General features: G+C 71.1%; 48 protein-coding genes, 2 tRNA genes and 1 pseudogene (1 of these 51 running past the window's edge). 30 read left to right on the forward strand and 21 right to left on the reverse strand.

Going from position 1 to position 57671, the window contains the following annotated elements; genetic code table 11:
- Positions 1 to 231: 231 nt before the first annotated feature.
- Positions 232 to 615 (reverse strand): VOC family protein, encoded by a 384-nt coding sequence (locus ABZX75_RS24835; RefSeq protein ID WP_355414110.1) that lies wholly within the window; start codon positions 613 to 615, stop codon positions 232 to 234.
- A gap of 278 nt (positions 616 to 893) precedes the next feature.
- On the opposite strand from ABZX75_RS24835, the gene ABZX75_RS24840 reads away from it, so the two are divergent.
- The gene (locus ABZX75_RS24840; protein WP_355414112.1) at positions 894 to 1541 is read left to right on the forward strand and encodes a TetR family transcriptional regulator; all 648 of its coding nucleotides are present in this window, start codon (positions 894 to 896) and stop codon (positions 1539 to 1541) included.
- Positions 1542 to 1586: 45 nt separating this feature from the next.
- Here the strand turns inward: ABZX75_RS24840 and ABZX75_RS24845 are convergent.
- Together ABZX75_RS24845 and ABZX75_RS24850 are read right to left on the reverse strand one after the other, a co-directional pair.
- Positions 1587 to 1706: transfer RNA gene (locus ABZX75_RS24845), tRNA-OTHER, on the reverse strand.
- 134 nt (positions 1707 to 1840) lie between these two features.
- The gene (locus ABZX75_RS24850) at positions 1841 to 2824 is read right to left on the reverse strand and encodes a winged helix-turn-helix domain-containing protein (protein WP_355414114.1); all 984 of its coding nucleotides are present in this window, start codon (positions 2822 to 2824) and stop codon (positions 1841 to 1843) included.
- Between the two features lie 88 nt (positions 2825 to 2912).
- On the opposite strand from ABZX75_RS24850, the gene ABZX75_RS24855 reads away from it, so the two are divergent.
- The 5 genes from ABZX75_RS24855 to ABZX75_RS24875 all read left to right on the forward strand — a co-directional run bounded on the left by ABZX75_RS24855 (position 2913) and on the right by ABZX75_RS24875 (position 8481).
- A complete protein-coding gene (locus ABZX75_RS24855) occupies positions 2913 to 4121 on the forward strand; it encodes an MFS transporter (RefSeq protein WP_355414116.1) in 1209 nt (402 codons plus the stop codon).
- Between the two features lie 358 nt (positions 4122 to 4479).
- On the forward strand, positions 4480 to 5790 hold the full coding sequence (locus ABZX75_RS24860) for a tetratricopeptide repeat protein (protein ID WP_355414118.1): 1311 nt from the start codon (positions 4480 to 4482) through the stop codon (positions 5788 to 5790).
- A 407-nt stretch (positions 5791 to 6197) separates the two neighbouring features.
- Entirely contained in the window at positions 6198 to 7403 is a 1206-nt protein-coding gene (locus ABZX75_RS24865) for a S8 family peptidase (RefSeq protein ID WP_355414121.1), read from the forward strand.
- A gap of 69 nt (positions 7404 to 7472) precedes the next feature.
- Entirely contained in the window at positions 7473 to 7631 is a 159-nt protein-coding gene (locus tag ABZX75_RS24870; protein WP_355414277.1) for a hypothetical protein, read from the forward strand.
- Between the two features lie 166 nt (positions 7632 to 7797).
- Positions 7798 to 8481 carry a triacylglycerol lipase gene (locus ABZX75_RS24875; protein WP_355414123.1) on the forward strand — a complete coding sequence of 228 codons (684 nt, stop codon included), beginning with the start codon at positions 7798 to 7800 and terminating at the stop codon, positions 8479 to 8481.
- Between the two features lie 100 nt (positions 8482 to 8581).
- Here the strand turns inward: ABZX75_RS24875 and ABZX75_RS24880 are convergent, their stop codons facing one another.
- A complete protein-coding gene (locus ABZX75_RS24880) occupies positions 8582 to 10177 on the reverse strand; it encodes a PHB depolymerase family esterase (RefSeq protein ID WP_355414125.1) in 1596 nt (531 codons plus the stop codon).
- A gap of 243 nt (positions 10178 to 10420) precedes the next feature.
- Positions 10421 to 10747, reverse strand: coding sequence for a hypothetical protein (locus ABZX75_RS24885; RefSeq protein ID WP_355414127.1), 327 nt, complete (start codon positions 10745 to 10747; stop codon positions 10421 to 10423).
- A 208-nt stretch (positions 10748 to 10955) separates the two neighbouring features.
- Between ABZX75_RS24885 and ABZX75_RS24890 the strand changes: the two genes are divergently transcribed.
- Both ABZX75_RS24890 and ABZX75_RS24895 read left to right on the forward strand, forming a co-directional pair.
- Complete coding sequence (locus tag ABZX75_RS24890) at positions 10956 to 11672, forward strand: antibiotic biosynthesis monooxygenase (RefSeq protein WP_355414129.1); 717 nt, start codon at positions 10956 to 10958, stop codon at positions 11670 to 11672.
- 57 nt (positions 11673 to 11729) lie between these two features.
- Positions 11730 to 11806 (forward strand) — tRNA-Met (locus ABZX75_RS24895).
- Positions 11807 to 12416: 610 nt separating this feature from the next.
- Here the strand turns inward: ABZX75_RS24895 and ABZX75_RS24900 are convergent.
- The 7 genes and pseudogenes from ABZX75_RS24900 to sigK all read right to left on the reverse strand — a co-directional run bounded on the left by ABZX75_RS24900 (position 12417) and on the right by sigK (position 16888).
- Complete coding sequence (locus ABZX75_RS24900; RefSeq protein ID WP_355414131.1) at positions 12417 to 13091, reverse strand: immunity 49 family protein; 675 nt, start codon at positions 13089 to 13091, stop codon at positions 12417 to 12419.
- A 213-nt stretch (positions 13092 to 13304) separates the two neighbouring features.
- Positions 13305 to 13670: a MauE/DoxX family redox-associated membrane protein gene (locus ABZX75_RS24905; protein WP_355414133.1), complete on the reverse strand. Its 366-nt coding sequence runs from the start codon at positions 13668 to 13670 to the stop codon at positions 13305 to 13307.
- Positions 13671 to 13921: 251 nt separating this feature from the next.
- Positions 13922 to 14239: a transposase gene (locus tag ABZX75_RS24910; protein WP_355414135.1), complete on the reverse strand. Its 318-nt coding sequence runs from the start codon at positions 14237 to 14239 to the stop codon at positions 13922 to 13924.
- A 117-nt stretch (positions 14240 to 14356) separates the two neighbouring features.
- A complete protein-coding gene (locus ABZX75_RS24915; protein WP_355414137.1) occupies positions 14357 to 14599 on the reverse strand; it encodes a hypothetical protein in 243 nt (80 codons plus the stop codon).
- 329 nt (positions 14600 to 14928) lie between these two features.
- Positions 14929 to 15309 carry a hypothetical protein gene (locus ABZX75_RS24920; RefSeq protein ID WP_355414139.1) on the reverse strand — a complete coding sequence of 127 codons (381 nt, stop codon included), beginning with the start codon at positions 15307 to 15309 and terminating at the stop codon, positions 14929 to 14931.
- A 311-nt stretch (positions 15310 to 15620) separates the two neighbouring features.
- A complete protein-coding gene (locus ABZX75_RS24925) occupies positions 15621 to 16367 on the reverse strand; it encodes an anti-sigma factor (protein ID WP_355414141.1) in 747 nt (248 codons plus the stop codon).
- Positions 16364 to 16888, reverse strand: a pseudogene (sigK, locus tag ABZX75_RS24930) (ECF RNA polymerase sigma factor SigK). The gene ABZX75_RS24925 and the pseudogene sigK overlap by 4 nt, the downstream one beginning before the upstream one ends.
- Before the next feature lie 423 nt (positions 16889 to 17311).
- Here sigK and ABZX75_RS24935 point away from each other — a divergent pair.
- The 3 genes from ABZX75_RS24935 (at position 17312) to ABZX75_RS24945 (ending at position 20113) form a co-directional block, all read left to right on the forward strand.
- On the forward strand, positions 17312 to 17551 hold the full coding sequence (locus ABZX75_RS24935) for a chaplin (RefSeq protein ID WP_355414143.1): 240 nt from the start codon (positions 17312 to 17314) through the stop codon (positions 17549 to 17551).
- A 217-nt stretch (positions 17552 to 17768) separates the two neighbouring features.
- Complete coding sequence (locus ABZX75_RS24940; RefSeq protein ID WP_355414145.1) at positions 17769 to 19355, forward strand: molybdopterin-dependent oxidoreductase; 1587 nt, start codon at positions 17769 to 17771, stop codon at positions 19353 to 19355.
- 101 nt (positions 19356 to 19456) lie between these two features.
- A complete protein-coding gene (locus tag ABZX75_RS24945) occupies positions 19457 to 20113 on the forward strand; it encodes a fasciclin domain-containing protein (protein ID WP_355414147.1) in 657 nt (218 codons plus the stop codon).
- A 315-nt stretch (positions 20114 to 20428) separates the two neighbouring features.
- Here the strand turns inward: ABZX75_RS24945 and ABZX75_RS24950 are convergent, their stop codons facing one another.
- Entirely contained in the window at positions 20429 to 21310 is an 882-nt protein-coding gene (locus tag ABZX75_RS24950; RefSeq protein WP_355414149.1) for a DUF4394 domain-containing protein, read from the reverse strand.
- Between the two features lie 405 nt (positions 21311 to 21715).
- Here ABZX75_RS24950 and ABZX75_RS24955 point away from each other — a divergent pair, with 405 nt between their 5' ends.
- Complete coding sequence (locus ABZX75_RS24955; protein WP_355414151.1) at positions 21716 to 21931, forward strand: hypothetical protein; 216 nt, start codon at positions 21716 to 21718, stop codon at positions 21929 to 21931.
- A 5-nt stretch (positions 21932 to 21936) separates the two neighbouring features.
- Positions 21937 to 22080 (forward strand): hypothetical protein, encoded by a 144-nt coding sequence (locus tag ABZX75_RS24960; protein WP_355414153.1) that lies wholly within the window; start codon positions 21937 to 21939, stop codon positions 22078 to 22080.
- Positions 22081 to 22195: 115 nt separating this feature from the next.
- Here the strand turns inward: ABZX75_RS24960 and ABZX75_RS24965 are convergent, their stop codons facing one another.
- On the reverse strand, positions 22196 to 22900 hold the full coding sequence (locus ABZX75_RS24965; RefSeq protein WP_355414155.1) for an ATP-dependent DNA ligase: 705 nt from the start codon (positions 22898 to 22900) through the stop codon (positions 22196 to 22198).
- A 77-nt stretch (positions 22901 to 22977) separates the two neighbouring features.
- On the reverse strand, positions 22978 to 23622 hold the full coding sequence (locus ABZX75_RS24970; RefSeq protein ID WP_355414157.1) for a LysE family translocator: 645 nt from the start codon (positions 23620 to 23622) through the stop codon (positions 22978 to 22980).
- A 550-nt stretch (positions 23623 to 24172) separates the two neighbouring features.
- Between ABZX75_RS24970 and ABZX75_RS24975 the strand changes: the two genes are divergently transcribed.
- From ABZX75_RS24975 to ABZX75_RS24985, 3 genes are read left to right on the forward strand one after another with little or no spacing between them, the layout of a single operon-like run.
- A complete protein-coding gene (locus tag ABZX75_RS24975; RefSeq protein ID WP_355414159.1) occupies positions 24173 to 24850 on the forward strand; it encodes a hypothetical protein in 678 nt (225 codons plus the stop codon).
- A complete protein-coding gene (locus tag ABZX75_RS24980) occupies positions 24847 to 25503 on the forward strand; it encodes a Fic family protein (RefSeq protein WP_355414161.1) in 657 nt (218 codons plus the stop codon). The genes ABZX75_RS24975 and ABZX75_RS24980 overlap by 4 nt, the downstream gene beginning before the upstream one ends.
- Positions 25500 to 25844 (forward strand): DUF5958 family protein, encoded by a 345-nt coding sequence (locus ABZX75_RS24985; protein WP_355414163.1) that lies wholly within the window; start codon positions 25500 to 25502, stop codon positions 25842 to 25844. The genes ABZX75_RS24980 and ABZX75_RS24985 overlap by 4 nt, the downstream gene beginning before the upstream one ends.
- Before the next feature lie 76 nt (positions 25845 to 25920).
- Here the strand turns inward: ABZX75_RS24985 and ABZX75_RS24990 are convergent, their stop codons facing one another.
- The gene (locus ABZX75_RS24990; protein ID WP_355414165.1) at positions 25921 to 26661 is read right to left on the reverse strand and encodes a glucose 1-dehydrogenase; all 741 of its coding nucleotides are present in this window, start codon (positions 26659 to 26661) and stop codon (positions 25921 to 25923) included.
- A 330-nt stretch (positions 26662 to 26991) separates the two neighbouring features.
- Between ABZX75_RS24990 and ABZX75_RS24995 the strand changes: the two genes are divergently transcribed.
- The 10 genes from ABZX75_RS24995 to ABZX75_RS25040 all read left to right on the forward strand — a co-directional run bounded on the left by ABZX75_RS24995 (position 26992) and on the right by ABZX75_RS25040 (position 45161).
- Positions 26992 to 28908: a non-ribosomal peptide synthetase gene (locus tag ABZX75_RS24995; protein ID WP_355414167.1), complete on the forward strand. Its 1917-nt coding sequence runs from the start codon at positions 26992 to 26994 to the stop codon at positions 28906 to 28908.
- A 35-nt stretch (positions 28909 to 28943) separates the two neighbouring features.
- Entirely contained in the window at positions 28944 to 33866 is a 4923-nt protein-coding gene (locus tag ABZX75_RS25000; protein ID WP_355414169.1) for an amino acid adenylation domain-containing protein, read from the forward strand.
- Positions 33863 to 37369: a beta-ketoacyl synthase N-terminal-like domain-containing protein gene (locus tag ABZX75_RS25005; protein WP_355414171.1), complete on the forward strand. Its 3507-nt coding sequence runs from the start codon at positions 33863 to 33865 to the stop codon at positions 37367 to 37369. The genes ABZX75_RS25000 and ABZX75_RS25005 overlap by 4 nt, the downstream gene beginning before the upstream one ends.
- Complete coding sequence (locus ABZX75_RS25010) at positions 37366 to 38970, forward strand: amino acid adenylation domain-containing protein (RefSeq protein WP_355414173.1); 1605 nt, start codon at positions 37366 to 37368, stop codon at positions 38968 to 38970. Before ABZX75_RS25005 ends, ABZX75_RS25010 begins: the two co-directional genes overlap by 4 nt.
- On the forward strand, positions 38967 to 40349 hold the full coding sequence (locus tag ABZX75_RS25015; protein WP_355414175.1) for an MFS transporter: 1383 nt from the start codon (positions 38967 to 38969) through the stop codon (positions 40347 to 40349). The genes ABZX75_RS25010 and ABZX75_RS25015 overlap by 4 nt, the downstream gene beginning before the upstream one ends.
- Positions 40350 to 40393: 44 nt before the next feature.
- Positions 40394 to 41458, forward strand: a complete 1065-nt coding sequence (locus ABZX75_RS25020; protein ID WP_355414177.1) for a MupA/Atu3671 family FMN-dependent luciferase-like monooxygenase — start codon at positions 40394 to 40396, stop codon at positions 41456 to 41458.
- Positions 41455 to 42030 carry a flavin reductase family protein gene (locus tag ABZX75_RS25025; protein ID WP_355414179.1) on the forward strand — a complete coding sequence of 192 codons (576 nt, stop codon included), beginning with the start codon at positions 41455 to 41457 and terminating at the stop codon, positions 42028 to 42030. Before ABZX75_RS25020 ends, ABZX75_RS25025 begins: the two co-directional genes overlap by 4 nt.
- Entirely contained in the window at positions 42027 to 42887 is an 861-nt protein-coding gene (locus ABZX75_RS25030; RefSeq protein WP_355414181.1) for an ACP S-malonyltransferase, read from the forward strand. The genes ABZX75_RS25025 and ABZX75_RS25030 overlap by 4 nt, the downstream gene beginning before the upstream one ends.
- A complete protein-coding gene (locus ABZX75_RS25035; protein WP_355414183.1) occupies positions 42884 to 43714 on the forward strand; it encodes an alpha/beta fold hydrolase in 831 nt (276 codons plus the stop codon). Before ABZX75_RS25030 ends, ABZX75_RS25035 begins: the two co-directional genes overlap by 4 nt.
- 1270 nt (positions 43715 to 44984) lie before the next feature.
- Entirely contained in the window at positions 44985 to 45161 is a 177-nt protein-coding gene (locus ABZX75_RS25040) for a hypothetical protein (RefSeq protein ID WP_355414185.1), read from the forward strand.
- Between the two features lie 305 nt (positions 45162 to 45466).
- Here the strand turns inward: ABZX75_RS25040 and abc-f are convergent, their stop codons facing one another.
- From abc-f to ABZX75_RS25055, 3 genes are all read right to left on the reverse strand, one after another.
- Positions 45467 to 47161: a ribosomal protection-like ABC-F family protein gene (abc-f, locus tag ABZX75_RS25045; RefSeq protein ID WP_355414187.1), complete on the reverse strand. Its 1695-nt coding sequence runs from the start codon at positions 47159 to 47161 to the stop codon at positions 45467 to 45469.
- 710 nt (positions 47162 to 47871) lie between these two features.
- Complete coding sequence (locus ABZX75_RS25050) at positions 47872 to 48471, reverse strand: pyridoxamine 5'-phosphate oxidase family protein (RefSeq protein WP_355414189.1); 600 nt, start codon at positions 48469 to 48471, stop codon at positions 47872 to 47874.
- A gap of 944 nt (positions 48472 to 49415) precedes the next feature.
- The gene (locus ABZX75_RS25055; protein WP_355414191.1) at positions 49416 to 49655 is read right to left on the reverse strand and encodes a hypothetical protein; all 240 of its coding nucleotides are present in this window, start codon (positions 49653 to 49655) and stop codon (positions 49416 to 49418) included.
- 656 nt (positions 49656 to 50311) lie between these two features.
- Here ABZX75_RS25055 and ABZX75_RS25060 point away from each other — a divergent pair.
- The 3 genes from ABZX75_RS25060 to fabV all read left to right on the forward strand — a co-directional run bounded on the left by ABZX75_RS25060 (position 50312) and on the right by fabV (position 53860).
- On the forward strand, positions 50312 to 51292 hold the full coding sequence (locus ABZX75_RS25060; RefSeq protein ID WP_355414193.1) for a hypothetical protein: 981 nt from the start codon (positions 50312 to 50314) through the stop codon (positions 51290 to 51292).
- Between the two features lie 622 nt (positions 51293 to 51914).
- Positions 51915 to 52211, forward strand: coding sequence for a hypothetical protein (locus tag ABZX75_RS25065; RefSeq protein WP_355414195.1), 297 nt, complete (start codon positions 51915 to 51917; stop codon positions 52209 to 52211).
- Positions 52212 to 52651: 440 nt separating this feature from the next.
- Complete coding sequence (gene fabV / locus ABZX75_RS25070; RefSeq protein WP_355414197.1) at positions 52652 to 53860, forward strand: enoyl-[acyl-carrier-protein] reductase FabV; 1209 nt, start codon at positions 52652 to 52654, stop codon at positions 53858 to 53860.
- 1378 nt (positions 53861 to 55238) lie between these two features.
- Here fabV and ABZX75_RS25075 read toward each other — a convergent pair.
- Entirely contained in the window at positions 55239 to 55547 is a 309-nt protein-coding gene (locus ABZX75_RS25075; protein ID WP_355414199.1) for a hypothetical protein, read from the reverse strand.
- A 276-nt stretch (positions 55548 to 55823) separates the two neighbouring features.
- On the opposite strand from ABZX75_RS25075, the gene ABZX75_RS25080 reads away from it, so the two are divergent.
- A complete protein-coding gene (locus ABZX75_RS25080) occupies positions 55824 to 56198 on the forward strand; it encodes a DUF4440 domain-containing protein (protein ID WP_355414273.1) in 375 nt (124 codons plus the stop codon).
- A 204-nt stretch (positions 56199 to 56402) separates the two neighbouring features.
- On the opposite strand, the gene ABZX75_RS25085 is transcribed toward ABZX75_RS25080, so the two are convergent.
- Positions 56403 to 57671: the 3' portion of a helix-turn-helix transcriptional regulator gene (locus tag ABZX75_RS25085; RefSeq protein WP_355414201.1), read on the reverse strand. It continues 879 nt past the right edge of the window; the window shows 1269 of its 2148 coding nt (coding positions 880-2148); its start codon lies off the right edge, out of view; it ends in the stop codon at positions 56403 to 56405.

The raw sequence follows: 57671 nt of genomic DNA on the forward strand, positions 1-57671 counted from the left end.
GATCTCTGCTCCAAGACGCCTGCTCCCGCTAGTATTCTTGGAGTTACGGGAGTTCTGAGGTGGGGTCGACCTTGTTGGCCCGCCCGGCGCGCGCCGGTCGGGCCCTCATCGCTGACGTGGCGCCGCTGTCATCGCCGCTGTATTGCCGGGCTTCCCGTGCGGCTTCGGGAGGCCGGGGGAGGAGCGGTGGCCGAGGCCCGGGACAGTCCTGTTCTCCTCAGGAGGGGCGGCTCACCATTCCTGTTCCGGGACGACGCCGAAGATGTAGCCGTCGGGGTCCCGGAAGTAGAGCATCTTGGTGCCGCCCTCCAGATGCTCCTTGATGACGTTCACCAGGGGGCGGATCTTCTCGGTGTAGGCGTCGTAGTCCTGCACGTTCAGGTAGAACATGCCGAACGCGCCGACGGGGAAGTCCTTCAGCTCGGGGAGCCACTGCCGCAGGTTGTCGTGGTGGTAGACCATGAAGGCGAAGTCGCCCTGCCAGGTGATCATGCGGATGTCGTCCTCGGGGTTGTCGCTGCCCGGGGCCGCGCTGAAACCGAGGCTCTCGTAGAACTCGACGGATGCCTTGGTGTCCTTCACGCCCAGGCACGGGGCCACACCACTGGTCTTCATGACACTTCTCCTTCTGGATTCGCGGGGCGCCGGTCCGCGAGAACCGCGGCCGGACTACGCACTTCCAATGAACGGTACATCTGTACTGTACAAGTCTCCCGAGGAGTGCGCAAACCGGACATAAGGTCCCTTGCTCGACGCATACGCAACGGAAGGCGCGCGGCCAGGGCCCGCGACAGGCACCACAGACCGGTTCAGTGAGGCCGTCTCCTCCCGGATGAGGCATGACTGTGATACGCACGTACTACTATGGGAGTCCATCCACACGAGGAGTGCCCATGCCGTCCGCACCCCGGAATCCCAGCGGCTCCGTAGGGGCAGGCCAGCCAGATGCGCCGCGTCGGCGGCGGGACCCGGAGCGGCGGATCGAGGAGATCGTGACCGCCACCGAGCGGGTCATCGCCGCGCGCGGCATCGAGGGGCTCACCCACCGGGCGGTCGCCGAGGAGGCCGGGGTCCCGCTGGGGGCGACCACCTACCACTTCGCCACCCGCGAGGACCTGATCAAGGCTGCCCTACAGCGGGCCGTGAACCGTTTCGGCGCCTACCTGGAGGCCTGGACCGCGCAGCGGCCCGACCTGAGCCCCGAGCAGTTCGCGGTCCTGCTCACCGACGCGCTGATGGGCAGTTTCACGGAGGCCGGGCGCGGACAGAACGTCATGGAGTTCGAGCTCTACCTCGCCGCCCTGCGCCGCCCCGAACTGCGCGCGGTCGCCGACCAGTACACCGAGCTCAACATCCGGGCCGCCTCCCACTACACCGACCCCGTGACAGCCGCCGCCGTCGCGGCCGCGACCAACGGCATCACCCTGCGCGGCCTCGCCAACAGCAACCCGCCCAGCCGGGACGAGGTCGAGGCGATCCTGCGCCGCATCCTCACCCCCAACCCCGCCCTCGACACCAGCAAGACGGTCGACGAGGCGTGAGCGGTCCGGGCCACCGCACGGAGCGGCGGGGTGCGGGAACGGGTGCGGAGCCGACGGGATTTGAACCCGCGGGGCCTGCGGCCAGGTCCGCCCGCCGGCCTCTCGACGCCGGTACCGGGGACCTCCCGTACCGACGGCTGCAATAGCCCGCTCTGCCACAGCCCCGCACCCTGCGGGACCGCGCGGTCCCGCTGGGGGAGGAGTCTACAAAACATGCGTGCCGGCTGCCCCGCTCTTCGCGTTCGCCCCCTCGCTCCTCGCCTCTCGGCTCTCGCGGGCCACGGGGTGAAGCCGGGACGTCAACCGCGGTCATCTCCTTGGGAACCCGTCGCCGCCGACACCAGCACATCACCGGCCGCGACCCGGCTGTAGAGCACGGTCCGGCCCGCTCGCCTCCGCAGGATCAGCCCGGCGGCGAGCAGCACCTTCAGCTGTCCGGCGACCGCTCCCAGACTGACGCCGGTCAACGCCGCCAGCTGCGTCGTCGACTTCGGACTCTCCAGCAGCACCAGGACCCGCGCCCGGACCGGCCCCAGCAGCCGGACCAACGCCTGTGGCGTGGCGGCGGCCCGCGCTGCCTGTGTGAGCTGGCCCTCGCACGGATACACCAGAGCATGCCGGTCCGTCCCGTTCCAGGCGACCCAGCCGTGCCCGTGCGTCACCGGTACGAACACCAGCCCTGCCTGCGCCGACAGCTCGCGCGGCTGCCGGTCCTGGAGATTGATCCGCAGTCGGCCCGCGCCGAGCCAGGCCATCCCCGGCCGCATCCCCGAGAGGGCCGCCGCCCATCCCCCGAGGCCCAACTGGCGGGTGCGGACGAGGATGTCGGCCTCGGCCACGCGGCGCCGCCGGTCCCAGTCCGGACGTACGGCCTCCGTCCACACCCACTCCAGCAGCTCCGCCGCCCGCGGGCCGAGCCCGGAGGCGTGGACGAGGGCCTCGGGCAGCGCGGACGCCGCACGCAGATCCGTACGGACCACCGCGTCCGGGGTCGCGCGGACCTCCGCCAGTTCCTCCTCGAAGGGCCGCCCGTCCGGGGGCGGGGTCAGGAAGTCGGCGATCCACAACCGACCCAGGGCCGCCCGGACCAGCTGCGCGGTGACCGGATCGGCCGCCATGTAGGCCCGGTAGTACGGGAGTCGGTCCATCAGCCAGGTCCGGTCCGCCGGATGTCCGGCGGTCTGCCACTCCAGCGCCATCAGCGCGGCCGTCGTCTCGGCCAGCGCGGACACGACGAACCGGCTCTCCGCGAGCGCGTCGGTGTCGATCCGCCACCAGCCCATGCCGTCCTCAGCTCCTTCGCGATCGGCCGGGTTTTCACCCGTACGCGAAACATTAGGCCGCTCCGAGGGGTGCCCCGAGACTCCCCGCATGCCCCGCACCTACCGCTCGCTCGCCCGCGTCCCCGAGTTCACACCCTTCTTCGCCGCCGCCGCGTTGCGCGTCGGCGCCTCCACCGTGAGCGGACTCGCGCTCGCCGTCCTCGTCTACGACCGCACCGGCAGCCCGCTGCTCTCCGCGCTCAGCATGTTCGGGCCCTCACTCGCCCAGGTGCTGGGCGCGACCCTGCTGCTCTCGGCCGCCGACCGGTTGGCGCCGCGCGCCGCCCTCGCCGCCTTCGCCGCCTTCGCAGCGCTCGGCACCGCCCTTCTCGCCCTGCCCGGGCTGCCGCTGTGGGCGGTGTTCGCGGTTCTCCTCGGCCAGGGGCTCGCCGACTCACTGGCGGGAGGGGTGCGCTACGGGCTGCTCGCCGAGATCCTTCCACCCGGGGACTACCTCCGGGGCCGGTCGCTGCTCGCCGTCTGCGCAGGCGTCACGCAGATCGCCGGGTTCGCCGTCGGCGGGGTGCTGATCGCCGCGCTGTCCCCCCGCGGGGCGCTGCTCGCGGCGGTGGCCCTCGCGCTGGCCGCCGCTCTCACCGTGCGCCTCGGACTGCGCCGGCGCCCACCCCGGACAAGCGGCAGGCCGTCACCGACCCAGACCTGGCGCTCCAATGTCACCTTGCTCTCTGACCCGTCCCGTCGCACCCTGTACCTCGCCCTGTGGGTGCCCAACGGCCTGATCGTCGGCTGCGAGTCACTCTTCGTCCCGTACGACGCCGGGCACGCCGGGCTGCTGTTCGGCTGCGCCGCCGCCGGGATGCTGGTGGGGGACACCGTCGCCGGGCGCTACCTGTCTCCACGCCTGCGGGCCCGGCTGGCGTCCCCCTTGCGACTGCTGCTCGCCGTCCCGTACTTGGTCTTCGCCCTGGAGCCGGGCCCGGTCCTGGCGACGGCCGTCGTCACCCTGGCCTCCGCCGGATACTCGGGCGGACTGCTGATGCAGGAGCGCCTCGTCGCCCTGATCCCGGAGGGTACCCAGGGCCAGGCCCTCGGTCTGCACTCCGCCGGAACGCTCACCATGCAGGGGGTCTGCGCGGCGCTCGCCGGGGCGGTGGCCCAGTACACGTCGGCCGGCGTCGCCATGTCCCTGCTGGCGGCCGCCTCGGTGGTGGTCACCCTGAGCCTGGAGCCGGGGCTGCGGACCAGCAGGCTGAGGGTCGAGGCCTCTTCACCGGTGTCCCGCGGTACTGCGCCGTGAGCCACGCACCGCCGTCCCACACCCGTGACGGCCGTCCCGGCGCGGCGCGCCGAACAGGCTCGCCGACGGATCCTCATCCGGGAAGCCCCGCTGGTGGGGCGCGGGGAAGGCCGTGCGCCGCCTCCGCCAGCTCCTTGCCCCTACCGGTGATCTGCCCCGTCCGGCTTTCGCGGTTCCCCTCGACCCGTCCGTCGCTACTCCCTGGGCGGAGGGCCGCCGTTACCTCGCTGGGCGGAGCGTGGTGTCACATCCGGGAAAACGTCAAGACGTCAAGCCAGGCTCACCTGGGCGGAGTTGTTGGCACCGGTCGAGACAGGTGTCGAAAACCGGATGATAGGAAGGGCCTAGAGTGACGGCCATGTCTGATGATGTGTTTCCCCTGGGAGCCGACGTCGAGGGGATCGGGGCGCGGATGCTGCGGCTGCGCACTCAGCAGGGTGCCACCCAGGCCTACCTGGCCGGTGACGTTTTCACCCGCGCCTACGTGTCGTCGATCGAGGGAGGCAAGCGCACCCCGTCCCCTCGCGCGAGTTCGTACTTCGCCGAGCGCCTCGGTGTCGCCATGGAGGACCTCTGCTATCCGTACGAGCCGGGCCGGCGCCGGGCGCTGCGTACCGCGGCCGCCGATGCCCGGCTCGCCCTCTCCCGTGGGGAGGTGGCGCAGGCGTCCGCCGTGTACCAGGAGGTGGTCTCCGCCGCCGGGGTCCACCGCGACCCGGAACTCAGCGCCACCGGCTTCTGCGGGCTGGGGTTGATCGCCCGGCACCAAGGCAACCCCGATCGCGCACTGGAGATGTTCACCGCGGCCGAAGAGCTGCTGGACCAGCAGCCCCTGAACGTCCGGCTGCCTGCCGTGATGGGCAGGATGGGAGCGCTGTTCGCCCGCGGCGCGATCTTCGAGGCCCTCGCACTGGCCGAGGACGAGCTCAGGGCGGCTCCCCAGAACGGGGAGACGGCTGCCAAGTTCGCGCTCCGCGCGGCAACGGTGCTGCCGCGCGTCGAGCGGGGCGACGTGGAGCAGGCACAAGCCGCCGCCGACGCCGCGTTGGAGATGGCTCCCCAGGTGAAGGATCCCGAGGTTCTGGCGCAGGGCTACTACCACGTCAACCGTGTGCTGACCGCGCAGGCTCGCTACGAGGAGGCGGAGCAGGTCCTCACGCGGGCCGTAGCCCTGTACGAGCACCTGCGGCTGCGCACCGAGGTCGGCATGTGCCACTTCGCCCAGGGATACCTCTCGGCCCGCAAGGGAGACCTCGCCCGGGCGGAGGGCCGGCTCCGCCACGCGGCGGACGTGTTCGCCGAGACGCACGCACTGCCGCGGCAGGTCAACGCGACCGCGGAACTCGCTGACGTACTGCGCACGATGGGCCGCACGGCCGAGGCGGGTGCCTTGGTCGAGGAGTGCAAGACGCTGGCGCTCGGCTACCTCGACCCGGAACAGGCCGCCGAACTGGACCGCATCGGCGCGCACATAGCGGTGGACCGTGGTGACGAGGTGGGTGCCGAGGCGCTGTTCCGCTCGGCGATAGACCGGTACCAGGATGTCGGCGCGATGCTCGAAATGGCGACGACCTGCCGTCTCCTCGGTGACCGTCTGATCATTCGCGGGCGAACCGAGGAAGCGGCCGCCGTCTTCCGTCGCGGGCTGATGTCGCTGGAGAAGGCGTAGCCGTACAGTCTTTCATCAGCTCGGCAGGCGGACGCGCACGTGAACGTGACGCTTTGATCGCAGTGCAATCGCAGTGACAGGCTCAAGTAGCGGGGTAGGCGCCGTCTCTTGACGCTCCGTCGGGCTACGGGCACACTTCCATCCAGCGAGGTAACAGACTCCGATATCTCTGTTGACGAGCATGGCGCACCGCCGACTTCATGGTCCGGTGCCGCCCCGGCGGCGGGGTCCCGCCCCAAGGGGCGCCTGCGCCTCACGGGCAGCAGAAATCCCGGTCCCCTGCCACCTCGCCCGTCCCGCAGAGCACCACGCACGCGTGCCCCCCACACCACGCCTCCACCCAGGGGCGCGGCGCACTACAGCCGTACGTCACCGCAATCCGGTCAACGAAAGGTCTGGTGCACCACATGCGTCCCCTCACACGGCGAGTGAGCGCCCTCGTCCCCGCGATACTGCTCACGGCGGGCCTACAGTTCGCCGGTTCACCCGCCCAGGGCGCGCCCGCCCCTTCGGGCGACGTACGTCTCGCCCCTGCTGAGACGGCGATCTCCGACAGCTGGATCGTCGTCCTCAAGGAGGACACGAAGTCCACCGACTCACTCGCGGGCGAGCTGACCCGCCGCAATGACGGCCGCCTCACCCACGTGTACCGCACCGCGCTGAACGGGTTTTCGGTGAACATGACGCAGGCGCAAGCACGTCGGCTGGCCGCCGACCCCCGTGTCGCCTACGTCGAACAGGACTCGAAGGTCACCTTCACCGGAGAGCAGCCCAACGCCACGTGGGGCCTCGACCGCATCGACCAGCGGGACCTGCCGCTCAACAGCACATACACGTGGAGCACGAGGGCGCCGAGCGTCAGTCTGTACGTCATCGACACCGGTTTGCGCACCAGCCACGCCGAGTTCGGCGGCCGGGCGACCATCGGAACCGACACCGTCGGCGACGGCCAGAACGGCAATGATTGTCAGGGGCATGGTACTCATGTGGCGGCTACCGCCGCCGGAGCCACCTATGGTGTCGCCAAGAGGGCTCAGGTCATCGGCGTACGCGTGCTGAACTGCGAGGGTTCCGGTACCAATTCCGGTGTCATCGCCGGTGTGGACTGGGTCACCGCCAACGCCGTCGAGCCCGCCGTGGCGAACATGAGCCTGGGCGGCGGCGCCAACACCTCACTGGACAGCGCGGTGAAGAACTCCATCGCCTCCGGCGTCACCTACGCCATCGCCGCAGGCAACGGCAATTTCTTCGGCCAGCCCGAGAATGCCTGCAACGTCTCTCCGGCACGCGTCGCACAAGCCATCACGGTGGGGGCCACCGACACCTCCGACAAGCGGGCTTCCTTCTCCAACTACGGCACCTGCCTCGACCTGTTCGCCCCGGGTGTCAGTGTCACGAGCGCCTGGAAGGACACCGACACGGCCACGAAGACCATCAGCGGCACCTCCATGGCGTCACCGCACACGGCCGGTGCCGCCGCGCTCTACCTCCACGCCAATCGGTCCGCCACACCCGCCCAGGTCCGCGACGCCCTCGTCAACGGCGCCACCAACGGCAAGGTCCAGGACGCCAGGACCGGCTCCCCCAACAAGCTCCTCTACACCCGCTTCTGAACCGCCGGCGGGCGGGCGCCTACCCCCGTCCCGCCCGCCGGGTTCCACCACAGCGCTACCCCACTCGCTGTGGCCGACCACCTCTGCGACGAAGCCTTCCAGCCGACCGACCAGGTCATCGAATGCGAGATCAGCCGTAACCGCGACGCGCTGCCGCAGTTGATCGAGAACGCGGACTGCAGGTATCGCTCGATCGGCAAGCAAGCAAGCAAGCAAGCAAGCAAGTAAACAGACAGACAGACAGACAAACAAGCAAGCACAGCACTACGGGCTTCCTGAGCCCACGGGTGGTCGCCCCGTTCTCCCACCCTTCAGCAGAGTCGGCGCGGTCCTGCCCTGCCGCCCCGGACAGAGCCACCCCGCTCCTGTTTCCCCCCTCAACCGGAGTCACGTCATGCGCATTTCACGTCGTGCCGCGCTGGGCACACTGGCCGCCAGTACTCTCGCCGCCCTCTGCCTGAACGCACCGCCGGCCGGTGCACAACCCGCTCCAGTCGGCCCGGATCCAATCGTCTTCGTACACGGCTGGAACTCCAACGGGTCCACCTGGGACACGATGGCCAGCCGCTTCATGGCCGACGGCTGGCCGGCCGGCCACCTCAACCAGTGGACCTACAACACAAGCCAGTCCAACGCCACGACGGCCTCCCAGCTCGCCCAGGAGATCGACCGCGTACTCGCCGCCACCGGCGCGGCGAAGGTCGATGTCGTCACCCACTCCATGGGTGGACTGTCCGCCCGTTACTACACCAAGAACCTCGGCGGCGACGCCAAGGTGGACGCCTGGATCTCCCTCGGCGGACCCAACCACGGCACCGACACCGCGTACTGGTGCGGCGGAGCCTCTTGCACGGAGATGCGCCCCGGTTCCACCTTCCTCAACAGCCTCAACTCGGGCGACGAGACCCCCGGCGCATCGCGGTACGCCACCTGGTGGTCTCCCTGCGACAGGGTCATCAACCCCGACAGCACCGTCGCCCTCGACGGCGCCATGAACACCCAGACCGCCTGCCTCGGCCACAGCGAACTGCGCACCGACGCCACCGTCTACGGCCAGGTCAAGGCCTTCGCCGGCTGACGCGGCAGCCGGCAGCGATACGGCTCCGTCGAAGGGGTGGAGCCGTATCGCGCCAGGTCCCCGGGCGTCGTGATCGCCTGGTGAACCGGTGGCGGCGGCGCTACCGGTACTCGATCGTCAGGGTGGCCCGGGTGCTCCTGTTGACGAACAAGTAGGCCGTCGACATCTGGTTCTGTCCGAACCGCAGTCGGATCTGCGTCTTGCCCGTGCGGTTGATCGCCGACACTCCGGAAGCGGACAGGTCGCCGGAGGGCTTCTCTCCGGAGGTGAAGGCGGCGATCTCGGCCGCGCCGGCCGCCGTCGTGGCAGCGGCCCAGTCCGAGGCCTCCACCGCACAGCCGCCGAGGCAGCCGTGCTCCACGTCGATGAGAAGCGTGTTGCCGGCCGGGCTCGCCCACGGGTCTCCCGAGCCGCTGCTCCTGGTCACCGTCACGTAGGCACGGCTGATGTCCTTCCCGGCCGGGATGGTGGAGGTGTCGAAGGACAGAATGCTCCGGTTGAACTTGCCGTCGCTGCCCCGGCCGAGGGCCAGGCCGTACGTGTTCTCCAGGGTGCCGACGGCCGGGCCGGAGCCGTCCCCCGCGGCCTTGATGTAGCCGTCCTCCGCGTCGACGCTCTGCAGCGTGACGCGGCCCGTGGGCGGCGGAGTCGTCGAGCCGCCCCCGCCGAGCGCCCTCACCATCCCCATGATCGTCTCGATCTGTTTGCCGCCGTGCCGCGCGTAGTCGGGGTCGTTCAGGTAACCCCACCAGTTCCAGCAGCCGTTCGGGTTGTCCAGCGTCGCCGTCGGGATGGCTTGCGGATAGAGCACGATCAGGTTGTTCGTGTCGGCGTACTCATTGAGGTACGCCTTGTCGATGAACGTGGTGCCGAAGCCCTGGTAGGAGTAGCCCTGCTTGCAGCCGTGCAGGGTGACGAGCACCTTGCAGGTGACGCCGTTCGCGCAGCTCGTGGGTACGTAGACGAATCCCTTCTCGTCCATGGATATCGGTTTGGCCGCACCGCCGGGCGCGTACGCGTTCTGGTCGAACCGGATCAGGGTGCCGCCGGGCGTACTCGCGGGTGCGTTCACCGAGCCGAGCAGATGCCCGAGGAAGTCCCGCTCGGCGTCCATGCCGCAGTTGTTGATCCAGGGGGCGGCGGTGGTGGTACAGGCGTTCGGACCGAGCGGGCTGACCCAGGCGTGGCCGGCGTTCGTGCTCTTGTCGTAGCGGACACGGGCGCCGAAGCGGCTGTAATAGTCGCTCAGCGCGGTGACCACAGGGCGTTCGACGGTCGAGTCACCGGAGCCGCTGAAGGCGTAGACCGGGTCGCCGTTCAGCGCCGCCACACCGTCGATCCTGCCCTGCGCCGACCACTCCCGGGTGGTCTGCTCCAGCTGGTTCAGCTGGAGGTCCTGGCTGACCTCCATGCAAGCGTTCAGGGCTTTGGTCAGGTTGTTCTGCGCGCAGTAGTACGGTCCGGAAGCGAAGACCGCCGAGCCGTCGAACGTACCGGAGTAGGCCACGTGGAGCTGGGTCGCCATATAGCCGCCGGACGAGATTCCCGCGCTGTAGACCTTGTCTACGGCGTAGCGCTTCAGTTCACCGACGACAGGTGGGACAGGAGCTGCGGCGGCCGGAGCGGCGGTGATCGCACTGAGGGCGAGCAGCCACCCGGCGACTGCCCCGCCCAGCCTTCGGTAAGTCGGATGCACAAACCCTCCACTGGTGTGAAACGGCTCGCTGAGTCGCATGGCTGTGACCGTAGCCTCCGGGCACTTCCCGTACGTATGGCGAGGAAGCACACAACGAGCCGAGCGGGAGTGGTCGTTGACGCCATGGACGCGGGAACGACGCGCCCGCGCCGGGAAGGAGGACGCCCGGTATGGCCCTGACACGTGAGCAGACGGCGGCCCGCGCCGCCCGGGAACCGGACGACGGGGCGAGCCAGGCGCACGTCAGCGCAGCAGGGCTCCGCGCAGGGTGACGCCGTGCCGGTTGCGCAGGCGGCGGAGCTCCCACAGTGCCACGGCGTTCACGGACAGAGTGGCTCCGAGGGTGAGGGCCACCTGCATCCAGAACGGCACGCCGTCGTACGCGCCCCTGATCACGTCGAAGAGGGCGAGCTCCCACACCAGCAGGATCGCCAGCACCGGCGGAATCGTCTCGTGGATGTCAGCCGTCCGAAAGACGTGGATGATCGACTGGACGACGCCGTAGAGCACGAAGGGAGCGAACCACAGCAGGAAGAAGACGTACGCGCTGAACGTCAGGAGCGACTCCACGGAGCGTACTGTGCTGGCCGGGCCGACCTGGTCGGCGTTCCGCCCTACGCCGCCTCTTCGACCCGCGCTGCCGGACATCAGTGGCCTGCCGGACGCGCAGGCCCGCACCATCGCCGGCCGCACCTTCCAGGACATGCTTCCCGCGCTTGACCTCAAGCGCGGTTGAGGACGCAGGATCGGTGCACCAGTCAACGGAAGGGGACCCGTCGTGAAGCCCATCGTCCAGTCCATCGTCCAGCCCGTCACCCGCCCCGATTTCGCCCGCGGCGGCGTCGGCGCCGTCAAGGCCAGCACCTGGCGGCTGGGCACGGCCGAGCGGCAGCGGGCCGCCGTGGACGCCATCGCAAGGGCCTGGGAGAGCCGGGACTGGCCGGCCGCGGCGCTTCTCTCGTACACGGTGCTCACGGGGACCGACGGTGACACGCTGTTCCACTACTCCCAGTGGGCGGACGAGGCGGCGTACGAGGAGTTCTTCCGCACCTCCCGGGACGAGCGGAACGCCGAGATCGACGCGGCGGTGCCGGGCATCGTCCGGGTGGGCCTGCACAGCTACCGGCCGTACCGGTCGATCGGCGCGGCGGCCGAGACCCCCGGCTGCGTGGTCGTCGTAGAAGCCGACTTCGACCCGGCCACACCCGGCGCCGCACGCGCGTTCGTGGACCTGGTGCTCGACGCGCAGGCCACCGACCCGTCACCTGCGGCCGGCGGGATCTCCGGCAACTTCCACCTCGGCGCGGACGGCACCCGGATGCTCAACTACGCCGAGTGGGACAGCGAGCAGGCCCATATCCGGGCACTCGCCGCACCCGGCGCCGGCATCGGCTCATACACGGAACAGTGGCGCAGGGTCCTCGACTTCCCCGCTCTCACCACGAGCGGCTTCCGCCGCTATGTCCCAGCCCTCACCCTGGCCCCGCAGTCCTGAGCCGATCTTGCGGATATTCGCTCGCAGTTGCCTGGCGCCGCGTCGTACGGTGGAGGCCGCCGGGTGGAGCAGGTCGGTAGCTCGCTGGGCTCATAACCCAGAGGTCGCGGGTTCAAATCCCGCCCCGGCTACCAGATGGAGGGGCCCCGCCGCGTACGCGCGGCAGGGCCCCTGCGCCGTCCAGGGACCTTGCCCGCGCATGGCCTGCACGCGGCGCCTGATCGTCGTCGCCAACGCGGGCCACCTGGGCAACGACACGACACGCACCATGAGACCGAGCCACCCTGCGCTCGCCGCAACCAGGCCCCTTCACGGAGCGGCCCCCTCTGCGCCCGGACCCGGCGGGCCGCCGGGACGGGCTTCCCCGATGAGGACGCGGGCCACTTCCAGTGCCAGTTGCAGTTCCAGGTTGCTGGCCCCGGCGGTCGGTGGGAGAAGCGCCTCGGCGCGTTTAACCGGACCGCCAGGGCCACCCCGCCTCGGCCCCGGACCCCAGGCCAGGGTTGCCTCCCTCGCGGCGGCGTTGCGGGCCCGTCAGCGCCACCGGGCCGCCCGCCTCATCCTGCTCACCGGCCGCATCCCTGCCGGACGCGAACCCGGGCCCCGCTCGGACGCATCACCCGCCTGACGGCCCTTCCCGCGCGGGGTGCGGTCGAACGCCTCCAGCAGCTTCACGTACCCGACCGTGGCCCGGGCCTCGCTCGCGGCGATCAGAAGCAGGCGCGGGCCGTCGCGGAGCCCGCCCTAGAAGGGTTCAGCGGCTCGCAGGAGACCTTGGGGAAGGTAGGGGGATGCGACGCGGATGTCCCAGCCGCGGCGGCGGGCATGGCAGGCCAGGGCGAGGATGTCGAGGTTGCAGGACGCATCCGGATCGTCGGCGCGGTCGGCGACCTGGTAGTAGTCGCGGTGGGCTTCGAGCGCGTCGGCCAGGGCGAGGTTGAAGCTCTCCTCGTCGCCCTCCACGAGTTGCGACAGCAGCACGGCCGGCGGCATGGCGAAGCCCCAGTCCTTGGCCTTCCCGGCCTGCTGCACCGCGCGCAGCGCGGCCTGTTTGGGGTCGGTGCCCTTCAGGTAGGCGTGAAGGGCTTCGCGGTACGCGCTGAAGGCGGAGCCGTCCGGGCGGGCGAAGGCAGGGCCGGTGAGAACCAGCGGGACGAGGTCCTCGCGTGCCCCGGTGATCAAGGCGAAGGCAGTGGCCTTCTGCCAGTTGTGGGCGCCGGCTTCCTCCTTCCGTTCGGCCGGATAGCGCAGGGTGCGGCCCTCGATGGTCACCTCGGCCTCGGTGCCCGGCTCCGCAAGGGCTATGCGGAACAGCGCCGCCCCCATCTGGGAGGCCAGACGAAGGTTGGCGAGCTGGGCGTCCGTGACCCCGCCAGAGCTCCTCGCACGCCACTTGAAGAGACGCTCCTGATCGCCCATGACCCAGCCGAGCCGCCAGACCGCGAAGGCCGTGGGGGTGGAAGCCGGGGTCGTGTCGCGGGGAATAACGGCGTAGGGCGCAATGGGGTGCCGCAGGGTTGGGGGACTCTAGCGATCGTTGCAACACGACGGGATATCGCTCCAGTCCCCGGCCAACGCCGGAACCCTCGCCCACCGGCAATCTGGGCGTAACAGCGGGCCCGGGGAGCGGCGTCAGGACCGCCGGACGCGCAAAGCCCACAGTACGAGCGGGACCTGCAACGGCAGCCGAGCAGCGGCGAGGGCCCCCCACGGTGCCGGACGGTTGCGCCAGTCGTACGCCATCTTGACGTTCGCGGGGAACACGGCGGTGAACAGCCCGGCCGCGGCAAGTGCACCCGTGCGGCGCGTGCGGGGTGCGATGATCGCCGCGCCGATGGCCAGTTCCGCCATGCCGCTGACGTATGTCCAGGTGCGAGGGGTTCCCGGCAGGGTGCGCGGGACGATGGCGTCGAAGGTGCGCGGCGTCGCGAAGTGGGCCAGTCCGGCACTGATGAGCAACCCGCCCAGGAGGCGGGCGGAACGGGTCGACGAGGGCATACGGCTCCTTGGCCGGAACGTGAGCGGCCCCGAAGTGGGCCGGTTACCGGAGAGTAATCGGCGATCCGCGCTCAGCGGAAGCGCCAGGGCGGAGGGGCGGCTCGGCCGGGGCAGCCGCCGATGAGCGGGGCCGCCGAGATGCGGTCGACGTGAAACCGGCTACTGCTGGCGTTTCGCGGCTACTGGCCCGGCTGCGTGGACCGCCTGACCGGCGGCTTGTCTTCGTTTTCCTTGGGTGCCATGGGCCATGATCAGGGCCGTGAGGTTTCCTTTTTCGCCGCCCCGGTGGCGTGCTGGTGGGCCCGGCAGACCGTGGAGTCGACGTTCACGTCCCAGGTGGTCAGGCCCTTCGCGTGGGCCTCGACCTGGAACTGGGTGACGATCCCGGCCCAGGTGCCGTCCCGCTGCCAGTGCCGGAACAGGTCATGGCTCCGGTCCCACGGCGGCCCTTGACGTGTCGGCACGTTGCGCCACAAGGCGCCGGTCCGCGTCCGCCACCGTATGCCGTCTATCAACTGCCGCCGCGTCCACACCGGCGGATAGCCCGGCTTCATGCCTTGCGGCAGCAACGGCTAAGGGCGTCGACCCAGCATGCCTAGTGCCGAAGTCTGCCTGGTCGACGACCGCGAGAAGCGACCGCGACGTGATTCCCGGGCATGTGCTGGGATTGCGACTGCCCCGCGGTCTCACGTGTTGCCCTCCCCGGTGTCTGTGTTGCGGCGGTCCTTCGCGCGCGGGTTCGTCACGAGCCAGAGAACACCGAGGATCACGGCTCCGGCCATCCACAAGAACACGAGGGCCCCGGCGCCGAGGGCCGTGCCTACGTCGTTTCCGGCCCTGCACGCGTCCGCCACGTCGGCCGGCTGTGTTTCACAGCTGTCACCGTGCTTGCCGGCGGCCGCCACACCGAATACCAGCCATAGCATCATGACGAGGTTGAACGTGAGGATTACTCAGGTGAACAAAGGCCAGTGTGGCCGCCTGCGCCGGCCAGGACGATGCCCCTGAGCCAGCGGCTGCCCCTCTTCCCAACCCTGGCGGGCCTTATCAGTCATGGCGTGCCTCCCACCATCTCGTGTCAGGCTTGCCCGGGGAGGAGCCCACACCGGCTGTTTCTGGGCAGATGCGGGACGGGTCTACTCACGGGCTGGTTACCGTCGGGCCTTGTGTCCGAGTGAGCGGTTGCCGCCGCACCTGCTGAGAGAAACAAGAGGGGTTCCAGGCGGCGCCCGGACCCCCTCCCAGTCACGCGAATCGGTTACCACTTGTCGTGGCAGTTCCAGTGTCCCTGCACCCAGTGGGTGTCGTGGTGGCCCGGCACCCAGTGGTTCTGGGACCAGTCTTGGCTGGACCAGCCGGGGTGCCAGGTGCCGTGGTGCCACTTCTTCTCGTAGTGGCCCTTGACCCACGTCTTGGCCCAGTGCCCGTCAGTCCATGAGCAGCGCTCGTGGCGGTCCCACCGGTGGTTCTTGCTGTCCCAGCGGTCATGCCGGTCGCGGTCCCCGTTCAGAGCCGTGGTCACCGATGCCGGTGCCGAAGCGGCAGCGGCTGTGCCGGCGGCGGTGATGGTGCCACCCGACAGAAGCCCGGCGACGACTGCGCCCGCAAGCAGGTTGCGGGTCCGCACGGAAACGGTCATGGGTCTCACCTCCTTCTGTTTCACGAATGAGCGGATGATCAGCCCCTGGTTCCTCAGGGCGCTTCGTGAAGGGATTCGGCACAGGCCGCCGGAGGGATTGGAAAGGTAGCAAAGTGGCCTTACTGGAACGAATCGACGTCTGGGGATTGGAGGGGGCCTGGCATGCCAGCCCGTATGTCGGGAGAGCCGCGCGTGAAGGCTCTATGAGCCGGTTTCGCCGTATCAGCGATGTACGGGCGTGGGGCTCCAAGGGCTCCGGCGTCCAAGCGGGTTGTGCGTGTCGCCACTTGCGGCTGCTCACCGTTGCATGGTCAGGCGGGGAGGGTGAGGAGTACCAGAGGGGTGGTGGTGGGCTGGGGAGAGCCGCCTGCGGGTTCGAGGGTGAGGCCGACGGCGCGGGCGCTGTCGGGGTGTCCCTGCAGCATGACGGCGCCGTCGCTGTGGAGGAGGCCGGCGGGGCGCATGGTGCCGCGATCGTCGAACCACAGCTGGTAGGTCTTGCCGGCAGGAGGGGTCGGCAGGCCGCTGCTGACGAAGACGGCCTTGTCGCGCAGTGCCGAGGTGATCACAGCCGTGGTGGCTCCGGTGGTGGTGCGTCCGTGTACCGTCCGGGCATCGGGGGCGGCCATGACGGCGGCCAGGTCCTGGGCCTGCTGGTTGGTGCGCTGAACTTGGGTACGGGCTTGCTCGGCTTGCTGGTACTGCCAGGCGGCGAGTCCGCCGAAGGCCGCGGCGGCGGCGATGCTCGCGGCGACGACGAGCGCTCCGGTCCTGCGTGTCAGGACTGTGGTGAGCCGGGCCGGCGCAGGGGGCTGGGTGCGCGGGGGCGCCTGGCGAACGGTGTCGATGTGGCGCAGGACCGCTTGTCGCATCGGGGCGGGCGCGGGCAGGCTGGCCGCTGCGGCCAGGCGGGCGGCCGTTGCCTCGAAGTCGCGGACTTCCTGGAGGCAGGCTTCGCAGTGCCGGAGGTGGGCGGAGAAGGCGTGGTGTTCCTCTCCGGTGAGTGCGCCGAGTGCGTACGCGCCGGTGAGGGTGTGCAGGTGTTCGTCGTGTTTCATGTGGTCACCCCCATGCAGTCGCGCAGCCGGATCAGTCCGTCACGCATCCGGGTTTTGATGGTCGCAAGCGGGGACCGCAGTGTTTCTGCGACCTCGCGGTAGGTCAGGCCCTGGTAGTAGGCGAGGGTCACGGCCTGGCGCTGGAGTTCGGTCAGGCCCCGAAGGCAGCGCCGTACCTGCTCGCTCTCCAGCCGGGTCTCGACCTGCTCGGCGACTTCGTCGAAGGGCCGCACCTGGTCGCGTACGGCGGTGGCGTGTTCGCGGTTGGCGGAGGCCTGGGCGGAGCGGACGCGGTCCACTGCCCTGCGGTGGGCGATCGTCGCCACTCAGGTCGTGACGGAACCCTGTTCCGGACGGTATCGGGCGGCCTGGCGCCACAGATCGATCATCACCTCCTGGGCCACCTCCTCCGACTGGGCCCGGTCCCGGACGATTTTGACGGCGATCCCGAACACCGTGCTGGCGACCGCGTCGTAGAGGACGGCGAAGGCGTCCTTGTCCCCGTGACTCACCCACTCCATCACTTCTTCCAGCCGCGGCCCGCCCGCACCTGCGTCCCCGAACTGCAGCGGCTGTGTCACCGGCACCCCGTCCCGCGTTGCCGCATGCCCTGCCGCGGCCCGGCGCCGCGGAGACCCGGCCAGCCCTTGCGCCTCGATACCATCAACCGCTCTTTCGCCGAGAGAAGGACCGGCCCCTGTCCATTTCCGGGGCCGGCCGTATTCGTCTTGCTGGTCTTGCACGTTCTTCGTAGCGACCACCTGCGCGGATTGCTCTGCGGCAGGCAACGCCGCACCCCGGGAGTCATCCGATCGAGCGAAACCAGCCGCTACCACCCAGCCGCTGCGCCCACGGCACCGAAACCAGCGCTGAGGCCCGATGACAGCGCCTCTCCAGGGCCCGAGACGGGCTCCGGATTCCGTTTCTGACCTTTGGAGGAAGTCATGTCCCGTGTTCTCAAGAGTGCTGCGCTGGCCCTCACCGCCGCGGCTGCAGTACTCGGCGCCGGATCGGCGGCATCCGCCGATGCCGGCGCCCAGGGCGTCGCCGCCTACTCGCCGGGCGTCGGCTCAGGCAACCTGATCCAGATCCCGATCCACATCCCGATCAACGCCTGCGGCAACTCCATCACCGTCATCGGGCTGCTGAACCCCGCCTTCGGCAACACCTGCGTCAACGCCTGAGCAAGGCTTAAAGACGCCGGCCCGCTGTCGACAACGGGGAGTCAGGGGGCCGGACGGTCCCCGTCCATAGCCGCACCACCCCGCCCTGGGCGGACACCGCGGCTCAAGGAGGGGGCCAGCTGCGGGTGGCGGTCGGCACCGCCACCCGCAGTGCCTGTTCCAGAAAGAAATCCCGCTGATCGCAGGAAGGACCAATCCGCCGGACGGAGCAGAGCGAATGGCAGGTGTGAGCACCTTCCGTAAGTCCTTCGCCCGCGGCGCCCTGGGCGCCGTGTCCGGTCTGCTGTCCGGATACACGGCGCTGGCCGTGGCCGAGCTGGTGGCCTCGCTGGTGCGGCCGCAGGCCGGGCCGGTGACCGTCGTGGGCGGCGCCGCCATCGACCGGACACCTGCTCCGGTGAAGGATTTCGCTATCCGCACGTTCGGGGAGAGCGACAAGCTGGTCCTCCAGCTCGGCATCCTCGCCGTCCTCGGGCTCCTCGGCGTCGTCCTCGGGATCGTCTCCCTGCGCTACCGGCGTGCCGGAGCAGCGGGTGTTCTCCTGTTCGGTGTGATCGGTGCGGCGGCCGCGCTCAGCCGCCCCGACACGCAAGGGCCGGTGGACGCGCTGCCGTCCCTCGCCGGGGCTCTCGTAGGCGCGGCGGCCCTGTACTTCCTCGCCGGGAAAGCGGCAGTGCACAGCGGCTCGCCGGCCGGCTCAGAGCCGACCGACTCGGTCTGGTCACGCCGGGGATTTCTCGGCGCAGCCTCCCTCACCGCCGTTACTGCCACTGGGGCGGGCCTCGTGGGACGGACCCTCATCGGCCGCAGTGGACAGGGGGCCGTCGCCTCCCGCACACAGATCAAACTGCCCGCTCCCGCCTCCCCGGCGCCCGCCCTGCCCGCCGGGGTCCAGCTGAAGGCGGAGGGCATCAGCTCCTTCACCACCCCGAACAAGGACTTCTACCGGGTGGACACCGCGCTGCTCGTCCCCAAGATCGACGCGGACACCTGGCGGCTGCGCATCCGCGGCAAGGGCGTCACCCGCCCCCACGCCTACACCTTCCAGGAACTGCTGGAGCGTCCGCTGATCGAGCGGGACATCACCTTGACCTGTGTCTCCAACGAGGTCGGCGGCCCCTACATCGGCCACGCCCGCTGGCTCGGCGTGCGCCTGGCTGACCTGCTGCGCGAGTGCGGCGTCAAGCCGCCGTCCACGGGAGGCAAGGCCGATCAGCTGGTCGCCCGCTCGGTGGACGGAATGACGCTGGGCTCGCCCGTCGAGGACGTGATGGACGGCCGGGACGCGATCCTGGCGGTGGGGATGAACGGCGAACCGCTGCCCTTTGACCACGGCTTTCCCGTACGCATGCTCGTCCCCGGCCTGTACGGATACGTGTCGGCCTGCAAATGGATCGAAGAGATCGAGCTCACCACCTTCGACTCCTACGACCCCTACTGGGTCAAACGCAAATGGGCACGCAAGGCGCCCATCAAGACCCAGGCCCGCATCGACACCCCCAAGCCCTTCGGGCGACCGACCGGAGAGGTCGTCACGGTCGCCGGTGTCGCCTGGGCCCAGCACCGCGGCATCGACCGCGTGGAGGTGCGGATCGACGACGGGCCCTGGCAGGACGCCGACCTCGCCCCGCAGGCCAGCATCGACACCTGGCGCCAGTGGTCCTTCCCCTGGAAGCCGACACCCGGCGGGCACAACCTCACCGTCCGGGCCACCGACGGCAACGGCCAGGTCCAGACCGAGGAACGCACCCGGACCATCCCCGACGGCGCCAGCGGCTGGCACAGCGTCTTCGTCACCACTTGATGACCTCTCAGACCAGGCCTTCCGGCCGGTGGTCCCACTGCCACACCACAACCCCTTAGCTATCCCTTTCGAATCCAGAGAACAAACAGGAGATTCTGATCATGTCGAACACCCTGCGTTTCCGCCGTACTGCCCTCGCCGTCGCCGCGGCCGCCGTCCTGCCCTTCTCGCTCGCCGCCTGCTCCGACCTCGGGAGCGACTCCGCCTCCGGATCCGCCGCGGACAAGAGCAGCGACGCCCCCGCTGCCTCCCAGCCGGCGACACCGGACGCCTCGATGACCATGGACAAGCCGTTCGGCCCGGCCTGTGCCGGCGTTCCCGCCGACGGCGCCGGCTCCTTCGACGGCATGGCCAAGGACCCGGTCGCCACCGCCGCCTCCAACAACCCGGCCCTGTCCACGCTGGTCACCGCGGTCAAGCAGGCCGGGCTGGTCGACACCCTCAACAACGCCAAGGACATCACCGTCTTCGCCCCGACCAACGACGCCTTCGCCAAGATCCCGAAGGCCGACCTGGACAAGGTCCTCGCCGACAAGGCCATGCTGACCAAGATCCTCACCTACCACGTCGTCGGTGAGAAGCTCACTCCGAAGCAACTGGAGAACGGCTCCTTCGACACCCTCGAAACGACCAAGCTCACCACCACCGGCTCCGGCGAGACCTACAAGGTCAACAGCACGTCCAACGTCGTCTGCGGCAACGTCAAGACGGCCAACGCCAACGTCTACATCGTCGACACCGTCCTGATGCCGAAGTAACACTCGATTGACGGCGCTGGGCAGCGCTTCGTGGGCTGAGCCTCTCCCGGGGGTTCGGCCCACGGGCTTGTTCCCGGTCCGCCGTGGACAGGGCATGCCAGCACAGGTTCACGCTGGCGCGGGCCTGTCCAACCGCCTGATGCACGGCACAGGACGGGCAAGGGACGTCCATGTCGCCGCGGGTCGCCCGGCGCGTCACGGGCAACCCCGGCGTGCGTCTTGGGCCGCAACAGGCGGGCCCCGGCCCTTCCGCCTTGGAGCTCGGGAGTACTGGCGCGGCCGCCCCCCGGCGGCCGCGTCAGATGCCCGTTGCGGCTATCGCTCCTGGTTCAGGGGCAGGGCGATGTCGGTGACCTGCTGCCTTTCCGGGAACGTGCCCCGGCTGGTGGCCTTGCCGTTGAGGATGTTGATCTCGTACAGGCCGTAGGAGCCGCCCGTGTTGAGGGCGGCGAACCCCTTGTTCGTGCCGGCCTTCGCGTTGTAGTAGATGTCGAAGCCGGCGTCCGGCGCGGCGTTCACGCCGAGGTTGCCGGAGGGGGCGAGGGTGCCGGCGTTGGCCGGGGACTGCAGGGAGATCCGGTCGGCCATCGTGTCGAGGTCGAACAGTGTCGTCGCGGTCGCCGCCTTCAGGTCGTTGTTCGTGTAGGCGGCGCCGGTGACGCCCATGGCCGTCGACGGCGGGGTGGTGGGGTTGGTCAGGGTGCCGTCGACGGTGGTGCCCAGGGGGGCCGCGGCGTCGTCGATGTTGTGGCGCAGGTTCTGTCCGGTGTCGGAGATGACGCGCAGCCGGTTGGCGGCCGGGTTGAAGTCGACCCCGAAGCGCATGCCCGACAGGGCGACGGTGAGCTGGGAGACCTTCGTGGCCCGCGCGTTGGTGGTGTTGAGGATGTAGATGCCCCCGCGGTCGCCGACGCCGTAGAGCTTCTCGTTCTGCACGCGGAAGTCGATGCCGACGATCTTGGTGTCACCCCGCAGGCCCGACACCCTGCCCACCGGCGAGGTCTTCGACGGCCTGTCGACGTCGAACTCCACCAGACGCTGGTCGGAGGTCAGCCCGATCGCGGTCAGACCCCCGTGGTCCATGGCCGGCAGCACCTGTGCCGGGGGGTCGATGTCGGAGACCGAGGCGAGGGCAGGGGTCGCGCAGGACGCCGCGAGAACGGCGGAGAGAGCGAGGACAGTGCTGAGAGTACGCATGTTCACCTTTCGCATGTCTGATGGCCCGCCCAGGGTGGTGGCAGGCCCGGGGTTACTTCGGAGGCGGCGAGCTCGCGGACGGCCCCGCGCGGGGGAGACCACCCCAACGGCGCAGTAATCGCACGGCAACGGCCGCTTGGGGGCGCTACGAATCAGCTGGTGCGGCCTCGCTCGCCGAGTGGGGCGCAAGCCACCGAGGAAAATGCCTCTTACGGGTCCTTGTGCCAGTGCCCACGGGCTGCCGCGGGATCGGTCAGGACTGGTGGGTCCGCCACATGTGGATGCCGGGCCCAGCCGTGGTGGAGGGATGCGGAACCGGGACGTTCCTCCTGCGGGAGGAGTCGTCGGGCTGTGACCTTCAGAAGAGGCGTCAACCGTGATCACAGCCCGACGGCGGCAGGAGGCGTGGACATCCTGCCGCATGAGATCAGCGTGCCCACAGCGGAGCGGATTTGCCTGGTGCGGCTGGCCGCAGAAGACCGAGAGACCCCGATCGGCCGTACCGGCTTCGTTCCCTCACTGAAATCCTGCACCGATGCGTGGCGTCATTGCGTATGCAGCGGGGCCAATCCGGCCGTAGTCATGCAGCGAATCACTTCCGAAGGGATTTCCGCGAGGTGAGAACCATGACCGACGAAGAGTTCGAGCGTCTCCTGGCGCAGGCGCGGGCAGAGGCGCACCGGATCTCCTTTCCCCCTCCGCTCTCAGACGACGATGCGGAGTACGCCTTTCACCCTCAGCATGCGGAATTCGGGGGGTCCGCGCACTGACTATGACGGGCCCTGATCTTGCAACGCCGGTCGACACCCGGGACGGGGCCCGAATCGAGTGCCATCACCGCACTCCAGAACGCTCTGTACGCGGGACGCGCGGCCCGCATTCACGTCATCTACAACGGCCGGGCCGTCGGCGGCCTTGCCCCCGCCGCACGCGTGGTGGTGCGGCCGACGTACTGGAGGCGTTCCTCGTTGTCGTACCTGCCCAGCAGCAGCGTCCGAGGAGCGGACAGGGGGTCGGCGACCGCGTCGACGACCGCCTCCGTCGTCTCGCACGTCTTGTACTTCTGCCGCCCCGCACCGAAGGGCGGTACGGATCCTCCAACCGCTTGAAGAACACGCCCTCCGTCCCGACCGATGCCCACGTCAGCCACTCGCGCACGGTGTCCGCCTCGGTGGTCGACGGGCACAGCGCCCACGGCGCCGACAGCCGCCGTGCGGCGAACACGGACTCCAGCGCCGCCCGGCGCCGCCGGTACGGCCAGCCGGTCGTGTCCGTCCCGGACAGCCGCAGCAGATCGAACGCGACGAAGTGGGCTGGCCACTCGCTCGCGGCCCGGACCGCACTGGCGCCACGACGGGCGAGCCTGTCCTGCAGTCGCTCGAAGGCGAGCCGTCCTGCGGCGTCCCAGACGATCAGCTCGCCGCCCAGCGCGGTCGCATCCGGAAGTTGCGCGGCCCCGGCCACGATCTCCGGAAACGCTGGCGCCATCTCAGAGCCGCGCCTGGAACGCAGCGCCGCTCGGCCCGCGTCTACGGAGACCAGTGCCCGAAAACCGTCCTTCTCCAGACTTTGATGTGTCCCATGAGACACGCGGCCACCGGCGAAACGGCCCCCAAGGGAGCAAGTGGCTGGGCCCTATTCTGGCGTCACGGTGACCCGGGCCGGGTTCAGGTGGAGACAGGAGTACGGGAGAACGCGGTGCGCAGCGCGAAGGCGCCGAGCAGGCCACCCGCCGTGAATCGCTGGATAGTCATGGCACGAGGCCGGGCGGTCAGAAAACCCGACACCCGCGCTGCGCCCAACATGATCAGAGCGTTCACCGAGATCCCCACGATGATCTGCACCCCACCGAGCTGGAGCAATTGCCCCCAGGCGGGGCCTGCCTGTGGGTCCAAGAACTGGGGCAGTAGGGCGGCATACATAAGAGCGATCTTGGGGTTGAGCAGGTTCGTCAGCAGCCCCATCGAGAACAGGCGGGCGTCAGAGACCGGAGTCAGGTCCTGGGCGGGGGCGAAGGGCGAGCGGCCGCCGGGCTTGAGCATGCCCCAAGCGAGGTAGGCCAGGTAGGCCGCTCCAGCAAGTTTGACCGCCGTGAACGCCAGCGGCACGGCCGCGAACAACGCCGACAGGCCCGCAGCCGCGGCCAGCAGATAGCACACGAATCCCACGGCGGTTCCACTGAGGCTAACCAGGCCCGCCCTGCGGCCTTGGGTGATCGCGCGAGAGGCGAGGTGAATCATGTTCGGTCCCGGAGTCAGGGCCATGCCCAGTTCGATGAGGGCCACTCCTACGACTGCGGTCAGAGTGATCACCGGTCAACCTCCTGGTCGTTCGTCGGGCTGCTGATGCGAACTGGGTCACCGACTTGCAACGGACGGCTACGGCGCATCACCAGCGCCTGTCTTGCCGACTGCAGAGTACGGCCTTGCCGCTCGCTGTCTTCATGCACCCCCGGCTCCTGACCCGCCGGCCACAACCCGCAGCTGACTGCCGGCAGGGTTGCAAGGCTGCTCCAAGACGCACCTCAGGCGAGATCTCTCAAGGTGTCTGGAGAGTCGGATGAGACAACTCAAAGTGTCTGGAGAACCGTCCCACTTGGGCTCGGCTGCCCAGCCCGACGGCAGAATGGCGTTGTCGGTGGGCGAGGCGAGCATGGTCACGACGAACTCCGCGACCGCGAACGCGCCCAGCCCCTGCTCGCCGGCTTCTTCGACACGCTCCTCGGCCGCCCGCCCACCAGTCCAGTGACAGAAGTCGATGAAGATCGCTTCCCGTCTGAATGGAGATCGTTTCCCAGCGCTGTGACGCCTCTGCTCAGTATTGGGTTGGAGTTCGTACGGTTGCGCACGGCAGAGTGGCGTGGTGAGCGAACTGTGGGCACGCACCCTGGCCTGGGCAGAAGTGGATCCGTTGCGGCATCCGTTCGAGCTGGACGAGGATGCGGCGAAGGTATTGGCCGGTCTTGTCGCACCCTTGCTGCCCAGCCCTGAGGCCATCGAAGAGAACTGGTGGCGCTCGCTGGACCCCGTCACCGAGTTCCTGGTGAACCGGTACGGCCGGTGGGCCTGCGGTTGGAACTGGTCGGTGGGTGAGGGCGACACGGATGGCGGGGTCGTCGACGTGTGGTGCTGTGCCGCCGATACCGTGACGACGGCGGACACGACCGCCCCGTTGGCCGTGGCGGCGCTGCTTGAGTGGCGTGACTGGATCGAGGATCTGGCGGAGCGCTTCTCTGCCTTGGCGCCACCGTCGCACTTGGCCGTATCCTCCCGCGCTGTAGATCCGTGGCATTGGGAGCGTGCTTGCACGCGTCTGGTGACCGTGGTGGCCGACCGGACGCGCGCCGAGAGCGGCTGGTACACGCACTGCAAGCAGGTCCTCGGATGGTTCCTTGCCTACAACGGCATCGACGAGGAGCGAGCCCGGGAGATCGTGGAAAGCGCGGTCGGCGGCCGGTTCGGCAGCTGGATCGCACCGGACGTCGTAGTGGTCGACACAGTGAGTTCGCGGTTCGCCCGGACCCTGGACGAAATCCGGTGACGTCCGGCCCCAGCCACCAGCAGGACGCCCTCGCCGACTGGCTGCGCATTCGCGCGCAGGTCTCCTGGCCGTGCTGGAGCGGCACGCGCCCCAACGCGGGAGCAGCGGCGCGCGACGGCTTCCGGGACTTCTTCACCACCAGCCGCGGCAGCCGCGACGCCGAAGGGACCGAGCGGGTCTTGACCGCCCTCGATCTGGCCCGCGCCGACGCGGAACAGGGCAAGCGGCTGAGCTTCGCCCTCATGGCGAACTGGCAGCGGACAGTCCTGCACCGAGCTTCTGCCGACTTCCGCACGGTGCCGGCCTTCGCGAAGGGCGGACGGGAGCGCTACGGCCTGGCACCCGATACCCGGGTGCGGTTCGAGCGCTGCCTGTCCGAGAGCGATCAACCGGACCTGCCCCTCCCCGCACGCGCCGCCCGGACCTACCTCGACGTCCTGTTCTTCCATCCGTTCGAAGACGGCAACGCCCGCGCGGCCATGCTGGCGCTGGCCTTCGTCCTGGCCCGCGAATCCGTCCCACTCGACCAGGTGCACCCGCTGCAAGTCACCCGCTGGGCCGACGACGCCGAGGGCGCGGCCGATCTGGCGCTGCTGCTCGGGATCCTGATCACTGCGGCGGAGCGCCGCCTGCCCAACAGGAGGCAGTCATGACCGAACGAGAGGTCATACTCAACGAACTCGCCCAGGGACTGCGCCCGATGTCACAGGGCATCGAGTGGTTCGACGCAACCGGCCCGGAGGAGCAGTCCGAGGTGCTCCTGTTCCTGCGCCATCACTGCGTCCAGGCTCGCGCCGTCGCCGAAGACGGACCGGAGAGCATCCGCCGTGCCGGGCTGCGGGGGAGGCCGACAGCAGTTGATCTTGACTTGGGTCGCCGGGTCTGGCGACCGTCGGTTCCTTCTCAGCGGACGCGGTGGTCCGCTCAGAAGGAACCCGGGGGCGCCGGTGCAGCGGCGGTGGGCGGGGGCGCAAAGAGCGGGCAAATAGGTTAACTTCGCGCCACCAGAATTTCATTGAAGTGAAACGGAAACGTCGCCGACGTGCGACGAATTCCCCCCGCGAACCCGCTCACACGATATGGCGGCCGCCGTCCACGGTGAGGACGTCGCCGGTCGTGTACGTGGCATTCAGCAGGTACAGCGCAGCCTCCGCGACGTCCTCCGGAGCGCCCACCCTGCGCAGCGGCGTGTTGGCGGTGATCCACTCCCGGGAGCTCTCCCAGACCTGCTCCGCCTCGTCGTACCAGGGCGTTTCGACCAGCCCCGGGGCAATGGCGTTGACGCGGACGTCCGGGCCGAGTTGGGAGGCCAGCAGTCGGGTCATGTGGTTGAGCGCGGCCTTGCTGACGGCGTAGGGGATCGAGCTGCCGAGGGCGCGGGTCGCGGACACCGACGAGATGTTGATTATGCTCCCGGCGCCGGAAGCGCGCAGGTGGGGGGCTGCGGCGGTGGTCATCTGCCATGCGCCGATGACGTTCACGTCGAAGATCTCCCGCCACACGGACGCGTCCGCGCCCGCGAGGTCGTCGAGCGGGATGAAGCGGGTCGCCCCCGCGTTGTTCACCAGGATGTCGAGGCGCCCGTAGGCGTCGACCGCGCTCTGCACGACCCGCTGGGCGTCCGCCGGGTCCGAGACGTCGCCCCGGACGTACAGGGCGTCCGGGAGCTCCTTCGCGAGGGCCTGGCCTGCAGTCTCGCTGCGGGCCGAGTTCACTATGACGCGAATTCCCTCAGCCGCGAAGCGGCGGGAAATGGAAGCGCCTATTCCAGATGATGAGCCGGTAATCAGGGCTACGCGCTGTTCGGTCATCTTCAGCTCCTCAACGTTGACAAGATCTTGCGCTGGATCGTAGCCTACCGCCAGGCGGAATTGAGTTTCCGTTATGCGGAATTTCACTCCGCTAGGAACGTGCAAACTCGGGCAATGTGGCCCATTTAGCGCGCTGAGGCTCGCGTGCGGCACAGCGCGAAGGAAATTCGGGCATCCCGCTCTTATTTACTGTCGGGAACATCCAGGGGCAACTCGGTGCCCGCCATCCCGATATCCGACATCCGGTACAGAGCACCGAACACCGAGCATCGAGTACAAGGGGGATTCATGGGTCATCCGCCCGTGAGGACAGAGCGGCACACCGTGGGCGTGGAGCCCGGACCGGGAGGCGTACACCTGCTCGTCGCCGACCGGGCCGCGAAAACGCCCGACGCCTGCGCCGTGCGGGAGGCCGTCGGGGGAGCGACGCTCAGCTACCGCGAACTGTGGGACCGGGCAGGCGCGGTGACCGCTGCCCTCGTCGGACGCGGGGTGGGGCCCGGCGCGCTGGTGGCCCTGGACCTGGACCGGGGCAACAACCTGATCGTCGCGCTCCTCGGCGTCGTACGGGCCGGCGCGGCCTACCTGCCCGTGGACGGGCATGCCCCCGAGGAGCGGGTCACGGGTATCCTCAAGGACGCCGGTGTGCGCGCGGTCATCGTCGGGAGCGGCGCCGACCGAAGGGCCCGCCCCCTCAACGTGGCCGCCTCGACCGCCGTGCTCACCGTCCCGGAAGCCCTCGCCGCGGCAGCCCCGGACGCCGGGGCCGCCGGTGCGGACACCCCGGGCGGGGCGGTCCCCGGCTCGGACGCCCCCGTCGTCGCGGTCGACGAGGAGAGTCCCTGCTACGTCGGCTACACCTCGGGCTCGACCGGCGCCCCGAAGGGGGTCGTCATACCTCACCGGGCCATCCGGGACCTGGTCACCGACCCGGAGCACGGCGCCATCACCTCCGACGACCGGATGGGGCAGCTCGCCAACCCCGCCTTCGACGCGTTCACGTGGGAGGTGTGGGGCGCCCTGATCGCCGGAGCCACCCTCGTGGTCATGCCGTCCGTCGTCGAGATCGACCTCGAGCGCTGGACCTCGCTCCTCGCCGACGAAGGCATCAGCACCGCGCTCCTGACCACCTCGCTCTTCCACATGGTGGCCCGGGAAGCCCCGGCCTCCCTCCAGGGACTGCGCCAGCTCCTCGTGGGCGGTGAGCAGATGGACATGGCCGCGACGCTCGCCGTGCTGGCCGCGGGGCCGCCGGCCCGGCTGACCAACATCTACGGACCCACAGAGACAACCGTGCTCGCGACCTACTACGACTGCACCCCGGAGTCCCTCGCGGGCCGTACCCGCATCCCCGTCGGCCACCCCGTCCGGGCCGCCGAGCTGTACGTGGTCGACCAGGACCTCCGCCCCGTGGCCCCGGGGGAAACCGGTGAACTCCTCGTCGGCGGGCCCTCCGTGGCCACCGGCTACCTGAACAACCCCGAGCGCACCGCCCGTTCCTTCCTCCCGCACCGCTCGCTCGCGGGCGTCGATGGCCTGCGCTACCGCACCGGTGACCTCGTCCGCCTGCTGCCCGGCGGGATCTACGAGGTCGTCGGCCGCGCCGACCGCCAGGTGAAGCTGCGCGGCTTCCGGATCGAGCTCGAAGAGGTCGAACTCGCCGCGACCGCCACCGGGCGCACCACCGCCGCGTTCGTCGAGAAGACCGGTGACGGGCACGCCGCCCGCCTCGTCGGCGCGTTCCTGGCCGACCCCGCGCACCCCGGCGGCCCGAAGGCCCAGGGCCGGGAACTGGCCGACGCCCTCTGCGCCGCACTGCCCTCGTACATGCTGCCCGCACGCTGGCTTCCGCTGGCCGAACTCCCGTACGGCTCCACCGGAAAGGCCGACCGCTCCCGCATCCGGCAGCTGCTCGCCGAATCCGCCCCGGCGGCCGGAGCCGAGGCCGCCGGAGCCGCGACGGCCACGGCCGGGGCGGCCACGGCCGGGGCGGCCACGGCCGAGGACCGCGACACCGGCCCCCGCGACCCCGTCCGGGCAGCCGTCGAGCAGGTGTGGATCGACCTGTTGGGAACACCGGAAATCGACCCCGCCGAGGACTTCATCGGACTCGGCGGCAACTCCATCCTCGCCACCCAGGCCGCCTTCCGCATCGGCGAACGGCTGGGCATCGCGCTCGACCCCACCGAGGTCCTGCTCGCCGCGAGCCTCACGGACCTCGCCGACCGACTGCGTGACCAGGTCTGACGCACCGAGTGAACCACCCGCAAGGAGAACCCTCGATGGCGCCCACGCGTCCCTTCGCCCCCGAACGCCGGGGGGCCACCGTCGCCCCCCTGTCCCCCGCCCAGGAGCGGCTCTGGTTCATCCACCAGGGCGCACCCGACTCGGCCGTCTACAACGTGCCCCTGCTGACCCGCTGGCGGGAACGCATCGACCTGCCCGCCTTCCGTCGCGCACTGGACGCCGTCGTGGCCGCCCACGAGGTGCTGCGCACGACCTACGGCACGCACGAGGGCGCCCCCGCCCAGTTCGTCGCCCCGGCCGGCCCCGCCCCGCTCCAGGTGATACACGGCGAATCCCCCGACGAGGCGGAGCTCGCCCGGCACGCCCGCGCCCCCTTCGACCTCACCGGCGCGCCGCCGCTGCGCTGCACGCTCTGGCAGCAGCCGGACGGCGCCGTCCCCGGCACGGTGCTGCTCACCGTGCACCACATCGCCGTCGACGGCTGGTCGCTGCCGGCGCTGTACGGCGCGCTCGCCGAGGCCTACGAGCAGGCCCTCGCCGGGCTGGCACCGAACCTGCCCGAACTGCCCGTGCAGTACGCCGATTTCGCCGTCTGGGAGCGCGCGGCCGGACACGAGCCGGCCCTGCAGGCGCAGATCACCGCACGGGCCGGCGCTCTGGCCCCCGGAGCCGGCGCCGACCTCGCGCTGGGCGTCCGCCCGCCCCGCCACCGCGGGATCGGGGGCGAACGGCCCGGGGCCCAACACCGGTTCGTCGTGGCCGCCCCACTCGCCGAAGCCGCCGCGGAGCTCGCCCGGTCGCTGCGGGTGACCCCGTTCGTGGTGCTGTTCGCCGCCTTCCAGGCCGTCGTACAGCGCTGGAGCGGCCAGGACGAGTTCCTGCTCGCCACCGTCGCCGCCAACCGGCCGCACCCCTCGGTCGAGGGCCTGATCGGCTTCTTCGTCAACACCGTCCCCCTGCGCTGCACGCCTGACCCGCAGGGCAGCTTCGCGCAGCTGTGCACGGACTCCAAGGGCGAGGCCTTCCGGGTGCTCGCACACCAGAGGCTCCCCTTCGACCGGCTCACGGCGCAGGTCGCACGGGCCCGCCGGGGCACCCCCGGAAGCCTCGCCGACCTCGGCTTCGTCCTGCAGAACGCCCCCGCGGCGGACCCCCGGGGACGGCACCGCTGGGAGGCACCCCTGCTTCTGCCCACCGGCACGGCCAAGCAGGACCTGTCCCTGGTGCTGGAGTACGCCCCGGACGGATCCCTGACGGCCACCGTCGAGTACGACACCGACCGATACGACGCGGCCACGGCCCGGGACCTGGGCGACGGGTACCGAGCCCTGCTGGCCGCGGCCGTCGCCGGCCCCGAGACGCCCCTGCGGGAGCTCCCGGTCACCGACCGGCCCGCGGGCGCCCTCCCGCACGGAGTCCTCGTCGGCGCCGCACCGGCCGCCGCGGAACCGCCCGCCGACACCGTCGTGGACTTGCTGGAGCGCCGCTTCGCCCGTACGGACCCGGACACCGTCGCCGTGACCTGCGCCGGAGCCGAGCTCACCTGGGGCGAACTGGACGCCTGGTCCCGCGCCGTGGCCGGACTGCTGCGCGGCCACGGCATCGGCCCCGGAGCGTACGTACCCGTCCTCGCCGCCCGCGGACCCGCACTGGTGGCGGGCTGGATCGGCGTGCTGCGCGCGGGCGCCGCCTTCATCCCGCTGGCGATGGACGCACCGGCCGCGCGCCTCGAGTTCATCCTCGACGAGACCGCGGCCGGGACGGTCCTGGTCTGCCCGCAGGGAGCCGAGGTCCTCGCCGGCACGGGCCGCGCCGTGAAGGCCGTCCGGCTGGCGGAACTGCGCGGTCGCGCCGGTGAGTTCCCGGACGGACTCGTGGCACCCGCCGCCGCCGACCCTGCTGCCGTGATCTACACCTCGGGCACCACCGGCCGCCCCAAGGGCGTGCTGGTACCGCACGGCGGACTGCTGAACACCGCCCTGTGGTGGGGCAGGGACTGCGGGCTCGGCCCCGGAGACCGGTTGCTGCTCACCGCCGGCACGGCCTTCGACCCGGCCGCCTTCAACGTGGTGGAGGCACTCGTCGCGGGTGCCGAACTGGTCGTCGCCGACGACATGGAGCGCCGCGACGCCCGGGCCCTGCTGGGACTGGTCCGCGGCCCGCGCGGAGCGACGGTGGCCGGCTCGATCACCCCGAGCCTGCTCCACGCGATGCTGGAGGCCGACGAGGACCGGGGCAGCACCCTGCGCGTGACGTACGCGGGCGGCGAGGCGCTGCCGCGCAAGCTGGCCGCCGACTGCGCCGAGCGCTGGGACACCGCGGTCGTCAACGTCTACGGGCCCACCGAGGCCTCCTGCAACTCCACCTATGCCCACGTCAACCCGGGCGCCCCGGGCGCCCCGCCCATCGGGGTGCCGCTGCCCGGCACGCGCGCCTACGTCCTGGGCCCGCACGGCGAGGAGCTGCCGCCGTCCGTCCCAGGCGAGCTGTACGTCGCCGGAGCCGGCGTCGCCCTCGGCTACCTCGACCGCCCCGACCTCACCGGGGCCGCCTTCCTGCCCGACCCGTACGCCGGACACTTCGGCGAGGAACCCCGGGCCCGCATGTACCGCACCGGTGACCGGGTGGTGCTGCGGCAGGACGGGCAGCTGGAGTACCTCGGCCGCGCCGACGACCAGCTGAAGATCCTCGGCAACCGGATCGAACCGGGCGAGGTCACCCGGCTCATCGAGGAGAACCCCGCCGTCGCGGCCGCAGCCGTCCACGCGGCCGGCGAACCGGCCGTCCTGATCGCCCACGTGGAGCTCAGCAAGGAGGGCAGAGCCACCCCGGTGACCAGGGAGGACCTTGTCCGCCCCCTGCTGCGCTGGCTGCCGGCCGCCGTGCTCCCCGAGCACGTGTACGTCGTGGACACGCTGCCCCGCACGGTCAACGACAAGGTCGACGTGGCCGCCCTGGCGGCGCTGCTCGACCGGCCGCTGCCGCGCGCCGAGGTCCGACCGGCCGAACTGACCCCCGCACAGCTCCGTGCCGCGGGGCTCATGGCCGACGCCCTCACCCGGCCCGGAGGCGAACCGGTCGCCGCCGAAGCCCTCTCGCCCGAGACGGACTTCTTCACCGTGGGCGGCCATTCGCTGCTCGCCGTGCGGATGCTCGCGCAGGCCGAACGCCGCCTGGGCTGCGCGGTCCCGCTGCGCGCGTTCCTCACCGACCCGACCGTCGCCGGACTGGCGCGCGCCCTGGAGGAGGCCCGGCCGCAGGCCGGACGGCCGGCGGCGGCGCAGCCCGCCGACGCCGCGGAGCCCCGGCAGGGCAGCCCCGTCCAGCAGCGCCTGTGGTTCCTGGACCGGCTGCGCGGCGTACGCGTGGCCTACCTGGCCCCGAGCGTGGTCGAGATAGAGGGCCCCGTGGACCGGACGGCCCTGGTGGAGGCCTTCGTCCGTACGCTCGCCCGGCACCCGGGGCTGCGCTCGCGCTTCACCCTGGACACCGCGGCCCGCAAGGTCGTCTACCGCACCGACGGAACGGCCCCCGGAGCCGTCCTGGTCGACGGCACCGGCTGGACCGCGGCAGAGCTGGAGGAGCGGGTCGCCGCGGTCTGCTGGACCCCGTTCGACCTGGCGAAGGACGCGCCCGCACGCGGTGAGGTCATCGCGGTCGGCCCGGACCGCACCCTGCTGGTCTACGGCGTCCACCACATCGTCTCCGACGGCTGGTCGCTGGAGTTGGTGCTGCGCGACCTCGCCGCGACCTACTCCTCCCTCACCACCGGGGCTCCCCTGGAGCTGCCCGCGCCGGGCCACCCGGCGACGGCCGCCGAACGGGCCCCGCAGGCCCCGGGCGACGGGCCGCAGACGCTGCTGGACGGGCTGCGCGGAGCGCCGACTGACATCGCGCTGCCGCACGACCGGGAACGCGGGCGTACGCAGTCGGTCGAGGCGGACCTGCGCGAACTGCGGCTGACCGCGGGGGCTTCGGCCCGCCTGAAGGCGGTGGCCGGCGAGCTGAGCTGCACCACCTTCATGGTCGCGGCCGCGCTGACGGCGGCGGTACTGGCCCGGCGCGGCGGGCAGCGGGACTTCCTGTTCGCCTTCCCGTGGGCGGGCCGGGACGGCGCGGAGCACGCGGAGACCGTCGGCATGTTCGTGAACACCCTCCTGGTGCGCGCGGACCTGACGGGCGACCCGAGCTGGCGACAGCTCCTGCACCGGGTCCGGACCTCCGCCATGGCGGCGTACCGGCACGCGGACACCCCCTTCGACGTGCTCGCGGCCGCGCTGCAGCCCGACCGGGACCTGAGCCGGCCCGCGGTCACCCCGGTCTACCTCAACGCGGCGGACGAGGCGCCGCAGCCGCCGCGGTTCGGCGACCGGACCGTCTCCCGGTACCTGACGCCACCGCGGCTGAAGGCGAAGTACGAACTCGAACTCACCCTCACGGGCGACCCGGACGGCTTCCGCCTCTCGCTCACCTACCTCACCGCCCTCTTCGACGCACCGACCGTCGAGGGGCTGCTCGACGACCTGGCGAACGCCGCCGGGGACCTTCTTACCGACTTGGAGTCACCTGTGCTGACCACCACCCCGACCCAGGACCTCGCGGACCGGATCGCCGAGGTCTGGGAGGGCGTGCTCGACCGCTCCGGCCTCGCGCACGACATGAACTTCTTCGAGGCGGGCGGTGACTCGCTGCTCCTGATCGTCCTCATGGAGCGACTGTCCGAACTGTCCGGCCGCGAACTGGAGGCCGCCGACCTGTTCGAGCACAGCACCATCGAGGCCCAGGCCGCGTTCCTCGGCGAGGAGGAGCCCGGCGCCGCAGCGGTCCCGGAGGAGACGGCGGAGCCCCGGCCCGCCGCGTCCCGGACCGTCGCGCCGCAGCCCGCCTCGCCGCAGACCGGTCGCTCCGGGCTGCTGCAACGGGGTCGGCGCGACGGGGCGGCGGAGGGCTCCGCGTGAGCGACGACGGCGCCATCGCGGTCATCGGGGCGGGCTGCCGCTTCCCCGACGCCTGGAACCCCTCGGAGTACTGGCGCAACATCGCCGAAGGCCGGGTCTCCATCCGCGAGCTCGACCCGGCCGCCCTGCTGGCGGCAGGCCTGACCGAACGCCAACTGGACGATCCCGCCTACGTACGGCGCGCCGCCGGGATCCCGGCGGCCGGTGACTTCGCCGCCGAGTTCTTCGGCTACTCACCGGCCGAGGCCGCCGCCACAGACCCGCAGCAGCGGATCTTCCTGGAGGCCTGCTGGCAGGCCATGGAAGCGGCCGGCCACGCACCGAGCGGCGACCCCCTCGTCACCGGGGTCTTCGCCGGCGGCAGCCCCAGCACCTACACGGCGGCGCTCCAGGCGTCGCGGGCCCTCACCGACGGCGTCATGGGCGCCGTCGACGACGTGGCCCTGCACCTGGGCGGGCTGGGCGACTTCCTGCCCTCCCGCGTCGCGTACAAGCTGGGCCTGCGGGGGCCCTCGATCGGGGTGCAGACCGCGTGCTCCTCGTCACTGACGGCGGTGCACTACGCGGTGCTGTCCCTGCTGTCCGGCGAATGCGACATGGCGCTCGCGGGGGGCGCCTCCGTCAACGAACCGATGCTGGGCTACCGCTTCCACGCCGGAGGCCTCCAGTCACAGGACGGCTACTGCCGTCCCTTCGACGCCCGTTCCACCGGCACCTCCTTCAGCTCCGGCGTCGGGGTCGTCGTCCTGCGCCGCCTCGGTGACGCACTGCGCGCGGGCGACCCCGTCCTCGCCGTCCTGCACGGCACCGCCGTCGGCAACGACGGCTCGGCCCGCTCCGGCTTCACCGCGCCCAGCCCCTCGGGACTCGCGGACGTGGTGGCCGCCGCCCTGGACGTCGCCGGAGTACGCGGCGACCAGCTGCGCTACGTCGAGGCACACGGCTCCGGCACACCGCTGGGCGACCAGATCGAGCTGCGCGGACTGACCGCCGGAATCAGGGCGGGCCTGGACCGGGCGTGCTCCGCCCCGGCGGGTTTCTGCGGACTCGGATCGGTGAAGGCCAACATCGGCCACGCCGGACCGGCCGCCGGCATCGCCGGACTCATCAAGGCCGTCCAGGTGGCACGGACCGGAGAACTGCCGCCGCACCCGATGTTCGAGCGGCCCCGCAACCCCGGGGTACTCGCCGAGAGCCCCTTCACCATCGCCCCCACCCCCACCCGGACCGGCGACGACGCGTACGTCCTGGTCAACTCCATGGGGCTGGGCGGCACCAACGCGACCGCCGTGCTCGGACCGCCGCCGGCGCCCACCGGACCCGCCGCGCCGCAGCGGGAGAGCGTACGGCTCGTGCTGTCCGCGCGGACGCTCGGGGAACTCGCGGCCGTGGCCGAGGAGCTCGCAGGGGCACTGACCGCGCCCGACGCACCGGCGCTCGCCGACGCCGCGCACACGCTCCGGGTGGGACGTACCGCGCTGCCGCTGCGCAGCACGGTCACCGGATCCGCCCTCGACCCGGCGGCGTTGGCCGCGCAGCTGCGCGCGGGTGCCGTCGACCTGCGCGCGGGTGTCGCGGAGCCGCCGAAGACGCTGCGTCGGGTGGTACTCGTACCTCCGGCCGGGCCCGCCCCGGACCCGGCGGTCCTCACCCGGCTCTCAGCCGCCTTCAAGGGGCGCGCCGAGACGGCCGCCCCCGGCCAGGAGCCGCGCGCGGACCGGTTCGCGATCCTCCTCGGCGGCGGCGAGTCCGGCGGCGGCCGCCACGTGCTGGCCCTCGACGGGAGGGGCGCGGCCACCGACGAGGCGCTGGAGGCCGCGGTCACCGCGGCCTGGGCACACGGCGCGGACGTCGACTGGGAGGCCCTTGGCGGGCCGGCCGGCCGCCGGGTCCCGCTGCCCGCCTACCCCTTCGTACGGGGCACGTACTGGGCCCTGGACACGCTGCCGCCGATCGCCGCACCGCCCCGGCCGACGTCCACGGCAGATCCTGCACCGGCCGCCGGCCCGGTCCCGGCCGCGGACACGACGGCCGGGCCGGCCGGCGAGAGCGGAGCCGACCCCGTGATGGCCCGGGTGCTGGAAGTCTGGCGCCGGGTGCTGGGGCACTCCGGTCTCGGCCCCGACGACGAGTTCGGCGACTTCGGCGGGGACTCGCTCACCTCCATGCGGATCGAGGCCTCGCTGCAGCGCGAGTTCGCGGTCACGGTCAACGTCTTCCGGGCGGGCGGCGCGCAGGCCACGGTCCGGCGCATGGCCGGCATCGTGCGCGCCGCGACGGCGCCGGACGCCGGACAGCAGACCGGCGCACCGCCACGGGGACTCACCGAGGCCGACCTGGTCGTCGCCGACCTGGCCCTGCCCATCGGCCCCGTCGGCGCCACCGGCGACCGGGCCGGAGCCACCGACACCCTGCTCACCAGCGGCTCCGGCTTCCTCGACACCTTCGTGCTGCACGAGCTGGTCCGGGCGACGAGCGGCCTGGTCCACGTCCTGGTACCGGCCGCCGACGAGGACGAGGCCCGCGACCTGCTCCGGGAGCGGGCCCTGGCCTGCGCCCTGCCCGTACCCGACCCGCAGCGCGTACGGGTGCTGTGCGGCGACGGCACCGACGCCTGGCAGTCCCGTCCGGGACTGACGCCCGACCGGATCGCCCGGGTCGTGCACACCGCGGCCTCCGTCGACCTGCACGGTGCGTACGAGCAAGTCCGTGAGGACAGCGTCCTGCCGATGGTGTCCCTCCTCACCTGGATGCGCGGGCACGGCATCGACGACCTCGTCCTGCTGTCGACGCTCAGCGCCTGCGGTTCCGGACTCGGGGCGGACGCCCGCATCGAGGAGAGCCGCGAACAGCCCCTGGTACCGGGCATGCACGGCGGGGCCGTTGCCAGCTGGGTCACCGAACGGCTGGCCGAGCGGGCCGAGGGCGAGGGCATGCGCGTGCGCGTGTTCCGCACCGGACTGCTGCTCGGCGACACCTCCTCCGGCGCCTGCGATCCCGACCACCCGCTGTGGCGCCTGATCGCCGGCGCGCTCGCCACCGGAGTGCACCCCCGGGACGAACGGCCCCTTGCCGTCAGCCCGGTGGACCTGGCCTCCCGGGCGATCGCCGAACTCGCCCTCTCCCCGGCCTCCGAGGGCCGCGCCTACCACCTCGTCGGAGAGACGACCGTCAGCGCACTGGGCCTCTTCGAACTGCTCACGGCGGGAGACCGGCCCACCCGCACCGTGTCGGAACGCGCCTGGCAGCGGGAGGTGGCCCTGCGCGCCCTGGACCGGGAGAACGAGGCCCTCGACCCTCTGGCCGTGCGCGGCCTGCGCCGCTTCGCCCTCGCCGGGCCCGCCGGCAGCGCCGGGGTCGAGGCGCAGGCCTGGCGGCCGTGGCTGGACCGAGGCGGCCACGACCCGAACCCGACGGCCCACCTCCTCATCAAGAGCCTGGACTTCGCAACCACCCGACGTGCCGCCTACGCGGAACTGCTCGACCTGCAAGGAACCCGATGACCGACACCACCGACCGCGACGAACCGGCGCAACCCACGCTGTACGACTGGTTCGCGAGGTCCCTGGCGGACCACCCCGACGAACCGGCCCTGGAGGTACTGGGCCGCAGCCACAGCTACCGGGAACTCGCAGAGCGGGCGGCGGCCGTCGCCGGAGCACTGCTGCGGGCCAACGGCGGCGAGGCTCCGGCCCGCATCGCGCTGCTGGCCTCGCGCAGCCTCACGGCCTTCGCCGGCTACCTGGCAGCCCTGCGCCTGGGCGCGACGGTGACCCCCCTCAACCCGGCCTACCCCGCGGCGCGCAACCGCGCCGTGTGGGAGCTGGCACGGGCCGAGGTCCTGCTCGTCGACGAGGGGGGCGCGCCCCAGCTCGGCGCGGACACCGGCGCCGGGCCCGCCGTCCTGCTGCTGACCGAGGAGGAGACTGCGGCGCTGCCCGCCGACGAGGCGGCCCTGCCCGCACGGTCCAGCGGCCCCGACGACGTCGCGTACGTCCTGTTCACCTCCGGATCCACCGGCCGCCCCAAGGGCGTCCCGATCCGGCACCGCAACCTCGCCCCGTACGTCGGGCATAACATCCGGCGGTTCGAGGTAGCCCCCGGCTGCCGCGTCTCGCACACCTTCGACCTCACCTTCGACCCGTCGGTCTTCGACCTGTTCGTCACCTGGGGCGGCGGCGCCACCCTGGTGGTGCCCCAGCGCACGGAACTGCTGGAGCCGATCGCGTACGTCGTCGACCGAGGGATCACCCACTGGTTCTCGGTGCCCTCCGTGGTGTCCGTCTCCGCGAGCCTCGGCAGACTGCCCGCGGGGCAGGCCACCGGGCTGCGCTACGGCGTCTTCATCGGCGAGCAGCTCACCTCGCGGCAGGCCCGGCTGTGGCACGAGGCCGCGCCGAAGGCCCGGATCGAGAACGTCTACGGACCCACCGAACTCACCGTCGCCTGCAGCGAGTTCCGGCTCCCGCAGGAACCGGGCGACTGGCCCGAGGCGTCGAACGGCACCGTGCCCATCGGACCCGTGTACGACTTCCTCGACCACGTCGTCCTCGGCGACGACGGACTGCCCGCCGAGGAGGGCGAGCTGTGCGTGCGCGGCCCGCAGCGCTTCGACGGATACCTCGACCCGGCCGACGACAAGGGCCGCTTCCTCGCCTACGTCCCCGGATCGGGTGAGCCCGCGCAGGTGTACGACGGCCGGGGACCGCTCACCGCGGAGCACTGGTACCGCACGGGCGACCGGGTGCGCCGGGTCAGCCGGGAACACGGCACACTCAGCCACCTGGGGCGGCTCGACAGCCAGGTCAAGGTGCGCGGCTACCGGATCGAACTGGGCGAGATCGAGTCGGCGGTACGCCGCCACGACTCCGTCCGTGACGTCGTCGTGCTGGCCGTGCCAGGACCGGACGAGACCGAACTCGTCGGCTGCTACACGGGGACGGAGCTCAAGGCCACCGACCTGATGCTGTGGCTGCGCAGGCACGTGCCCGTCCACATGGTGCCGCGCCGCTGGACGTTCCTCGACGCCATGCCCCTCAACCCCAACGGGAAGATCGACCGGCCCGCGCTGCGGGCTCGGTTCACCGAAGGGACGAGCCGGTGAACGACGTCGCGGACGCCCCGCGCTCCCGCCTGCGGAGCCTGTTCCACGACCTCAAGCCGCCGCCAGGCGTGGTGCGGATCCTGGCGTTCAGCAATCTGGCCCGCACCGTGGCCAACGGCTTCCTGCTCTCCGTCAGCGTGCTCTTCTTCATCCGGGCGCTGGGCATCGACGCCGGCGACGTCGGCCTGGGCCTCACCGTCGCCGCCGTCCTCGCCATGATCGTGAGCATCCCCGCCGGGCGGCTCTCCGACCGGCTCGGCTCCCGCAACACCTCCGTGCTCTTCGGCGTCCTCCAGGGAGTCGCGGTCGGCTGCTACGCCCTGTCCGGAGGGTTCACCGGGTTCCTCGTGGTCGCGGCCCTCTCCGCCATGGCCGACGCCGGCGGCGCGGCAGCGCGCGGCGCCCTGATCGCCGAGGCACTGCCCCCGGCGGAACGGGTCCGGGCCCGCGCCTACCTGCAGTCCGTCATCAACGTCGGCCTCTCCCTCGGCACGCTGCTCGGCGGCGTCGCACTGGCGGCGGACTCGGGCACGCTCTACCGGTGGCTGCTCGCCGCCGCGGGGCTGCTGTTCGTCGGCGCGGGGCTGATGTGCCTGCCGCTGCCGAACACCAGGGCCCGCTCCGGCCCGCCGGGAGACGAAGCCGCGGCCAACGTCCTGCGGGACGCGCCGTTCGTGGCGGTCTCGGTGCTCAACGCGGTTCTGGTACTGGGCACCGACGCCCTCCTGACGGTGGCACTGCCGATCTGGATCGCCGAGCGGACGGACGCGCCGATCTCGCTGTTCGCGGGGCTCGTCTTCGTCAACACCACCATGTGCGTGCTGTTCCAGGTCCGGATGAGCAAGGGCGCCGAGGACGTCACCGGCGGCGCCAGGGCCATGCGGCGCGCCGGGATCCTGCTGGCGGTGTGCTGCGCCGTGTTCGCACTGTCCGCCGGGCAGCCGGCCTGGGTCGCCGCGGTCTGCCTGGTCGTCGGCGCCATCGTGCACGTGTGCGCGGAGATGCTGCACTCCGCGGGATCGTGGGCCCTGTCCTACGAGCTGGCTCCCGCCCACGCGCACGGTCAGTACCAGGGCATGTTCAACCTCACCCAACGCGTGGGCGGCGCCGTGACCCCCGCCCTCACCACCGCGGTGATCATCGGATGGGGCTGGCCCGGATGGCTGCTGTTCGGTGCCCTCCTGCTGGCCGGCGGCCTCGCGACGCCCGCGGTGGCCCGCTGGGCGGCCCGTACCCGCGTGGTCGAGGACACCTCGGAGCCCGAAGACGCACAGCCGGCGCAGGCCTCGGCCGGTCCGGCGGGCGGGAAGGTGACACCGGCCGCCGCCGCGGCCCCCGCTCCGGCCCCGGCCGACGCCGCAAGCGGCGTCCGCCCCTGAGAGCCGCGCCCGGCTCCCACCCGACACCCGAACGACACAGAGAGATGCACGTGGACTTCAGCCTGTTCTACTTCGGCAACGACAGCACGTCCCCACAGGACTCCGGCAACCGCTACGACCTGGTCCTCGAAGGCGCCCGGTTCGCGGATGCCCACGACTTCACCGCGGTGTGGACCCCCGAGCGGCACTTCCACCCCTTCGGCGGCCTCTACCCCAACCCGGCGGTGACCGGCGCCGCGATCGCTGCCGTCACCAGCCGCGTCGCGATCCGGGCGGGCAGCGTCGTCGCCCCCCTGCACCACCCGCTGCGCATCGCCGAGGAGTGGGCGGTCGTCGACAACATCTCGGCCGGCCGGGTCGGCCTCGCCTTCGCGTCCGGCTGGCACGCCACCGACTTCGCCCTGCGCCCCGAGTCCTACGAGAACCGCCGCGAGGTACTGCTGGACGCCGTCCACCAGGTACGGGACCTGTGGCGAGGCGAGGAGGCGCAGGTCCTGGACGGCACCGGCAGCCCGCGCACGGTCCGCTCCTACCCGCGCCCCGTCCAGCGGGAGCTGCCCGTCTGGATCACCAGCGCCGGGGGCATCGAGACGTTCCGCAACGCGGGCACGCTCGGCGCCGGCGTACTGACCCACCTCCTCGGCCAGGACATGGACGAGCTCAGCGCGAAGATCGCCGCGTACCGGGAGGCGTACGCCGCCCGCCCGGACGCCGCACCCGGCGACCGGGGCCACGTGGTGGTCATGGTGCACACCTACCTCGACGAGGACGAGGACCGGGCCCGGGAATTGGTACGGGAGCCCCTCACCGCCTACCTGCGCACCTCGGTGGGGCTGCTGCTCGGCTCACAGGCCCACGGCAGCGCCCGCACGATTGACCCGGCGAAACTGCGTGACAGGGACCTGGACTTCCTCGCCCAGCGCGCCTTCGACCGGTACTACGAGGACGGCGGCTTGCTCGGCAGCCTCCCCAAGGCCGCCGCGGTGGTCGAGCGGCTGGTGGACCTCGGCGCGGACGAGGTGGCCTGCCTCATCGACTTCGGGCTCCCGGCCAAGACCGTGCTCGACGGCCTGCACCAGCTCGACGCGCTGCGAAGGGCGAGCTCGTGACGGCCGAGGGCCCGCCGCCCGCGGGTCAGGCCCCGGGCGGGGGCGTAGGCCTCGCGGAGGACGCCGCCACGGCGCGCCGACGGTTCCGGCGGACGGCCGGTCGGTTCGCCACCGGCGTCACGGTGGTCACCACGCACGCCGACGGGCAGCCGCACGGCACCACCGTCAACTCCTTCACGACCGTGTCCATGGACCCCTTCATGGTCATGGTGTCGCTCGGCCGGGGATCGCGGCTGCACGACCGGATCCTGGACTCGTGGACCTTCTGCGTCAGCGTGCTCGCCGCAGACCAGGAAGCCGACGCGACCTGGTTCGCCGACCGCTCGCGGCCCTCCGGCGCTGAGGCGTTCGCCGACAGGCCCTGGCGGGCGGCTCCCCGCTCGGGCGCGCCGATCCTGCTCGACGGCGTGGCGTACTTCGACTGCACCGTGGCCGACGCCCGTCCGGCCGGCGATCACACCCTGCTGCTGGGCCGGGTGGAGTCCTTCGCCGTCCTGTCGGACCGGCCCGCCCTGGTGTTCGCCGACAGCCGTTTCGTCCCGCAGGCCGCCCACCAGGAGGAACACCCGTGACCCGTGTCTTCATGTTTCCCGGCCAGGGGACCCAGCGCCCCGGGATGGGCCGCGCCCTGCTGGACCGCTACCCGGACCGGGTCGCGGAGGCCGACGAGTTGCTCGGCCGGTCGGTCCGCACCCTGTGCCTGGACACCCCGGCGGAGGAGCTGTCACGGACGGAGCTCACCCAGCCCGCCGTGTATGTGGTGAACGCCCTGGCCTACCGGGCGGTGCGCGAGGAGGCTCCGGAGCCCGACGTGGCGATCGGGCACAGCCTGGGGGAGTACAACGCCCTGCACGCCGCCGGGGTGTTCGGCTTCGCCGAAGGACTGCGCCTGGTGCTCGCCCGCGCGCGGGCCATGGCCCGCATCACGGACGGCGGGATGGCCGCCGTCGTGGGCATGGACGAGGCCGTCATCCGGCTGCTGCTGCGCCGCGCCGGCCTGGAGGCCGTCGAGGTCGCCAACCACAACACCGCGGATCAGACGATCATCGCGGGCCCGCTGGCGAAACTGGAGACGGCCCGCTCGATGCTGCAGGCGTCCGGCGCCAAGGCCGTACGCCGGCTCGAGGTCAGCGGGCCCTTCCACACCCGGCACATGACACCGGCCGCCGACGAGTTCCGGCCGGCCGCGACCGGGGCCGCCCTGCGCGCCCCGCGCTTCCCGGTCATCGCCAACCGCACCGCCCTGCCCTATCCGGCGGCCGGGACGGCCGAGGTGCTCACCGAGCAGATCGACCATCCCGTGCTGTGGCGCCAGACCGTGGAGGGACTGCTCGCGGCCGACCCGGCGGCGGATTTCCATGAGATGGGCGACAGCCAGGTGCTGACCCGGCTGCTGAAGGCCGTCCGATCCGAAGGAGCGAAGAAATGAGCGGGCCGACCCAGGAACGGGAGCGGGAGCACGGGCCGGAACGGGGCCGCGGCCGGGTGCCGGCGGTGATCCGGCCGCGCCCGGTGGACGACCCGGAACTGCGGCTCTTCGTCTTCCACCACGCGGGAGGCTCGCACCTGGCGTACACCGGGTGGGCCGAGCACTTCCCGACCGGCTGGGACGTGTGTCTGCTGGAGGCGCCCGGCCGCGGCCCGTTGAGCGGCGTGGCACCTGTCCGGACGGCGGTCGGCCTGGCCGGGTACCTGCTGGAGGACCTGGCCCCCTGGCTGGACGGAGCACCGTTCGCCTTCTTCGGGCACAGCATGGGCGCGCTCGTCGCCTACGAGCTGGCCCGGCAGCTGGCGGAGCGGGGCATGGCGGAACCGGTGTGGCTGGGCGTCTCCGCCTGCGAGTCGCCGTTCGGGGAGGACGCGGCGGCCGGGGAGCCGATGCACGCCATGGACTCCACCCGGTTGCGGACGGCACTGGCCGCGATGGGCGGCCTGCCGGCGGCGGTCGTCCAGGACGACGACCTGTGGGCGCTGTACGAGCCCAGGGTCCGCGCCGACTTCGCGGTGGTGGAGAGCTGGCAGCCGCGCCCGGAGGCCTCGGCGCGGATCACCGTGCCGCTCTCGCTCTTCGGCGGCGAGGAGGACCACGTCGTGGACCGGGAGGCCCTCACCGGGTGGGAGCGCGGCGCCGACGAGGTGCTGGGGGTGCACCTCTACCCCGGTGCGCACTTCTACTGGGACGGCCAGGTCCCCCTGGTGGCCGAACAGATCGCCCAGGAGATCGACACGGCGGCGCCGGGCCTGCTGGCCTGGTGAGCCGCCCGCGGGCCCGACCCGGGGGTCCGACCCCGAACCCCGTCCGGGTCCAGGTCGGGGCCCCGGCGAGGGACCGGGCGCTCGTCCGCTCCGGACGCCGTCGGACGGCCGCACCGTCGCACCGGCCTCCTGGGCTGCAAAGAGACGGCCGACCAAGCCGGTGGACGATCGTGTCGCGGCCGCGGTACCGGCGCCCGCAGCGCAGCCTCGTCCAGCACCTGCCGCTCGGCATCCTTCAGGGTCCGGGAGCCTGCACAGGCCCGGAACTCGTTCCAGCGGTCGAAAACGGCCTGCGGATCGCTGGAGAACAAGCCGCCGCCGGCCGCTTCCACGTCCACCGCCGTGTCTTCGTCGATGATGACCAGGCGGTGGTTGAGATTGGCTGTGCGCATGACGCGCCACCTCCAGAGTCAAGTGATGGGTCGGAAGGAGGAGGCCGGAAACGGCCGCCGGGCGGCCTGTCGACGGTGAGAGGCAGCAGGCTGCACGCACCGACGATGTCGTCCGCCCCCCTCCTTACGCGGGAAGTGCTCGGCCCGGCCACGGCGCGGCGCACCCGGAGCACCGCTCCTCAGGCAGCCGGCCGTGACCGGGGCGGCCGGGCCCGCGGGAGGCCGCACCACCGAGTGAACCCGCCACCCCTACGGCCGGCCTCGGTCCACCACCCCAAAGCTCCGCCACCGCTTTGCGCCGGCAGCCACACGGAGCAGGCCGCCCCCGGGCAGACGCGTCATGCGGCGGGTCGTCGACGGACTCGGCCCGAAGAGTCAGGGCTATCTGGTGCTGATGGGCGAACTCCTGGCGGCTGTATTCGTACAGGGCGATCGTCAGAAGGGGCAGATACGCCAACGGGCTCGCCTGGACGAGAACACGATAGGCAGAGACCTGTTGCCGGATCGGCAGTGTCTCCGATCCGAGGAGGGCCACCCGCGCCCGCAGTACCGCGTCGTGATTGATGTTCGCCGTGCGATTCATGAGGGAGATTCTGGAATCCGCACGGGCTCCCCAACAAGGCTGTTCCGCTGTGCCCTTCATCCTACGAAAAAGCCTTCTGACCTGTCATGATGGATACGTATTCCCCCCCCGTGACCACTGCCCCTGACCATCCCTCAGTCGCCGCGAGCGCCTGAGGGGATGTGGGCCGTTCCGTCCGCTCCACCCCGCCGCCCAGGAGCCCGGGGGGCGCCTCCGTACGGCGCGGTAGCCGATCGGTGTCTGGCGGCGGAATATGGGGGCAGACGAGTCTCACCTCTTCTGAAGGAGTCGCTCTATGCTGGGTATTGCCGCTGCGGTGTTGTTCTTCATCGCGTTCCTGATCAACGCCGCTGAGATCGCGACGAACAGCGTGTTCTCGTCAGGGAACGTGATGATCCTGGGCCTGATGCTTCTGGCTTTGCATGTGGCGGGGGTCGGTAGCGGCTGGGCGGGCCGAGCCCGTAGACGCTGACGGTTTCCGCCGAGGGGCGGATCGGCCCGCCGGTGCGGTACTCAGGGTGCACAGCCGCTCCGCCAACGCGTTCGAGCCGTACGGGAAGGGGCGCGATGTCCTCACCCCGTACGGCTGGCGCGCCTCGGGTGATCCGGTCGGCCGGGCCGGCGCTGCGCGCGGGAGCCATCGCTGATGGGTACCGGCCTGAAGGCATTCAAGGAGGCGGCCCCCCAAGACGGTGCAGCCCCGGGGCGCGCGCCTGTGTGAGCCCTGAACCCGGAGATCCGCAGGTCCGGCCGGGCCAGGGTCATGGCCCCGCAGGGTCAGCACCTGCGGCCGCCGCGCAGCTCCAGCCGCTGCCCCGGGAACCGCTCGCGGAAGCCGCGGTCGTGCGAGACCGCGACCACCGCTCCCGGGTACGCCGCGAGCGCCGCCTCCAGGTCCTCGACCAGGTCGAGCGCGACGTGGTTCGTCGGCTCGTCGAGTACGAGAAGATCCGCGGGCCGGGTCACCAGGCTCGCGATCTGCAGCCGCCGCCGCTGCCCTGCGGACAGCGCCGCGACCGGCACGTGCAGGTCCTCCTCCCGGAACAGGCCGAGCGCCAGTAGCTGCTCGGCGTACTCCTCCGGCAGCCCCGGCAGCCCCGGCCGCCCGGCCGCGAAGGCGGCGAGCAGCGGGAGCCGCGTGGAACGCGCGGGCAGCTCCTGCGGCAGGTACCCGATCCGGGCAAGGCGCCGTACCGTGCCCGCATCCGGCTCCAGGTCGCCCGCCAGGACGCGCAGCAGCGTGGTCTTGCCCGCCCCGTTCTCGCCCGTGACCAGCAGCCGCTGCCCGGGCGCGATCGACAGCAGTCCGTACAGACGCAGCCGATCGCCGACCGCTACGCCGTCGAGCTCGGCAAGGGGGTAGCCCGTGCTCGAGCGAAGCCGAGAGCTCGGGGAAAGGCGGTCGACAGGATGCCCGCCGCCCGCCGCCGACAGCGCCGCCGTGAACCGCAGCGGTTCCGGCGGCGCCGCCACCGGGTTGCGCTGCAGGTGGGCCAGGCGCTCCCGGACCGCCCGCACCTGCCCGCCGAGCTTTGCCTCGTGCGAGCGGCGGTGCTTGCCGAAGCCCTGCCGCGGGTCCTTGCCGGTGGTGGCCAGCCGCTTCCCAGCGGCCTCGAGCAGCTCCTCGGTACGGGCCACCTCCTGAAGCCAGTCCGCGTACTCCTGCTCCGCGCGGCGTCGGGCGGCGGCCTTCGCGGCACGGTAGCCGGCCCAGCCGTCGCCGTACCGGTGCACCGTGCGCGCATCCCGGTCGACCTCGAGGATCGTGGTGGCGATGCGCTCCAGGAAGCCGCGGTCGTGGGTGACCGCGACGACGGTGCCGCGGTGCGCGCGCAGATGCTCCTCGAGCCAGCGCACGGCCGCCGCGTCGAGGTGGTTCGTCGGCTCGTCGAGGAGCAGCAGCTCGGGGGCGGCGGCCAGCACGCAGGCGAGCGCGAGCCGCGACTGCTCCCCTCCGGAGAGCGAGCCGAGCGCGCGATCGCGGGTGGTCCCGGCGAGCCCGAGCCCGTGCATGGCGGCGTCGACGCGGGCGTCCGCCTCGTATCCGCCGCGTTCCTCGTACGCGAGCAGCAGCTCGCCGTACGCGGCGAGCTCGTCCCCCGATGCCTCGCCAAGGCGCTCCTCCGCCGCGCGCAGCCGGCGCTCCATGTCGCGCAGTTCGGTGAGGGCGAGGTCGACAGCGTCCCGCACGGTGGAGTCCGGGTCGAGGTCGAGGGTCTGGGCGAGGTGGCCGGTGCCGCCGGGGAAGCTGACGGTGATCTCCCCGGCGTCCGGAACCTCGGCTGCGGCGAGCAGCCGCAGCAGGGTGGACTTGCCGGAGCCGTTCTCGCCGATGACGGCGGCCTTCTCGCCCGGGCGGACGGTGAAGGAGACCTGGTCGAGGACGGTCCGGGTGCCGTAGGACTTGGTGACGTCCTTGACGGACAGCTGCGCAACGGCAACGGGCACAGCGGTATGGGCGCGTTCGCGCATGTGACTTTCCCTGTGATGCGAAGTGTCTACGGGCAGCAGAAACGGCGGCATTGGCCGTGCCCGGACTCAGAGGAAGTAGAAGAAAGTCACGCGTTCACCATAACAAAACGATGCGTCTCGTCCCTACTCGTTTGTCTCGCGAAGTCCGCGCACCCGCGCCCGTTCCTACGGATACGACCCCGGCGTCGCGCGTCACGAGCGCCCGGTACAGCGAGGCAACCGGCGGGTGCTTGCCGTCGGGGTGGTGGTGCCCGAACCAGGCCCGGCCGGCTGTCGATCCAGGGCCGTGGCAGCGGAGCTCCACGTTTAGTGCCGCGCTCCCTGTTCTCGGTCGGCTACCGAACTTGATTGGGTGAGGTCGGGGTCATTTGCCTGGGAGGACCGCGCGGGAGCGGTTCCGGTTGCAGGCCGTAGAACGCTTCGTGGACGGGGAGAAGAACAGGGAGATCGCGGCCGGGCTCCGGGTGCCCCCGACCGGCGTTTCTCCTCCCGCCGGGGCAGCTCGTAGTAGGGACTGTCCGGCCTCGTCGTGGATCAACTCGGCGCTGGCTTCACCGAACGCGAGAGCGGTCACCGGGGCGTCTGCTCCTCGCCACTCGCGGACACAACCCGCACCAGATCCAGCCGAACGCGATTCCGGGCAACGACAGCGAAGGCGATCACGTGCCCGTCATCGACGGTTGACCGTGTGCCGCGTCGCCGATGGGGTGTCAGTGGCCCTGCGGCGGCGGCAGCGGCGGCAGCGGAAGGGGCAGCCCCGGCAAGCCGTCGATGCTGGTCGCGATGTGCTCCTTCTTTTGGAAATACGCGTCGAGCGAGTCGTCGGTCTCGCGCGCGAAACGCGACGCGTGCAGCGAGCGGTCCTCGTCGTAGGTCATGAAGGGGACGGCGTATCCGCACGTGTCGCGGACACTCTCGGCGGACACGACGATGATCGCACGCAGTCCGTGCGGGGTCGGGTTGATGCCCGGGAAGTGCTTGAGCAGGCTGGCCCAGCGCGGGTCGTCGCGGAAGACCGGTTCTCCACGGCCATGCACGCGGACGATGTTGGGCGGCCCGTCGAAGGCGCACCACATCAGCGTAATGCGACCGTTCTCCCGGAGGTGGGCGATCGTCTCCGCATTGCTGCCGGCGAAGTCGAGGTAGGCCACGGTGAGCTCGTCGAGTACGGCGAACGAACCGGCCAGGCCCTTCGGCGACAGATTGACGGTGCCGTCACCGGCCAGCGGAGCCGTCGCCGTGAAGAAGATGTGCTGCGCTTCGATGAAGGCGCGAAGCCGGCCCTCTATCCGTTCGTAGCTCTTTCCCACGGACCAAATTATGGACGAGCAGTGATCCTTCCCCGCAACCAGGGGCGGTACCACCACCTCAGGGCCGATCAAGACCCAGGGCGCCTCCAATCAACCCCGATCCCACAAGTCTTGACTATTGCTCCACGGCCGTTGCGAACAGCGGGAGAGCAGGATGAACGGTCCGATTGGGAGCCCGCATGTGGTTCGGAGCCGCGGTGTGTCCAGGCGGGATGCCGGCATGGTGTTCCTGGTTCCCCGGCGGTGTGGTCCTTCCCGTGTGCCTGCGCTCGCCAATGGTTCGTGTCAACCGGTGAGCGGTAAGGCGCGGTCCACGGAATCGTTGATCGCTTCTGTTCCCGAACAGTACGAAGCTGCCCGTTTCCTCCCTTGGCCGGGTGACTTCGACGTGGACCGCGGCGACCATGTCGAGGAAGTCCACCTCGCCTCGGGCGGCGCGCTCGATGGTTTCGCCGGGGCGGCGCCGGGGGCACGTACTTCTTCTGCGGTGAAGGCGGTGAGGAACGTCCGGTCCTGTATGCCGACTGAGAAGGAGGTGCGGCGCTGGTTGCGATCGGCCTGCCCGAGCTCCTGCGGCTGCTGCTGGTCGCCCCGTGATGGCGCGCCGCCCAAGCGTTCACGGACGAGGAAAGTCGCTCGCTCGCGGCCGAGTACCTGGAGGACATGCGGGACCTCGTGGCCCGAAGAGGCCGTGCCGCCGCAGCCCTCGCCCTCGACCTTCCGGACCAGGCAGACGTCCTGGCCCGCTTGCGGGAGGCGGCTGTTGGGGTGGGAGAGAACTTCGTCGTCATCTTCACGCCCCGTCGCCGGACTGCCCCGCCTGCGCACCCTCGCCGCCTGTCGCGGCACGCTGGCCGCCCCCCCTGGGGATCGCCGAGCTCACCGGACTGGAGTTCCTCGAACTCGGTCCGAAGGAATGGTCTCCGCGGCCACTCCCGTAGCCGCTACAGAGCGAGGCCGAGACCGGCTCCGGCCCCGACGGCGAGGGCCCCCTTGCCCCCGACACTGACACCGACGCCGAGACCGAGCCCAACCCCGAGGCCGATCCCGAGGCCGTCCGCCTCGGCGACGCTGGCACGACTCGCTTGGGTGCCCGAGCGGTCGGCGGCTGTGGCGGTCCCGCCGGCTCCCATGGCCAGGAGCGCTGCGATCGTGGCTCCCATTGCGACGGCACGGATGCGCATGATGATTCCCCTCAATTGCGATTGGGTGATTGCCGCACGATCACACTTTTGGGCTTCCCGATTCGGTTCGGCCCGTGCGACGCACCGCGTATCCACCCGATCGGATGCTCGGGGGCGCCCTCGGCGGGTGGTGAGGATCGTGCCCCATCCTCACCGGCCGCTCGCGCGCGGCGCGGGCACGGCGGCGAGCGCCGGAAGCGCTGGAGGTCACGGGCTCCCGCGCCGCCATGGGGCATCTCCAGTCTGCGGACTGCTCGGGCCCGCCCATCGCTGCGCGGCAGGCGGCTCAGGGCAAGACCCAGGGGGATCACCGTGTACGCACACAGCACTGCGAACCCGGCCCACCACGGAAGCCGGAAGTACCCGGCGGAGGGCGCGTAGTGGGCGACGCCCTGCGGATGTTCGGTGCCGGGTCTGCCGGGTCTGCCGGGTCTGCCGGGCGGCGAAGCCGGCGGCCGGAGTGACCCGTAGCAGCCACTGGGACAGGCCGTCGGGCAGGAGCGGGACGGCAGTCACGGCGTACGGGACCGCGATGGCCGAGACGGCGACGAGGATCGCGAGCCAGGCGCGGCGCAGCACGGCGCCGAGGGTGAGAGCGAGCACGGCCGCGTGCGAGCACTGCGGCACTACCGACCACGACCCGTACTCCTGTGAGCGTGGACACCTCGATGGCGGGCATCTCGTTCGCCTTCAGGATCACCAGGCCGAACGGGATCACGGTTCCCACGGCGAGGAGACCGGTCAGGAACGTGACGACTCCGACGACGGTCGCCTTCGCTGCGAGCACCTGGCGGGTGACCGGTGCGCCGCCCGCGGGTTCGCGGCGGTACTCGGCTGTGGCGAACCGCACCGCGACCACAAGCACGATGAGCAGGGCGACGGTCAGGCCGGTGAGCGTGCGCTCCACGGGACGGCCGCCCTCGGTCCCAGTCAGCCCGATGTCGCCGGTGCCGGTGCCGGTGGCGGTGATCGTGCCGTTGGTCTCGACCACCGTCTCGGATGCCTTGTGGTGCTTCGCCCAGTCGGTGCGGTTCATCTCGCCCATGGCCTCGCTGCTCCAGCCCCGGGGGGAGGCTGTGCCCTTCAGGCTGACGTGGTCGAAGACGCCGCCGGCCTGTGTGAAGCGACAGCCACCGCGGCGACTCTGCCGAGACTCCACCGGCGTGGCCAGCGATGTCATGGCGGTAGTGGTACTGCATCCGCACGCCGTGGCTGCAGGTGAGCATCAGCGCCGCGTAGGAGGACCCTTGACGGACACCGTCCTTGATGATGTGGTCACACCCTCAGTCGGCTGCCCGACCCGCTGTTCACCCCTCCTCTCCGCCATCTTCCTCGTCAGGGTGGACCGTGGCCGGGTCGCGCAGGGCCCGCAGGCTCTCGCGCGGCGGGCCGGCGGCGAAGCCCTAGCGGCCCGGGAGTTGAGGTCGGTGTGCTTGAGCGGGGAGACCCGGGCCACCACCCGTGAAGGCTCCGTATCGACCGACGACTCGAAGAAGCCTTCGCCCGCGGCGCCGACCCAGCCGAGCCACTGCACCTCGCGCTCGTGTTCGGCATCGACGAGAAGGCCGCTGTCCGCTACGCGGACGGACTCGGCCCGGGGGCTGCTGGAAGGGGCCGCTGAACAGCAGCTTCGATGAATCCGGTCGACCGGACGCTCCCGGGAGGGAATCACGGGCACGTGACGTCGCCGGAGCAGCGGCAAGTGACCTGCAGGACCATGCCGCCCTCTGGAGCACGGGAGAAAACCGTGCCTGCGATGTCGTCAGTGCCGCCTGTGACGCGCTCGTCGCCGGACTCGACAGCCCCGGACTTCGGATCCTGACCGCCTGCACACGCGCCGAGGCGGACTACCCTGACCGAACGGCTCGCCGAGCTCCAGGACGAATACGACATCCTCGAATACGGCGACAGAACAGTGACGCAGGTCGATGCCGAGGTCATGGCCGAAGCCCGCCGCCTCGCAGCCCGCCCCCGCATTCCGGCCGAACCCACGGACACACCGAGCTGACGCACACGCACTGGCCCGGGAGTTCCCCCTGAACGAGCTTCACTTTCGCTGAACCCGCGGAGCTCAACGTGTGCGGGACCAGCGGCCACAAGCAGCACCGGGCGGTTGCGACCCGGTATGACAAGCCCGCCGTCCGCTTCGAGGCGACCATCCTGATCGTGGCGATCCACCAGTGCTGTGAACCACCGGCCGACCGCCACGCCGTGCCATGCTGGCCACCGGATCCTGCAGCACGCGAAAGGGAGAGTCCAGTGGCCGCCAGGTACTACTGCGCCGACAGCGAGAACGGCGACCACATCGAGGACCCGTCCGAGGACGCCCTGTTCATGCTGATCGACGACCTGAACGACACGGACAACACCTTCGTCGTCATCCAGCCCGACCAGGACGATCCCGCCTGGTTCGCCTCCGTCACCGTCCTGGACAACGGCGGATACGAGATCGTCCGCCGCGACACCACCCGCCGCGAACACGACGTCGTCGTGCAGACCAGCACCGACCACATCGCGGGCGACCTCACCAAATGGCTGGCCGCCCGCACCTCCTGAAAACGACCCAAGGGCGCGCGTCACCGGCCGATGAAGTGCTGTCCCCGAACTCCTCGAAGACATCTTCAGCCTGCCGTTAGTGACCTGAGTCATTGGTGCGTCGATAGGAGCTGGCGCGGCATTGGAGGATCTGGTCGGCGATCTTGTGCCATCCGTAGGACCCGGGGTCGCGGTGACGCATGCGCAACTCGACGACGCCGAATAGAGGTATATCGAGACGTTCCTGCCGGTCGGCAGGTTCGGTCCTACCCCGCGGGATGGGACTTGGGTGCATCCAGCTGCCCTCGTTAGAGCTAGTGGGAAACCCTCCAAGCCCGGCTGGACATCGTTGTGCCGGTCAAGATCACCGCGTTCATCCGCATGGCCGCAGACTTTGCAGGACGGGGTGGCCGAGGCGGCCGCCGCATCCTGGTCCGTGACGACACCTGGGACACCACACCGTGAGCGAACGCGTCATTGCGCCCAAGAGCCGGGGCTTCCTCTTCCTCGACTCCCATCCTCGCGGCTGCCGACAGCTCGTGGACGAGATGTGGCAGGCCGTCCCTGCCCCGCTCACCGCCGGGGGCGAAGGGCCGGTGGCTCTGGTCATCGGCTCGTCCGCCGGGTATGGCCTGGCCGCTACGATCGCGGGCCTGGCCCGTGTCGGTATCCGTGGCATCGGCGTGTGCTTCGAGAAGGCGCCCGCGCGGCGCACTGGCACGGCCGGCTGGTATCGCACCGCCGCCACTGCCCGGCTCGCCCAACAGCACGGGCGGGACATGGTCTTCCTCAATGGTGATGCGTTCAGCGACACGGTGAAGGAGCAGGTTGCCGACCTCCTCGCCGAGCGGTTCGGGGGACGGCTCGACTTCCTGATCTACTCGGTGGCCTCGCCTCGCCGCACCGACCCGGACACCGGCAACGTGTATGCCTCGGCCCTCAAGCCGATCGGCTCGCCGTACACCACCAAGACCCTCGTCTTCGACGAGTACGGCGCCCCGGAGGTGAAGGAGGTCACCACCGCGCCGGCCGAGGGCGACGACATCGAGCAGACCGTGGCGGTGATGGGCGGCACCGACTGGGAACGGTGGATCACGTTTCTGGCTGACCGGTCCCTGCTCGCCGACGGCTTCACCACCGCCGCCCTGTCCTACATCGGCTCGCCGCTCACCGCGGCGATCTACCGGCAGGGCACCATCGGCGCCGCAAAGGCCCATCTGGAAGCCACCGCACGCACGTTGGACGAGCGCCTCGGCAAGACCCTGGGCGGCCGGGCCGTGACCTCGGTCAACGCTGCTGCCGTCACCCAGTCCTCCACTGCCATCCCCGGCATCGCCCTGTACGTCGGGCTGCTGCGCGGCGTCCTCGGCGACGCCATGGTGGCCCCGATCGGTCAACTGGTGGAGCTGTGGGACCAGCTGACCGGCGCCCGCCCCCTCGACCTCGACGACGAGGGCCGGGTCCGCCTCGACACCTGGGAACTCGACCCCGCCGTGCAGAACGCCGTCGCCGAACGCTGGAGCACCGCCACCAGCGACACCATCACCGAACTCGCCGACCTCGACTGGTTCAGCGACGAAGTCCGCCGCCTCTACGGCTTCTCTGTCCCCGGCGTCGACTACACCGCCGCCGTCGGAACTGACGTCCCCTGGCCCCCTCTCACCACCTGACCCGTGCCACGAACGCCACCGATCGCGTCGTAAGGCGAGGTCGCGGCGCGAGCCCTAGAAGGTCCGCCAGATCCTCGACACCGTCGACCGCGACATGTCAGCCCGCCGGGTCACCGAACTGGCCGACCGCGGCAACCCCTGCGGCTCCGCCTCGGCACAGCCCAGCACATTCCGGTCCCACAACTCCACCAGTTGGGGCGAGGATTGGGCTCCTAACCCATCCACCCAGCACCTGACGCTCATGGTCGGACAACACCAGCTCAGCCGACCGCGGCAAATGGCCCCCTGATGCTGTGTCACCGCGCCTTTTTGGGGCAGGCGCGTTGCATGACTGGAGAGAAGCGTCCGCGGTTACGGGATGTCAACCGGCTGGTGGGACCGACCCTGCCTGCCTTCCAGAGGGCGGTGCTGGAGTCGGTGCTGCGCCGTCATGAAGCGAAGCCGGGTACGGAGACTGAGAGGAGGCGGCGGTGAGCTGGTCGACGGTAGCAGGTCCGGTGTGGTTGCACGTGGTGGTGATGGCGGTTGCACTTCTGGTGTTGGTCTACAACCTGGCCAGGGATGGTAGGTAGCCATAGGTTGCCCGACACTTGGACGTAAGGGATGCGGAACGAGGTACTCGCCCCGAGCCCGACATCAACCGGATGCGAGGCCAACAGGGCGAGCGGTGCCGTCGATCATTGGGCCGAACAGGAAAAGACCCGACGTGGTGATGTGGTGACGTGAGATTTCCGGCGTACCCGTCCCCTTCCATCCCCTTCCGTCCCGTGCGGGAGCCAGGACTGCACCTTTGATTTCCGGCGGCTTCCTCCCCTCATGCCTTCGACAGAGCAGGAATCGGCCTCGCAGGCTGCGCACATGACCTACGGAATCGAGCCCCGCCCCGTTCGGTGAGCGCCCAGGAAGAGCGTGACGTGCTCACCCTCCCCCCGCCTTGTACGACTACGCCCTGCGCCTGCTGCGTGAGTCAGCCGACGTGGTCCCGCCCCGGCGCGGTTATTTCCTGCCCGGCCATCCGCGCTCCGGGACTTTCGACGCCGGCGCCAGCTGCTTGCCGGTCGCGACGCGCGCGTGCCGCTCACGGCTCGCGGGAGACACCGTGCACAAGCGGTCTTGCCGTGTCGGGGTTTCGAGCGGCTGCGGGGCATGCGATGAATGAGGCCCGTAACCCTTCCCGCACCGGAGCAACTCCTAGTCATCCTGGTCCTTCTGGTCCGTCCCCTTGAAGCCGCCGCGCCTCGGCTATGTGCCGGCGGGCGGCCAGGGGGCCGAAGAATGTCCGTCGCTTCCATCGTCCACGCCCGGTCCGAGGCGTCGATCGGTGACCGAGCCCGCCGGGCCTGCCACTGGCCGGCTCTAGAGGAGGACCGGACCCGGTCTAAACGTCATGTCCGTGAGCGGCGAGCCACCGGTGGACCGCCGCCTTGTCGGCCACACTGATGCGTACCGGTCCGTCGGGAGTGGGACCCTCGTCCTCGTTGAATGCCGTATCGGTGACCCGGGCGGTCACCCAGTCGGCGAGTTCCCGGGCGGCTTCGGAGGACAGGCGACGCCGGCCCCAGTCACGTCTGGCCTCCTCGGCGGTGGGCGAGCTGTTGCGTGCGGCCTCTGCCAGCCACGCCGGCACGAGCCGTTCGACCACCTGCTCGTCGGCCGATGGTGAGGGGGTTCTCGGGGATTCGGTCATGGTGACAGAGTGACCGGCCGGTCGGGCCGCCATGCGTTTCCCCGACCATTCGGCCGTGTCACGCCTGCCTACGTCCCCCACCTGGGCGCCTCGTGCAGCCGGCAGCCGGCAGCCGGCAGCCGCTCCCGCCGAGGCCGGGTCGCCGGAACGGCCCGGGCTGGACCGCGTACGGCGACCTTGCCGACGAGGCGGCAGGGGACGATGATCAGGCGCGAGGCGTTTCCACCGTGGAAGGGATCCCCCGTGTCCGATGTCAAGGCCGAGCTCGACCAGTTGATGCGCGCCTTCCTCGGCGCGTTCACCAACACCGGTGGCGGTCGGCCGAACCTCGGCGCCGTCCGTGAGGTGTTCATCCCACAAGGAATGATCATCAAGAACGGCCTCGGGGGCGAACCGGTGATCTACGACCTCGACGCGTTCATCGAACCCCGGGAGAGAATCCTCACCGATGGGACGCTGACGGAGTTCTCCGAATGGGAGGTCGCCGAGCGGACCGAGGTCTTCGGGTCGATCGCGCACCGGTTCAGCGAATACCGCAAGTCCGGTGTCCTCGACGGCGAGTGGTTCGAGGGCTCCGGCCGCAAGACCACCCAGTTCGTCCGGACGCCGGCCGGTTGGCGGATGAGCTCGATGGCGTGGGATGACGTGTAGGGCCTGGGATGACGTGTCGCTTCCGCTCGCCCTTGCGATAGCGCTCCACCGATCGCCGGCTGACCCCGAGTTCCTCGGCCACGGCCTTGGTCGACTTCGGCTTCCACCCGGAAGCCGATCCGGGCTTGGAGGCCCTTGGGCGGCTGACGGATGAAGACCGCGCGGCCCGCGCGCTCCAGGGCGTCTTCGATGTCGCCCACCGCCCTACTCCCCTTCGTCCAGGACCGCGTCGCCGCCCTTGATGTGACGGGCGGGGTTCAGACCCTTTTCCATCAGGTCCACGGCCCAGGCCATCTCCTGCACGCCTTCGACCTTCGCCAGGCCCGGGGCGGGGCCGAGGCGGAAGGAGCCGGGGAGCGGCTTGCCGGAGGTGGTGTAGGGCAGGAAGTCCAGCGGAGAGGGTCCGGGGCTGGCGTAGACGACGCAGTCGGACAGCACCCCGAGCGGGTACTGGCCGGTCGCCTTCGCGACGTGGGCCATCTTGCGGTGCATGTTCACCCGCGCCTTGGAGATGACCGCGGCCCGGATGTCGGGGCGCCAGGTCGGGCGCTCCAAGGCGGGCCACCGCTCGCCGTCGCGGTAGTGGCGGCCCTGCGGGCGCTCGCGGAGCTTGCCGACACCGCCCTTCACCGTCGACTTGATCGCCGTGAGGACGGCCGCCATGGCGGGGTCGTTCTGCTTGTGCCGCTCCATCGCCGCGAGGAACTGCTGGTCGTCCAGGTCCGCGTGCACGCCGAGGTCGGCCATCGTGTCGACGTACGCCGTCTTGAGACGGTCGTGCCACGGGTCCAGGTACGCCCCGGTCTCCCGCCGCAGGAACGCCTCGATCGGCTGGACCTCGAAGCCGAGCTCCTCGGCGTAGGCGACGGTGTGGGTCTGGTACCAGGCCGGCCCTGCCGGGCGCAGGCCGGACGGTGTGAACGGCGAGGGGAGCCGCGGGTCCAGCTCGACGGGGGAGAGGTCCACCAGCCAGCTGCCGGGGATCTTCTTGTTGAACCGGGGGCGGTGGAAGTGGTCGGGGCCGGAGAGACCCACGACCAGGCGGGCGGCGGCCGCGAGGAACGCGACGTTGAGGTCCAGGCCGATCGCGTACGGCCGCAGGCACTCCTCATCGGAGAGCAACTGCGGGTCACGGACCCACTGGTACGCCTCCTCGTCGAGGAAGCCGCCCGTCCAGCCCTGCGCGACCGGATGCTCGCTGGGGGCCTCCGGTGGCGCCGGGTCGACCGGTTCGGTGCCGAGAGAGCCGGGGTTGTGGCCGGACACCCACGTGCCGGACGTCTCGTCCTTGACGGCGCGGGTCGGCGGACGCAGCGCCGTCATCAGCTCCAGGCCCGAGACAGCGGTGGAGCCGCGCGGGGTGATCACCCGCCGCGCGTAGACCCCGAGGACGCGCGCGATGTCCTCCGGCGGCAGCTCGGCCATCCCGGGCCAGGCCCGGGTGTCGAGCGCCTCCCACGGCAGGATCGCCAG

This window comes from Streptomyces sp. NPDC003038 (assembly GCF_040611115.1).
Classification (GTDB): domain Bacteria; phylum Actinomycetota; class Actinomycetes; order Streptomycetales; family Streptomycetaceae; genus Streptomyces.

Bases quoted from the DNA above. Each gene is read 5' to 3' on its own strand.
- ABZX75_RS24940 (WP_355414145.1), top strand. From the start codon at position 17,769: ATGGCAGGTGTGAGCACCTTCCGTAAGTCCTTCGCCCGCGGCGCCCTG.
- ABZX75_RS25080 (WP_355414273.1), top strand. From the start codon at position 55,824: ATGCGCGCCTTCCTCGGCGCGTTCACCAACACCGGTGGCGGTCGGCCG.
- ABZX75_RS24840 (WP_355414112.1), top strand. From the start codon at position 894: ATGCCGTCCGCACCCCGGAATCCCAGCGGCTCCGTAGGGGCAGGCCAG.
- ABZX75_RS25010 (WP_355414173.1), top strand. From the start codon at position 37,366: ATGACCGACACCACCGACCGCGACGAACCGGCGCAACCCACGCTGTAC.
- ABZX75_RS25020 (WP_355414177.1), top strand. From the start codon at position 40,394: ATGCACGTGGACTTCAGCCTGTTCTACTTCGGCAACGACAGCACGTCC.
- ABZX75_RS25055 (WP_355414191.1), bottom strand. From the start codon at position 49,655: ATGCGCATCCGTGCCGTCGCAATGGGAGCCACGATCGCAGCGCTCCTG.
- ABZX75_RS24985 (WP_355414163.1), top strand. From the start codon at position 25,500: ATGACCGAACGAGAGGTCATACTCAACGAACTCGCCCAGGGACTGCGC.
- ABZX75_RS25000 (WP_355414169.1), top strand. From the start codon at position 28,944: ATGGCGCCCACGCGTCCCTTCGCCCCCGAACGCCGGGGGGCCACCGTC.
- ABZX75_RS25040 (WP_355414185.1), top strand. From the start codon at position 44,985: ATGCTGGGTATTGCCGCTGCGGTGTTGTTCTTCATCGCGTTCCTGATC.
- ABZX75_RS24935 (WP_355414143.1), top strand. From the start codon at position 17,312: ATGTCCCGTGTTCTCAAGAGTGCTGCGCTGGCCCTCACCGCCGCGGCT.
- ABZX75_RS24865 (WP_355414121.1), top strand. From the start codon at position 6,198: ATGCGTCCCCTCACACGGCGAGTGAGCGCCCTCGTCCCCGCGATACTG.
- ABZX75_RS24990 (WP_355414165.1), bottom strand. From the start codon at position 26,661: ATGACCGAACAGCGCGTAGCCCTGATTACCGGCTCATCATCTGGAATA.
- ABZX75_RS24875 (WP_355414123.1), top strand. From the start codon at position 7,798: ATGCGCATTTCACGTCGTGCCGCGCTGGGCACACTGGCCGCCAGTACT.
- ABZX75_RS25035 (WP_355414183.1), top strand. From the start codon at position 42,884: ATGAGCGGGCCGACCCAGGAACGGGAGCGGGAGCACGGGCCGGAACGG.
- abc-f (WP_355414187.1), bottom strand. From the start codon at position 47,161: ATGCGCGAACGCGCCCATACCGCTGTGCCCGTTGCCGTTGCGCAGCTG.
- ABZX75_RS24920 (WP_355414139.1), bottom strand. From the start codon at position 15,309: ATGACCGTTTCCGTGCGGACCCGCAACCTGCTTGCGGGCGCAGTCGTC.
- ABZX75_RS24850 (WP_355414114.1), bottom strand. From the start codon at position 2,824: ATGGGCTGGTGGCGGATCGACACCGACGCGCTCGCGGAGAGCCGGTTC.
- ABZX75_RS24960 (WP_355414153.1), top strand. From the start codon at position 21,937: ATGACCGACGAAGAGTTCGAGCGTCTCCTGGCGCAGGCGCGGGCAGAG.
- ABZX75_RS24950 (WP_355414149.1), bottom strand. From the start codon at position 21,310: ATGCGTACTCTCAGCACTGTCCTCGCTCTCTCCGCCGTTCTCGCGGCG.
- ABZX75_RS24905 (WP_355414133.1), bottom strand. From the start codon at position 13,670: ATGCCCTCGTCGACCCGTTCCGCCCGCCTCCTGGGCGGGTTGCTCATC.
- ABZX75_RS24860 (WP_355414118.1), top strand. From the start codon at position 4,480: ATGTCTGATGATGTGTTTCCCCTGGGAGCCGACGTCGAGGGGATCGGG.
- ABZX75_RS24900 (WP_355414131.1), bottom strand. From the start codon at position 13,091: ATGGGCGATCAGGAGCGTCTCTTCAAGTGGCGTGCGAGGAGCTCTGGC.
- ABZX75_RS24925 (WP_355414141.1), bottom strand. From the start codon at position 16,367: ATGAAACACGACGAACACCTGCACACCCTCACCGGCGCGTACGCACTC.
- ABZX75_RS24835 (WP_355414110.1), bottom strand. From the start codon at position 615: ATGAAGACCAGTGGTGTGGCCCCGTGCCTGGGCGTGAAGGACACCAAG.
- ABZX75_RS24945 (WP_355414147.1), top strand. From the start codon at position 19,457: ATGTCGAACACCCTGCGTTTCCGCCGTACTGCCCTCGCCGTCGCCGCG.
- ABZX75_RS24915 (WP_355414137.1), bottom strand. From the start codon at position 14,599: ATGATGCTATGGCTGGTATTCGGTGTGGCGGCCGCCGGCAAGCACGGT.
- ABZX75_RS25075 (WP_355414199.1), bottom strand. From the start codon at position 55,547: ATGACCGAATCCCCGAGAACCCCCTCACCATCGGCCGACGAGCAGGTG.
- ABZX75_RS24855 (WP_355414116.1), top strand. From the start codon at position 2,913: ATGCCCCGCACCTACCGCTCGCTCGCCCGCGTCCCCGAGTTCACACCC.